Source organism: Xanthomonas sp. NCPPB 2864 (assembly GCF_056675615.1).
The window spans coordinates 1-57,671 of the sequence record NZ_JBWWVS010000011.1; the positions used below are offsets into that span (position 1 = coordinate 1).

At 66.7% G+C, this 57,671-nt stretch carries 43 protein-coding genes, 1 pseudogene and 1 riboswitch (1 of these 45 running past the window's edge); of the genes and pseudogenes, 23 read left to right on the plus strand and 21 right to left on the minus strand.

Features of this window, described 5'->3' with window-relative positions; all coding sequences use genetic code 11:
* The first annotated feature begins 471 nt into the window (after window positions 1–471).
* The 3 genes from ttcA to AC1KVE_RS18265 all read left to right on the plus strand — a co-directional run bounded on the left by ttcA (window position 472) and on the right by AC1KVE_RS18265 (window position 3,891).
* The gene (gene ttcA, locus AC1KVE_RS18255) at window positions 472–1,392 is read left to right on the plus strand and encodes a tRNA 2-thiocytidine(32) synthetase TtcA (protein ID WP_481092855.1); all 921 of its coding nucleotides are present in this window, start codon (window positions 472–474) and stop codon (window positions 1,390–1,392) included.
* 66 nt (window positions 1,393–1,458) lie between these two features.
* Complete coding sequence (locus AC1KVE_RS18260; RefSeq protein WP_007974628.1) at window positions 1,459–2,364, plus strand: recombination-associated protein RdgC; 906 nt, start codon at window positions 1,459–1,461, stop codon at window positions 2,362–2,364.
* A gap of 741 nt (window positions 2,365–3,105) precedes the next feature.
* Window positions 3,106–3,891: a YgjP family zinc-dependent metalloprotease gene (locus tag AC1KVE_RS18265; protein WP_435013234.1), complete on the plus strand. Its 786-nt coding sequence runs from the start codon at window positions 3,106–3,108 to the stop codon at window positions 3,889–3,891.
* A gap of 150 nt (window positions 3,892–4,041) precedes the next feature.
* Here AC1KVE_RS18265 and AC1KVE_RS18270 read toward each other — a convergent pair whose 3' ends face one another.
* The 3 genes from AC1KVE_RS18270 to hemH all read right to left on the minus strand — a co-directional run bounded on the left by AC1KVE_RS18270 (window position 4,042) and on the right by hemH (window position 6,304).
* Window positions 4,042–4,329, minus strand: coding sequence for a hypothetical protein (locus tag AC1KVE_RS18270; protein ID WP_104569517.1), 288 nt, complete (start codon window positions 4,327–4,329; stop codon window positions 4,042–4,044).
* A 140-nt stretch (window positions 4,330–4,469) separates the two neighbouring features.
* Entirely contained in the window at window positions 4,470–5,336 is an 867-nt protein-coding gene (locus AC1KVE_RS18275) for an alpha/beta fold hydrolase (RefSeq protein WP_104569518.1), read from the minus strand.
* A gap of 2 nt (window positions 5,337–5,338) precedes the next feature.
* Window positions 5,339–6,304 (minus strand): ferrochelatase, encoded by a 966-nt coding sequence (hemH, locus tag AC1KVE_RS18280; protein ID WP_039521260.1) that lies wholly within the window; start codon window positions 6,302–6,304, stop codon window positions 5,339–5,341.
* A 151-nt stretch (window positions 6,305–6,455) separates the two neighbouring features.
* On the opposite strand from hemH, the gene AC1KVE_RS18285 reads away from it, so the two are divergent.
* The 4 genes from AC1KVE_RS18285 (at window position 6,456) to tatC (ending at window position 9,041) form a co-directional block, all read left to right on the plus strand.
* Complete coding sequence (locus AC1KVE_RS18285; protein ID WP_024937602.1) at window positions 6,456–7,358, plus strand: lipid-binding SYLF domain-containing protein; 903 nt, start codon at window positions 6,456–6,458, stop codon at window positions 7,356–7,358.
* Between the two features lie 73 nt (window positions 7,359–7,431).
* On the plus strand, window positions 7,432–7,659 hold the full coding sequence (gene tatA / locus AC1KVE_RS18290) for a Sec-independent protein translocase subunit TatA (protein WP_016904256.1): 228 nt from the start codon (window positions 7,432–7,434) through the stop codon (window positions 7,657–7,659).
* Window positions 7,660–7,674: 15 nt separating this feature from the next.
* The gene (gene tatB, locus AC1KVE_RS18295; protein ID WP_481092856.1) at window positions 7,675–8,307 is read left to right on the plus strand and encodes a Sec-independent protein translocase protein TatB; all 633 of its coding nucleotides are present in this window, start codon (window positions 7,675–7,677) and stop codon (window positions 8,305–8,307) included.
* Complete coding sequence (gene tatC / locus AC1KVE_RS18300) at window positions 8,304–9,041, plus strand: twin-arginine translocase subunit TatC (protein ID WP_024937600.1); 738 nt, start codon at window positions 8,304–8,306, stop codon at window positions 9,039–9,041. The genes tatB and tatC overlap by 4 nt, the downstream gene beginning before the upstream one ends.
* Before the next feature lie 269 nt (window positions 9,042–9,310).
* Here tatC and AC1KVE_RS18305 read toward each other — a convergent pair whose 3' ends face one another.
* The 3 genes from AC1KVE_RS18305 to AC1KVE_RS18315 form a co-directional block, all read right to left on the minus strand.
* Complete coding sequence (locus AC1KVE_RS18305) at window positions 9,311–10,210, minus strand: BPSS1780 family membrane protein (RefSeq protein ID WP_016904253.1); 900 nt, start codon at window positions 10,208–10,210, stop codon at window positions 9,311–9,313.
* A 45-nt stretch (window positions 10,211–10,255) separates the two neighbouring features.
* Entirely contained in the window at window positions 10,256–11,020 is a 765-nt protein-coding gene (locus AC1KVE_RS18310; RefSeq protein WP_115510014.1) for a glutamine amidotransferase, read from the minus strand.
* A 540-nt stretch (window positions 11,021–11,560) separates the two neighbouring features.
* Window positions 11,561–13,375 (minus strand): GspE/PulE family protein, encoded by a 1,815-nt coding sequence (locus AC1KVE_RS18315; protein WP_054591723.1) that lies wholly within the window; start codon window positions 13,373–13,375, stop codon window positions 11,561–11,563.
* Window positions 13,376–13,465: 90 nt separating this feature from the next.
* On the opposite strand from AC1KVE_RS18315, the gene glyQ reads away from it, so the two are divergent.
* The 3 genes from glyQ to AC1KVE_RS18330 all read left to right on the plus strand — a co-directional run bounded on the left by glyQ (window position 13,466) and on the right by AC1KVE_RS18330 (window position 18,496).
* A complete protein-coding gene (gene glyQ / locus AC1KVE_RS18320; RefSeq protein WP_039513568.1) occupies window positions 13,466–14,374 on the plus strand; it encodes a glycine--tRNA ligase subunit alpha in 909 nt (302 codons plus the stop codon).
* Between the two features lie 295 nt (window positions 14,375–14,669).
* A complete protein-coding gene (gene glyS, locus AC1KVE_RS18325) occupies window positions 14,670–16,907 on the plus strand; it encodes a glycine--tRNA ligase subunit beta (RefSeq protein WP_481092857.1) in 2,238 nt (745 codons plus the stop codon).
* Window positions 16,907–18,496, plus strand: a complete 1,590-nt coding sequence (locus tag AC1KVE_RS18330; protein WP_481092858.1) for a tetratricopeptide repeat-containing sulfotransferase family protein — start codon at window positions 16,907–16,909, stop codon at window positions 18,494–18,496. The genes glyS and AC1KVE_RS18330 overlap by 1 nt, the downstream gene beginning before the upstream one ends.
* A gap of 216 nt (window positions 18,497–18,712) precedes the next feature.
* On the opposite strand, the gene AC1KVE_RS18335 is transcribed toward AC1KVE_RS18330, so the two are convergent.
* Window positions 18,713–21,403, minus strand: coding sequence for a TonB-dependent receptor domain-containing protein (locus AC1KVE_RS18335; protein ID WP_184381546.1), 2,691 nt, complete (start codon window positions 21,401–21,403; stop codon window positions 18,713–18,715).
* 239 nt (window positions 21,404–21,642) lie between these two features.
* Between AC1KVE_RS18335 and AC1KVE_RS18340 the strand changes: the two genes are divergently transcribed.
* From AC1KVE_RS18340 to AC1KVE_RS18360, 5 genes are all read left to right on the plus strand, one after another.
* Window positions 21,643–23,424 (plus strand): autotransporter assembly complex protein TamA, encoded by a 1,782-nt coding sequence (locus AC1KVE_RS18340; RefSeq protein WP_481092859.1) that lies wholly within the window; start codon window positions 21,643–21,645, stop codon window positions 23,422–23,424.
* On the plus strand, window positions 23,421–27,281 hold the full coding sequence (locus tag AC1KVE_RS18345; protein WP_481092860.1) for a translocation/assembly module TamB domain-containing protein: 3,861 nt from the start codon (window positions 23,421–23,423) through the stop codon (window positions 27,279–27,281). The genes AC1KVE_RS18340 and AC1KVE_RS18345 overlap by 4 nt, the downstream gene beginning before the upstream one ends.
* A gap of 286 nt (window positions 27,282–27,567) precedes the next feature.
* Window positions 27,568–28,008, plus strand: coding sequence for a hypothetical protein (locus AC1KVE_RS18350; protein WP_184458313.1), 441 nt, complete (start codon window positions 27,568–27,570; stop codon window positions 28,006–28,008).
* A gap of 10 nt (window positions 28,009–28,018) precedes the next feature.
* A complete protein-coding gene (locus tag AC1KVE_RS18355; RefSeq protein WP_164741721.1) occupies window positions 28,019–28,468 on the plus strand; it encodes a 3-dehydroquinate dehydratase in 450 nt (149 codons plus the stop codon).
* Complete coding sequence (locus AC1KVE_RS18360; RefSeq protein WP_016903869.1) at window positions 28,449–28,676, plus strand: hypothetical protein; 228 nt, start codon at window positions 28,449–28,451, stop codon at window positions 28,674–28,676. Before AC1KVE_RS18355 ends, AC1KVE_RS18360 begins: the two co-directional genes overlap by 20 nt.
* A 90-nt stretch (window positions 28,677–28,766) precedes the next feature.
* Here the strand turns inward: AC1KVE_RS18360 and AC1KVE_RS18365 are convergent, their stop codons facing one another.
* A complete protein-coding gene (locus AC1KVE_RS18365; protein ID WP_166771897.1) occupies window positions 28,767–30,497 on the minus strand; it encodes an outer membrane protein assembly factor BamB family protein in 1,731 nt (576 codons plus the stop codon).
* 568 nt (window positions 30,498–31,065) lie between these two features.
* On the minus strand, window positions 31,066–31,650 hold the full coding sequence (locus AC1KVE_RS18370) for a gluconokinase (RefSeq protein WP_046345095.1): 585 nt from the start codon (window positions 31,648–31,650) through the stop codon (window positions 31,066–31,068).
* Between the two features lie 158 nt (window positions 31,651–31,808).
* On the opposite strand from AC1KVE_RS18370, the gene AC1KVE_RS18375 reads away from it, so the two are divergent.
* The 3 genes and pseudogenes from AC1KVE_RS18375 to AC1KVE_RS18385 all read left to right on the plus strand — a co-directional run bounded on the left by AC1KVE_RS18375 (window position 31,809) and on the right by AC1KVE_RS18385 (window position 39,317).
* Complete coding sequence (locus AC1KVE_RS18375) at window positions 31,809–33,191, plus strand: MFS transporter (protein ID WP_046345094.1); 1,383 nt, start codon at window positions 31,809–31,811, stop codon at window positions 33,189–33,191.
* 2 nt (window positions 33,192–33,193) lie between these two features.
* A pseudogene (locus AC1KVE_RS18380) lies at window positions 33,194–35,608 on the plus strand (GH36-type glycosyl hydrolase domain-containing protein); the annotation flags it as partial.
* Window positions 35,609–35,867: 259 nt separating this feature from the next.
* On the plus strand, window positions 35,868–39,317 hold the full coding sequence (locus tag AC1KVE_RS18385) for a NahK/ErcS family hybrid sensor histidine kinase/response regulator (RefSeq protein WP_481092861.1): 3,450 nt from the start codon (window positions 35,868–35,870) through the stop codon (window positions 39,315–39,317).
* A gap of 96 nt (window positions 39,318–39,413) precedes the next feature.
* On the opposite strand, the gene AC1KVE_RS18390 is transcribed toward AC1KVE_RS18385, so the two are convergent.
* On the minus strand, window positions 39,414–39,998 hold the full coding sequence (locus tag AC1KVE_RS18390) for a manganese efflux pump MntP (RefSeq protein ID WP_046346108.1): 585 nt from the start codon (window positions 39,996–39,998) through the stop codon (window positions 39,414–39,416).
* Between the two features lie 12 nt (window positions 39,999–40,010).
* Window positions 40,011–40,173, minus strand: a riboswitch (yybP-ykoY riboswitch).
* Between the two features lie 598 nt (window positions 40,174–40,771).
* The gene (locus AC1KVE_RS18395; RefSeq protein ID WP_016901778.1) at window positions 40,772–41,521 is read right to left on the minus strand and encodes an IclR family transcriptional regulator; all 750 of its coding nucleotides are present in this window, start codon (window positions 41,519–41,521) and stop codon (window positions 40,772–40,774) included.
* A 180-nt stretch (window positions 41,522–41,701) separates the two neighbouring features.
* On the opposite strand from AC1KVE_RS18395, the gene fucP reads away from it, so the two are divergent.
* A complete protein-coding gene (gene fucP, locus AC1KVE_RS18400) occupies window positions 41,702–43,009 on the plus strand; it encodes an L-fucose:H+ symporter permease (RefSeq protein WP_046345091.1) in 1,308 nt (435 codons plus the stop codon).
* Window positions 43,006–43,374 (plus strand): L-fucose mutarotase, encoded by a 369-nt coding sequence (locus tag AC1KVE_RS18405; RefSeq protein WP_349783397.1) that lies wholly within the window; start codon window positions 43,006–43,008, stop codon window positions 43,372–43,374. The genes fucP and AC1KVE_RS18405 overlap by 4 nt, the downstream gene beginning before the upstream one ends.
* A 466-nt stretch (window positions 43,375–43,840) precedes the next feature.
* On the opposite strand, the gene AC1KVE_RS18410 is transcribed toward AC1KVE_RS18405, so the two are convergent.
* The 5 genes from AC1KVE_RS18410 to AC1KVE_RS18430 form a co-directional block, all read right to left on the minus strand.
* Window positions 43,841–45,160 (minus strand): L-fuconate dehydratase, encoded by a 1,320-nt coding sequence (locus AC1KVE_RS18410; protein ID WP_481092862.1) that lies wholly within the window; start codon window positions 45,158–45,160, stop codon window positions 43,841–43,843.
* Between the two features lie 474 nt (window positions 45,161–45,634).
* Window positions 45,635–46,492, minus strand: coding sequence for a fumarylacetoacetate hydrolase family protein (locus AC1KVE_RS18415; protein WP_184458321.1), 858 nt, complete (start codon window positions 46,490–46,492; stop codon window positions 45,635–45,637).
* Between the two features lie 142 nt (window positions 46,493–46,634).
* Complete coding sequence (locus AC1KVE_RS18420) at window positions 46,635–47,405, minus strand: SDR family oxidoreductase (RefSeq protein WP_184458322.1); 771 nt, start codon at window positions 47,403–47,405, stop codon at window positions 46,635–46,637.
* Window positions 47,402–48,274 (minus strand): amidohydrolase family protein, encoded by an 873-nt coding sequence (locus tag AC1KVE_RS18425; protein ID WP_435015050.1) that lies wholly within the window; start codon window positions 48,272–48,274, stop codon window positions 47,402–47,404. Before AC1KVE_RS18425 ends, AC1KVE_RS18420 begins: the two co-directional genes overlap by 4 nt.
* Entirely contained in the window at window positions 48,271–49,278 is a 1,008-nt protein-coding gene (locus AC1KVE_RS18430) for an aldo/keto reductase (protein WP_435015051.1), read from the minus strand. Before AC1KVE_RS18430 ends, AC1KVE_RS18425 begins: the two co-directional genes overlap by 4 nt.
* A 356-nt stretch (window positions 49,279–49,634) precedes the next feature.
* On the opposite strand from AC1KVE_RS18430, the gene AC1KVE_RS18435 reads away from it, so the two are divergent.
* On the plus strand, window positions 49,635–51,263 hold the full coding sequence (locus AC1KVE_RS18435) for a family 43 glycosylhydrolase (RefSeq protein WP_481092863.1): 1,629 nt from the start codon (window positions 49,635–49,637) through the stop codon (window positions 51,261–51,263).
* 100 nt (window positions 51,264–51,363) lie between these two features.
* Here AC1KVE_RS18435 and AC1KVE_RS18440 read toward each other — a convergent pair whose 3' ends face one another.
* The 3 genes from AC1KVE_RS18440 to AC1KVE_RS18450 form a co-directional block, all read right to left on the minus strand.
* Complete coding sequence (locus tag AC1KVE_RS18440; RefSeq protein WP_016901788.1) at window positions 51,364–51,567, minus strand: hypothetical protein; 204 nt, start codon at window positions 51,565–51,567, stop codon at window positions 51,364–51,366.
* Window positions 51,568–51,570: 3 nt separating this feature from the next.
* On the minus strand, window positions 51,571–52,134 hold the full coding sequence (locus tag AC1KVE_RS18445) for a peroxiredoxin family protein (RefSeq protein ID WP_179466138.1): 564 nt from the start codon (window positions 52,132–52,134) through the stop codon (window positions 51,571–51,573).
* Between the two features lie 495 nt (window positions 52,135–52,629).
* Window positions 52,630–53,550: a DUF4424 family protein gene (locus AC1KVE_RS18450; RefSeq protein WP_481092864.1), complete on the minus strand. Its 921-nt coding sequence runs from the start codon at window positions 53,548–53,550 to the stop codon at window positions 52,630–52,632.
* A 309-nt stretch (window positions 53,551–53,859) separates the two neighbouring features.
* Here AC1KVE_RS18450 and AC1KVE_RS18455 point away from each other — a divergent pair, with 309 nt between their 5' ends.
* Complete coding sequence (locus AC1KVE_RS18455) at window positions 53,860–54,192, plus strand: hypothetical protein (protein WP_440584936.1); 333 nt, start codon at window positions 53,860–53,862, stop codon at window positions 54,190–54,192.
* Window positions 54,193–54,274: 82 nt separating this feature from the next.
* On the opposite strand, the gene AC1KVE_RS18460 is transcribed toward AC1KVE_RS18455, so the two are convergent.
* Both AC1KVE_RS18460 and acs read right to left on the minus strand, forming a co-directional pair.
* Window positions 54,275–54,943 (minus strand): response regulator transcription factor, encoded by a 669-nt coding sequence (locus AC1KVE_RS18460; protein ID WP_016901792.1) that lies wholly within the window; start codon window positions 54,941–54,943, stop codon window positions 54,275–54,277.
* A 232-nt stretch (window positions 54,944–55,175) separates the two neighbouring features.
* Window positions 55,176–57,119 (minus strand): acetate--CoA ligase, encoded by a 1,944-nt coding sequence (acs, locus tag AC1KVE_RS18465; protein ID WP_481092865.1) that lies wholly within the window; start codon window positions 57,117–57,119, stop codon window positions 55,176–55,178.
* A 294-nt stretch (window positions 57,120–57,413) separates the two neighbouring features.
* Between acs and AC1KVE_RS18470 the strand changes: the two genes are divergently transcribed.
* On the plus strand, window positions 57,414–57,671 hold the 5' portion of the coding sequence (locus AC1KVE_RS18470) for a DcaP family trimeric outer membrane transporter (RefSeq protein ID WP_481092866.1). Its footprint extends 1,125 nt past the window's final position; only the first 258 of its 1,383 coding nucleotides appear in the window; its start codon is at window positions 57,414–57,416; its stop codon lies beyond the right edge, outside the window.

A 57,671-nucleotide genomic window follows, 5' to 3' on the forward strand; every position in this document is an offset into this window, starting at 1 on the left:
CTCCTGCAGAGAGGCGAGGGGAGAAGGGAAGATGTCGCACGCGAGTGACCAGCCACGCAGCGCAGCGATCGCGCATGCAGGCCGTCACCGCCGCCACCGGCGCGCACTCTCAATCGGCGCCGGGGACGGACGCCGGCACGGGGCCTGACCCGTGCCGCGCAGAATGTTAGCGCTACCACAATCGCGACCGAAAAAAGCCGCGCGATGGAGCGAAGCTGAAGATGGCATGCCGATCCCGAGTGAAGCGGTCTGCCCGACTTTACCCAGCCCGGCGCCGAAAGGCTTGCTGCGCTGCGAGATGTGCGCTGCATCGAGCATCTGCGGCACACCTCCAGCGGTGATCGGCTCGCCAGCGCCCCGGCACCGCCAAACCAGCGCCGGACACCCCGCCCGCAAGCGGCTGACCTCCCGTTCAGCCGCGTACGCGCGGCGCCGGCCCGCCGCGCGCCGGGCAGCTACAATGGCCGGCTTATGACCGCTGTCCTGCCGCTGCCGCAACCCCTGGCCGACCCCGCGCCGCGCGACCCGCGCCAGCGGCTGCAGCGTGAGCAGCTGCGCCTGGGCAAACGCCTGCAGCGCCAGGTGGGCCAGGCGATTGCCGACTTCGGCATGATCGCCCCCGGCGACAAGATCATGGTCTGCCTGTCCGGCGGCAAGGACAGCTACACCTTGCTGGACATGCTGCTGCAGTTGCAGCGCAAGGCGCCGGTGCCGTTCACCCTGGTGGCGGTCAATCTGGATCAGAAGCAGCCCGGCTTCCCCGCGCAGGTGCTGCCCGCTTACCTGCGCGGGCTGGACGTGCCGTTCGACATCGTCGAGCAGGACACCTATTCGGTGGTCAGCCGGGTGATTCCGGCCGGCAAGACCATGTGTTCGTTGTGCTCGCGGCTGCGGCGCGGCGCGCTGTATGCCTATGCGCAGGCGCATGGCGTGACCAAGATCGCGCTTGGCCACCATCGCGACGACATCGTGGCCACGTTCTTCATGAATCTGTTCCACCACGCCCGGCTCGCGGCGATGGCGCCCAAGCTGCGCAGCGACGACGGCGCGCATGTGGTGATCCGCCCGCTGGCCTACGTGCGCGAAGCCGATATCGCCGCCTACGCGCAGGCGCGCCAGTTCCCGATCATTCCGTGCAACCTGTGCGGCAGCCAACAAAACCTGCAGCGCCAACAGGTCGGGCGGATGCTGCAGCAGTGGGACCGCGAGCAGCCCGGGCGGGTCGAGCAGATCGCCCGCGCGCTGGGCGATGTGCGGCCCGAGCAACTGGCCGACCGCACCCTGTTCGATTTCCTGGCGCTGGGCCGCAACGGCGATGCAGCACCGCCCGATCCCGATCCCGATTCCAGCGCCTGGCTCGCCGCCAGCGACAGCGCACACGACAGCGACTGACGCGGCCATCGCGGCGCCGGCAGTCTTTCCACCCTCCCCTTTTCTTCCTCCTCTTCGGTCTGACGCATGTTCTTTCGTAATCTCACCCTGTTCCGTTTCCCGACCACGCTGGATTTCTCCGAGATCGACACGCTGCTGCCGCAAGTGCAGCTCAAGCCGGTCGGCCCGCTGGAAATGAGCTCGCGCGGTTTCATCTCCCCGTTCGGCCGCGACGAGCAGGAAGTGCTCTCGCACCGTCTGGAAGATTTCCTCTGGCTCACCGTCGGTGGCGAGGACAAGATCCTGCCCGGCGCGGTGGTCAACGACCTGCTTGAGCGCAAGGTCGCCGAGATCGAAGAGAAGGAAGGCCGTCGCCCCGGTGGCAAGGCCCGCAAGCGCCTCAAGGACGACCTGATCCATGAGCTGCTGCCGCGCGCCTTCGTCAAGAGCTCGCGCACCGATGCCATCCTGGATCTGCAGCACGGCTACATCGCGGTCAATAGCTCCAGCCGCAAGAGCGGCGAGAACGTGATGAGCGAGATCCGCGGCGCACTCGGCAGCTTCCCGGCACTGCCGTTGAATGCCGAGGTCGCACCGCGCGCCATCCTCACCGGCTGGATCGCCGGCGAACCCTTGCCCGAAGGCCTGAGCCTGGGCGAAGAGTGCGAGATGAAGGACCCGATCGAAGGCGGCGCAGTGGTCAAGTGCCAGCACCAGGAACTGCGCGGCGACGAGATCGACAAGCACCTGGAAGCCGGCAAGCAGGTCACCAAGCTGGCGCTGGTGCTGGACGATAATCTTTCGTTCGTGCTCGGCGACGATCTGGTGATCCGCAAGCTCAAGTTCCTCGATGGCGCACTGGACCAGCTCGAACACAGCGAAGACGACGGCGCACGCGCCGAACTCGATGCCCGCTTCGCGCTGATGAGCGCCGAAATCCGGCGCCTGTTCCTGCTGCTGGAGACCGCGTTGAAGCTGAGCAAGGCCGAGTAAGCGCAACGGTCGAACGGTGGCGTCGTATCGTCGCGATCGATGCTCGAGTCAAACGCCCGGTGAGTGGAGTGCGCGGTGCCCTCACCGCTCGCGGGACACGCCGTGCATCCGTTCGTGGAGGCTCCTTGGCGGCATCCATGCCGCCAAGGGTTCCGCAACCGGCAAGGACACCGCACCAGTCAGTTGGTCGGCTGCTTTCTTGAAAGCGTGTCGTCCGGCTGCGCTGCGCCAGACATTGAAAAGTTTGCAGCTTGCGTGTCGAAAACCTGTCCACCGCTCGGCATGCGAAGGAGGGGAGTGAAAAGCTGGTCGACGCACAGTGATCCGACCGGCGCAGGTCATGCCCTGCTTGCAACCACACACCGACCATCTCGACTGGCCCTTGCCCGCTCGCCGTCGCGGGACCTTACGCGGCATGGATGCCGCGTAAGAGCCTACAAGGACGTACTTGCGGCGTGTCCCGCGATGGTGGGCGGGCAAGGGCCCTGCAGCCAAGTCGCCGATCAGCCGCTCTGCAACTGTTCCATTCGCGCTATCCAGTACGACACCCAAAACACAGAGACTTGGCCGTGCTGGGCGGGCAAGGGCCCTGCAACCAGGCCGCAGCTCTAGCGACGTCGGCTGCGCCCACCTGGCGGTGGGCAGCGTCGTTTGCCAGTCGCTCAAAGAAGTCGCGCCAACATCGAATGCATCAATCGCCCCGTCTCACCACCTGACACATCGCAGCGCTATCCTGTGCCGATGTTCAAGCCCGTCCGCCGCCTTATCGCGCCCGCCCCGCAGGTTGTCGAACGCGATCGCCTGCGCCTGCAGCTGGACGGGCGAGAGATCGCGGTGCTGCGCGTGCGCGACCCGCGTGCGCGGCGCATCAAGCTCAGTGTGGACGAACGCGGCGCGCGGCTGACCTTGCCACTGCGCGCAAGCCTGGTGGCCGGCGAACGCTTTCTGCAGACGCATCTGGACTGGCTGAGCACGCAATTGTCGCGTTATCAGCAGGTCGATGCGTTTCCGGCGCTGGAGCGTGGCGTGCCGGGGCTGCTGCCGTTACGCGGTGCCCTGTTGCCGCTGAGCTGGCACGACGGGCGCTACGCACGCATTGAGGTCACCGATGACGGCGCGCAATTCCATGTGCCGACCCGGCTGGGCGATGCAGGTTTGCGCCGCACGCTGAAAGAATTCTACGAAGCGCAGGCGCGCGCCGATGTCGGCCGCTGGTTGCCCACCTATCTGCCCGGCCTGCCGCGCGCTCCGGCGCGGGTGCGGCTGAAGGTGATGTCCTCGCAGTGGGGCTCGCTGGCACCGGATGGCTCGATGGCGCTGGATCTGGCGCTGGTGCTCGGCCGCCCGTCCGCGTTCGAATACGTGCTGGTGCACGAGCTCTGCCACCTATTGCAGGCCAACCACTCGCCGGCGTTCTGGGCCGAGGTGGAACAACGCTTCCCCGCCTGGCGCGACGAGCGCAGCTATTTCCACGAGCACGGCCGCCAGCTCAAGGCGCAACTGCGGCGGTTGTTGCAGGTGGAGTGAGGCAGGTCGTCGCGATGCAGTTGCCGTCGCTGTGGCGGCGCTCCTGCAACGATCAAGGCGCAAAGTCGGGGCGCCAATGCGCTTCGGGCTTTCGGAGAGCTGCTGCGCGATGGCGCGGCTAGCGAAGCGACATAGCGCCACGTGGCTGCGCTAGCGCCATTGGTAAGACGCGGCGCGCGCAAGGTGGCGGCAGGCCAGCGGCGACAGCCACGCAAAGCGCCTGGTCAGGGCACACTCGATGGCCGCGATGCCGGCCTGCAGCTCGCGTGCCGATCCCCAATGGTCGGCGTCGCAGGCCACCGACCAGACCTCATCCAGGCGCCGGCGATCGTCCGGATTCAGTTGCGGCGACGCGTGCACCGTCTCCAGGAACGTCCCTGGCAAACTCCACTGCTCGAAGGATTCGATCGCGGCGACAAGCGGGTCTGGATGGCCCATTGCGCTAGCTCAACGGTGCCAGGATGCCGTGCGCCGCTGACGATGCCTGCTGGCACTGAGGTCTGCTGTCGCATGCAAGGCAGCAAGCACGAACGTCAGCGCCATGGCATCGCGCAGGACGCATGCACGCATTCCACGCATCACGTGTGCGGCGGCGGCAACGACGCCAGGAATCCATTGATCACCGCCGCCACCGCGTCCGGTGCTTCCATGTGCACATGGTGCGTGCCGGGCAACAACTGCAGGCGTGCATCGCGCATCAGTGCCACGCGGTGATCGCGCAGGGCATCGGGGAAGTACACCTGCGCCGGCGTGGCGAAGATGGCCTGGGTCGGGCAGGCGATGGAGGCCAGCAATACGTCGATCTGCGCTTCGGTCATGCGGATGGCGGTGGGCAAGGTCAGGCGCGGGTCGCTGCACCAGCTGTAGCCGCCTTCGACCGCGCAGACCCCGCGCTCCACCAGCAGCCGCGCGGCCGGTTCGGTGAGCTGGTTGGCCATCATGCGTGCGCGCACCGGCATCTCCATCGACGGAAACACCCGCAACGGCCGCTGCGCCAGCGTGCGTGCCGACGCCACCGCATCGCGCAGGCGGGTGGCGGTGCTCTCGACCGGCTCGGCCAGCGCGCCCAAGGCCTCGATCGCGATCAAGGCCTCGACGCGTTCCGGCGCCGCAGCGGCCAGCAGGCTGGCGACGCCGCCGCCCAGCGAGTGGCCGAGCACGCTGAAGCGCTCCCAGCCCAGCGCATCGGCTACCTGCAGCAGGATCGCGATCGCGCTGCTGAGCGTGTATTCGGCGCCGGTCGGCAGCCACGCGCTGTGGCCGTGGCCGGGCAGATCCAGCAACACCAGATCCAGGTCCTGCGCGTGCAGATGCGCGCTCAGCGGCAGGAAGCTGGCGGCATTGTCGAGCCAGCCATGCAGGGCCAGCACCCGGCGCGGGCCACGTTCGGGGTTGCGCAGCCCGGTGACCCGGCCGATCGCCAGGTCGCACGCAAACGGCTCCAATCTCACGCGCGTCGCGCCACTGCGGCCAGTGCCTGTGCATGCGCCGGGCTGGCGTTGAGGCAGGGGATGTAGCTGAGCGTGGCGCCGCGTTCGGCCAGCGTTTCGGCAAAGCCCAGCGCCACTTCTTCCAGGGTTTCCAGGCAGTCGGTGGCAAAACCCGGGCAGACCAGGTCGAAGCTGCGCACGCCGCCTTCGGCCAGTTTCCACAAGGTCGGCTCGGCGTACGGCTGCAGCCAGCGTTCCGAACCGAAGCGCGACTGGTAGCCCATCTGCCATTCGTCCGCGCCCAGGCCGAGCGCGGTGACGATGGCCTGCGCGCTGCGCTCGCATTGCTGCGGATACGGGTCGCCGGCATTGGCCACGCGCTGCGGCAGGCCGTGGAAGGAGAACATCAGCTTCTCGCTGCGCCCATGCGCCTGCCAGTGCGCGCGGATCGAATCGGCGATCGCCGCGACCCAGCCGGCGTCTTCGCAATAGTCCTGGATCACTTCCACCGCGATCTCCGGCGCGCTCGGGCGCCAGGCATCGATCACGTCCTGGATCGAGGCGGTGGTGGTGGTGGAATACTGCGGATACAGCGGCAGCACCACGATGCGCCTGATGCCGCGCGCGCGCAGGCCATCCAGCGTCTTGCGCAGCGCCGGGGCGCCATAGCGCATGGCCCACTCCACGTGCCAGTCCGGCATGACCTCTTTCAGGCCCTCGGCCAGACGGCGCGTGTACACCGCCAGCGGCGAGCCGTCCGGCAGCCAGACCTTGGCGTATTTCTCGGCCGACTTGGGCCCGCGGATCGGCAGGATCACCCCGTACAGCAGCGGCTTCCAGAACAGCGGCGGGATCGCGACCACGCGGCGGTCGCTGAGGAACTCGGCCAGGTAGCGGCGCACGGCCGGGGCGGTGGGCGACTCGGGGGTGCCGAGATTGACGACCAGCAGGGCGGTATCGGGGGTGGTGTTCATGCGCACCATTCTGGCAGAGCGCAGCAGCGCTGCCGAGGACAGCGCATCGATCGCCGCCATTGACCGCCTCTGCCCCCGGTTGCGCTCACCACCGATTCATTGCGCCACCACTAACGTCGCGCCATTGCTATCTTTGACGGATTGTCCTCTGGAGCTTGTCATGCCTCGTCTGTCGCGCCTGGCCCTGTTGTTGTCGCTGACCTTCGCCGCCGGCCATGCCGTCGCCGGCCCGGAAGAGGACCAGCGCGCGCGTAACGCGGTACGCGTGCTCAACGAGATCATGAAGATCCCCGAGCAGGCCATTCCGGACAAGCTGCTCGACGAGGCGCGCGCCATCGTCGTCATCCCCGACACGCTCAAGGCCGGGCTGGTGATCGGCGGCCGGCGCGGGCATGGCCTGATGTCGATGAAGAATGCCGACGGCAGCTGGTCGCAGCCGGTGTTCGTCAAGCTCACCGGCGGCAGCATCGGCTTCCAGGCCGGCGTGCAGTCCTCCGACGTGGTGCTGGTGTTCCGCAACGACCGCAGCCTGGACAACATCGTCAACGGCAAGTTCACCCTCGGTGCCGATGCCGGCGTGGCCGCCGGCCCGGTCGGCCGCAATGCCGCCGCCGCCACCGACGGCCAGCTCAAGGCCGAAATCTGGTCGTGGTCGCGCGCCCGTGGCCTGTTCGCCGGGGTGGCGCTGGACGGTGCGGTGCTGCAGATCGACGATGCCGCCGACCTCAACGCCTACGGTGGCGGCGCCACTCCGCGCATGATCTTCGAAGGCCGCACCAACGAGCGTGCCTCCACCGACGTGATCGCCTTCCGCGACCGCCTGGAAGAGGCGACCTACACCGCACGCGCCAATCGCGGTACCGATGGCAGCGCCGACGACGGGGCCAGCGCGCCGCGTCCGGCAACGCCGCCGCCGGCACCGGCGACCACCACGCCGCCGCCAGCGGTGAACGAGGCCAGCACCGTGCCGATGCAGCCCAGCACGACGCCACCGCCGCAGCAGGGCTTCCAGCCGGTGTCCGATGGCGAAATCCGTACCGAATCGCTGGACGGCAACCGCTGACAGGCTGTCATCCCCCTGCGCGGTGCGCTGGGGTATCCTGCGTCTTCCTTCTTCTTCAGCAAGCGAGCAGATCATGGGCGGTTTCAGCATTTGGCACTGGCTGATCGTGCTGGTGATCGTGTTGCTGGTGTTCGGTACCAAGCGGCTCACCAGCGGTGCCAAGGATCTCGGCAGCGCGGTCAAGGAATTCAAGAAAGGCATGCACGACGACGACAAGCCGGCCGGCAAGCTCGGTGACGACACCCGCACGGCCGAGCAGGCACGTGAGGCGCAGGCCGAGCGCGATCGCGACGCGCGTTGATCCGGAGCGGCGTCGGTGTTTGACATAGGTGTTGGCGAACTGACGCTGATTGCGATCGTCGCCCTGGTGGTGCTCGGTCCCGAGCGCCTGCCCAAGGCGGCCCGGTTTGCCGGACTGTGGGTGCGCCGCGCGCGCATGCAGTGGGATTCGGTCAAGCAGGAGCTGGAGCGCGAGCTGGAAGCCGAAGAGCTCAAGCGCAGCCTGCAGGATGTGCAGGCCTCGCTGCGCGAAGCCGAAGACCAGCTGCGCACCAAGCAGCAGCACCTGGAGCAGGGCGCCCGCGCGCTGCACGACGAGGTGGGGCGCGATATCGATATCCGCAGCACGGCCACACCGGTGGCGACACCGCTGGAGCTGGCGCATGCGGATCTGCCGCCCGGGGCGACTGCCGTGTCGGCAGCGGGCGCTGCGGATGCGGCCGACCATGAGGCCGCACCGGTCATTGCCCAGGCCCAGCCGATTGCGCCAGCGCCCCATCAAACCTTGGTACCGGCCCCGCACGACACCGTGGTGCCGGCGCCGCATGCCGCGCATCTCAGCAGCACCGGCGCGCAGGCGCCGGCCACCGCCACGCCGCTGGAGCCGAGCACGCTGAAAGCGCCGAGCGAGCCGACCGCGCCACACAAGATCCAGGAGAAACAGCCGTGAGCCTGTTCGACGACGCACAGGCCGAAAGCAGTCTGATCGAGCATCTGGTCGAATTGCGCGCGCGCCTGGTGCGCGCCCTGATCGGCCTGGGCGTGGTGCTGCTGGCGTTGCTGCCGTTCTCGCGTGCGATCTATTCGTGGCTGGCCGCGCCGCTGATTTCGCAGCTGCCGCTGGGGCAGACGATGATCGCGATGAACCCGGCCGGCGCGTTCTTCGCACCGCTCAAGCTGACCTTTTTCGTGGCGGTGTTCGTCAGCGTGCCGTGGCTGCTGTACCAGGCCTGGGCCTTCGTGGCGCCGGGCCTGTACCAGCGCGAAAAGAAACTCGCATTCCCGTTGCTGGCCTCGGCGGTGGCGCTGTTCTACATCGGCTGCGCGTTCGCGTATTTCCTGGTGTTGCCGGCGGTGTTCCACTTCCTGACCACGTTCAAGCCGGACGTGATCGCCATTACCCCGGATGCCAATTCCTACCTGGATTTCGTGCTGGCGATCTTCTTCGCCTTCGGTGCGAGCTTTGAGCTGCCGGTGGCGTTGGTGATCTTGGTGCTGCTGGGCTGGGTCAGCCCCAAGCAGCTGAGCGAAGGCCGCGGCTATGCCATCGTCGGCATCTTCATCCTGGCCGCGGTGCTCACCCCGCCGGACGTGGTCTCGCAGCTGATGCTGGCCATCCCGATGTGCCTGCTCTACGAGCTGGGTATCGTCGCCTCGCGCGCGGTGGGGCCGAAGCCCGCCTAGCGCACTCGCCGCGCTTAGGCGCGTGCCGACATGCAGCTGCGCAACCCGGCATCACCCGGACGCGATCACCCACGTGGGAGCGCACCCGGGCGCGACCGGAGCTCTCCCGTGGAAGGCTTCGTCGCGCTCAGGCGCGCTCCTACGGGTTGGGATGGTCAGGCGGCGAACACGTTGGCGCGAGCTAGGGCGTCCCCGGGAAAGCTTCGTCGCGCCCGGGTGCGCTCCTACGGATCAGGGTTTCGTTGTCGGCACATCGCCGGTCAAGGCGATCAGGCGGCGAACACATCCGGGCGCGACGGTGCCGTGGGCTGCGCGGTTGCGCCTGCGTGGGTGAACATCTGCTTCCATGCGGCGTACACCGAACCGGCGAATACCGGCATCAGCACCGCCATCAGCAGCAGCTGGGCCAGCCACATCGCCACGGTCTGGCCGGCCACCAGGCCGACGATCAGCGCCACGATCATCACCGCGAAATAGATGGCGAAGATGGCGATGAAGGCCAGCACGAAGAAAACCAGCATCGCCGGCAGGTTGTGCAGGCTGGCGCGCAGGCTCTCGCGCAGCGCATGGCCGCCGGTGCTGCGGTCGAACATCACCTGCGGCGGCATCACGAACAGCGCCAGCGTCATCGCCGCGAAGGTGGCGATGGTCAGCAGCAGCCACAGCAGGATGCGCCCGGCCGGCAGGCTGGCGGCCAGTTGCTCGATCTGCACCGGGTCCGGCTGCGCGCCGGACTGGCTGATCTGGTTGATCTTGATCATCACCTCGGACAACTGCTGCAGCCCGCTGGCGCCGATCATCACCAGCAGCAGCACGCCCAGCAGCAGGCCGGCGATCAGCTGCGGCAGCAGCGACACCAGCAGATGCGGCGCGCGGCCGTCCTGCAGGCCGTGCAGCAGATGCGACGGCTTGGCGATGCGGCCTTCGTCGACCTCGCGGATCGCCCACAGCAGGCCGCCCATGAACAGCGGGCCGGCCAGCACCAGCAGGAACTGCAGGGCCGGGCCCAGCAGCGGCACCAGCACCGACAGCGACACCACCAGGGTGGCCGCCACGCTCCAGATCACCCCCAGCGAGCCAAGCGCCAGCGGCGCCCGCTTCAACAGCGAGAAACCGGTCAACAGCCATTCTGCGCCGGCAGACGCCGGCACCTTGCGGATTTCGCTCATTCCCATTCCGGATCGATACGCACCGGACCATCCGGCGTGGCGCGATTATCGCTGCTTTTGCGTGTGTGCGGCGGGATGAGTGGTCACTGTTTGCAGGCCGCGTGCGTGATGCACGAACCGGCGCAGCAGCTTGCGGGCGATCGGCGCGGCGGTGACCTCGCGGGCGACCGTGCGGGCGCAGTGCCCGTGGCGGGCAATGCACTCGGCGCGCGCCTGCACATAGCCGCGCATGTGGTGGGTGGCGAACTCGGGGTGGAACTGCACGCCCCAGGTGGCCTGCCCCCAGCGGAAGGCATGGCAACGGTCCTGCCGCGAATGCGCCAGCACGATGGCGCCGTCCGGGGCGCGCACCACGGTTTGCATGTGCGTGGCATGCGCCGGGAAATGTGCGGGCAGGCCGGCAAACAACGGATCCTGCTCGGCTGGCGGGTGCAATTCCAGCGCGATGGTGCCGGACTCGCGCCCGGCCGGGTTGTAGTCGACTTCGCCACCCAGCGCGTGCGCCAGCAGCTGGTGCCCGTAGCAGATGCCGAGCAGTGGCATGCCCTGGTGGGCGGCATCGCGCAGCCAGGCGGCACTGCGTTCGCTCCAGTCGGCGCGGTCGGTGACGTAGGCGGCCGAGCCGCTGACGATGGTGCCGGCAAAGCCGCCGCGGTCGGGCAGGCGGCCGCCGTTGGCGACATCGACGGCGACGGTCTCATGCTCGGCCAGCCCGGCCGCGACGCGGATCCAGTGCCGAAAACGGCCGTATCGCTTCATCTCCGGCACGGGATGCCCGGTTTCGATGATCAGGAACGGCAAGGCGGACATGCGGACGGAAATCCAGCAGCGACTGATGTGCCCGATTGTAGGCAGCTCCAGGCGGTTTTTTTCAAGTGGCGTGCCAACGCATGCGGCTAAGGTTATTCCGGATGGCTATGTGCTGATGGCTGGGGGCGGGGCGCTGGTTACTTGCGCTGTGTGGATGTAAGAGCAGCGATGGCTGGAGATGGTTTGTGCCAGGTCGGTTGCCGACTCGGTTGCCGCGGTGATCGTGCGCCGCCGATCTGGTTGTACTCGGCCGTGCCGTGTACCTGGTCAATGGTGAGACCGAGCCCCTGCCAATGGCGCAATGTGCGTGCCGACGTACCCTCATCCGCCCTTCGGGCAGCTTCTCCCGGTGGGAGAAGGGAGCAAACGGTGGAAGAACGGAGCGAGCCCCTCTCCCGCCGAGCGAGAGGGCATGGCTTGCGTGTCACTTGCGCGCGTGTCTTGGAGCGCCCGCGTCGCAAGCGCGGGCCGGGGCGCGGGGCGGGGGTTGGGGGTGAGGGGCGCCTGTGCCGATAACCGTGCAAGTCCCAGGCGATCCGCCTAGTCCCGCGGCGGCAACACCGACAGCACCTCTTCCACCGTGGTCAGCCCGGCGGCGACCTTCTCCAGGCCGGTGCGCCGCAGCGTGCGCAGGCCCTCGCCACGTGCAGCGTGGCTGAAGCTGGCCAGGTCGGTGTCGGCGCGGATCAGGCTGCGCAGGCGCGGGCTCACCGGCAGCAACTCGTACAGGCCGACACGGCCTAGGTAACCGGTGCGGCGGCATTCCAGGCAGCCGACCGGCGCGTGTACGTTCAGCACCTGCGGCAGCGCTTCGCCCGGCTCGCGGATCGCCGCCCACTCGTCGTCGCTGAGCGTATGCGGGCGCTTGCAGTGCACGCACAAGGTGCGCACCAGCCGCTGCGCCAGCACCCCGTTGAGCGTGGACGCCACCAGGTAATGCGGCACGCCCAGATCCAGCAGGCGGGTGATCGCCGAGGCGGCGTCGTTGGTGTGTAGCGTGGACAGCACCAGATGCCCGGTGAGCGAGGCCTGCACCGCCATCTGCGCGGTCTCCAGGTCGCGGATCTCGCCGATCATGATGATGTCCGGGTCCTGGCGCAGCAGCGTGCGCACGCCGCTGGCGAAATCCAGGTCGATGTTCTGCTGCACCTGCATCTGGTTGAACTCGGGCGCGATCATTTCGATCGGGTCTTCCACGCTGCATACGTTCACGTCCGGCGTGGCCAGGCGCTTGAGCGTGGAATACAGCGTGGTGGTCTTGCCCGAGCCGGTCGGGCCGGTGACCAGCACGATGCCGTGCGGGCGCTCGACCAGCGCGCTCCAGCCGGCGGCCTCTTCCGGGCTGAAGCCGAGCTGCTCGATGCTCTTGAACGCCGAATCCGGGTCGAAGATGCGCATCACGCACTTCTCGCCGAACGCGGTGGGCATCGTGGACAGGCGCATTTCCACCTCGCGCCCGCCCGGCGACCGGGTCTTGATGCGGCCATCCTGCGGGCGGCGGCGTTCGGCCAGGTCCATGCGGCCGAGCACCTTGATGCGGCTGACCACCGCGGTCATCACCGACGGTGGTACTTCCAGCACCTTGTGCAGCACCCCGTCGATGCGGAAGCGCATGCGCCCTGCCTCGCGACGCGGCTCCAGATGGATGTCGCTGGCCCGCTGTTCGTAGGCGTACTGCAGCAGCCAGTCGACGATATGCACGATGTGGTGGTCGTCGGCATTGACGTCGCCGGCGCGGCCCAGTTCCACCAGCTGCTCGAAACTGGGCAGGCCGGCACCCGGTTCGGCGCTGCGCACATCGCCGCGCGCGCCGCGCACCGACTGGGTCACGCCGAAGAACTCCATCGTGTAGCGATGCAGGTCCAGCGGGTTGATCAGTGCCAGCTCGATGCGACGCCGGCTCAGATGCTGCACGTCGGCCAGCCATTCCAGCGCCAGCGGCTCGCTGGTGGCGATCAGCACGCGCTCGGCATCCAGCGCCAGCGGCAGGATGCGGTGGCGGCGCGCATACGCATGCGAGACCACACCGGTGACCGCGGCCACATCGATGCGGGTGGGATCGATGCGCAGATAACGCAGGCCGGTGCGGGTGGCCAGCCATTCGGTCAGCCGTTCCAGCCCGAGTTCGCCGGCCGGCGGCTGCGCGGCATGCAGCTTGAGATTGGCCAGCAGCACCAGCGGATGCACCTCGCTGGCATTGCGCACGCCGGCGGCGGAGAACTGCACGCGCTCGTGTTCATGCGGCACCACCATGCCATCGGCGAGCAACGCGGCAGCCACCGGGTCGAACATCAACCGGCCGCGCGGCAGGATCGCCGCTGCGCTGTCTGGATCGGCCGTACGCCGCTGTTCCATGTTCGATGTTCCCCTGCGGCGGTGCTCCGCGGCAAAGCGCTGCGGGTCGGCCGGTATACTAGCGCACCCCTTCCGCACGGCCTTTGCTGCATGTCCGATTCCCGGCGCGTTCCAATCACTTTCCAGGGCCTGATCCAGACCCTCAACCAGTACTGGGCCGAGCAAGGCTGTGTGCTGATCCAGCCGCTGGACCTGGAAGTGGGCGCAGGCACGTTCCATCCGGCCACCTTCCTGCGCGCACTGGGACCGGAGCCGTGGAATGCGGCCTACGTGCAGCCCTCGCGCCGCCCCACCGACGGCCGCTACGGCGAAAACCCCAACCGCCTGCAGCGCTATTACCAGTACCAGGTGGCGATGAAGCCCAACCCGGACAACATCCAGGACCTGTACCTGGGGTCGCTCAAGGCCCTGGGTATCGATCCGCTGGTGCACGACCTGCGCTTTGTCGAGGACAACTGGGAATCGCCGACGCTCGGCGCCTGGGGCCTGGGCTGGGAAGTCTGGCTCAACGGCATGGAAGTCACCCAGTTCACCTACTTCCAGCAGGCCGGCGGACTGGAGTGCAAGCCGGTGCTCGGTGAGATCACCTATGGGCTGGAGCGGCTGTGCATGTACCTGCAGAGCTGCGACAACGTCTACGACCTGGTATGGACCTACGGCCCGGACGGCACACCGGTGAGCTACGGCGATGTCTACCACCAGAACGAGGTGGAGCAGAGCGCCTACAACTTCGAGCATGCCAACGTGGCCGAGCTGTTCCATCGCTTCGACGCCTGCGAAGCCGAAGCCAGGCACCTGGTCGAGGTCGGTCTGCCGCTGCCAGCCTACGAGCAGGTCACCAAGGCCAGCCATGCGTTCAACCTGCTGGATGCGCGCCGCGCGATCAGCGTCACCGAACGCCAGCGCTACATTCTGCGCGTGCGCGCGCTGGCGCAAGGCGTGGCGCAGGCGTATTACGCACAACGCGAGAAGCTGGGCTTTCCCGGAGTAAAGAAGTAACCAAAGCCCCTCTCCCCCGGGAGAGGGGTTGGGGTGAGGGGACGGAGGCGCAGTCCTCCTGCACCCAGACTCCACAGAGCTTCGCCGGTCCCCTCATCCGCCTCTTCGAGGCACCTTCTCCCGACGGGAGAAGGAACACGCAAGCTTCTCTCCCCACGGGAGAGGGGTTGGGGTGAGGGGACGGGGCGCAGCCCTCCTGCACCCAAACTCCACAGAGCTTCGCCCGTACCCTCATCCGCCCCTTCGGGGCACCTTCTCCCGACCGGAGAAGGGAACACGTAAAGGTCCACGTCTTATGAGCGAACAACTTCCCCTGCTGATCGAACTGGGCACCGAAGAGCTGCCGGTCAAGGCGCTGCCGGGTCTGGCGCAGGCTTTCTTCGATGGCGTGCTGCACGGTCTGGAAAAGCGCGGCGTCGCGGTCACCCGGGGCGATGCCAAGCCGCTGTCCACACCACGCCGCCTGGCGGTGCTGCTGCCGGGCGTGGCCACCGAGCAGCCCGAGCAGCGCTCCGAAGTGCTGGGTCCGTATCTCAACATCGCGCTGGATGCCGAGGGCAAGCCGACCAAGGCGCTGGCCGGTTTCGCCGCCAAGGCCGGGATCGACTGGACCGCGCTGGAGCGCACCAGCGACGCCAAGGGCGAGCGCTTCGTGCACCGCGCGGTGACGCCGGGCGCGCGCACCGCCGACCTGCTGCCCGACATTCTGCGCGAAGCGATCGCCGCGATGCCGATCCCCAAGCCGATGCGCTGGGGCGCGCACGAATACGCCTTCGCGCGGCCGGTGCAATGGCTGGTGCTGCTGTTCGGCGACAGCGTGGTTCCGGCCGAGCTGCTGGGCGTGCGTGGCGATCGCCTCAGCCGCGGGCACCGCTTCATGCATCAGGGCGAGGTGTCGCTGGCGGCACCGGGCGATTACATCGAGGCCTTGCGCGCGGCGCATGTGCTGGTGGATGCGGACGCACGCCGTGCGCGCATCGTCGAAGAGGTCGAAGCCGCCGCCAGGCAGGCCGGCGGCAGCGCACGCATCAGCGACGACAACCTGGAGCAGGTGGTCAACCTGGTCGAATGGCCGTCGGCGGTGCTGTGCAGCTTCGAGCGCGACTTCCTGGCGGTGCCGCAGGAAGCGCTGATCGAAACCATGGAGATCAACCAGAAATTCTTCCCGGTACTGGACGACGGCGGCAAGTTGACCGAGCAGTTCATCGGCATCGCCAATATCGCCTCCAAGGACGTGGCCGAAGTCGCCAAGGGCTACGAGCGGGTGATCCGTCCGCGCTTTGCCGATGCCAAGTTCTTCTTCGACGAAGACCTCAAGCAGGGGCTGGAGGCGATGGGCGCGGGCCTGGCCAGCGTCACGTATCAGGCCAAGCTGGGCACGGTGGCCGACAAGGTGGCGCGTGTGGCGGCGCTGGCCGAGGCGATCGCGCCGCAGGTGGGCGCCGATCCTGCGCAGGCGCGTCGCGCTGCGCAGTTGGCCAAGAACGACCTGCAGTCGCGCATGGTCAATGAATTCCCGGAGCTGCAGGGCATTGCCGGGCGTCATTACGCCAAGGCCGCCGGCGAACCGAGCGAGATTTCGCTGGCCATCGACGAGGCCTACCAGCCGCGTTTTGCCGGCGACGACATCGCACTGTCGCCGCTGGGCAAGGTGCTGGCGATTGCCGAACGGCTGGATACCTTGGCCGGTGGCTTTGCGGCCGGTTTGAAGCCGACCGGCAACAAGGACCCGTTCGCGCTGCGGCGCAATGCCCTGGGGCTGGCGCGGACGGTGATTGAGAGTGGGTTTGATCTGGATTTGAAAGAGCTGCTTGTAGAGGCTAGAAATCAGATCAATGTCCAAGCAAGTGCCAGACAATTGCTCAAGACAGAAACTGCGATCACCAAAGCAAAAGATGCCGGTGCTGCCTTGCCGCCATCTGTTGAAAAGGACGCACACACCGCGTTAGCGCAGGCGGCTCAAGATGCAGAGATTTTTGACTTCATCCTCGACCGCCTACGCGGCTACTACGCAGACAAGGGCGTTCCTGCCACCCACTTCAACGCGGTCGCCGCACTGTTCTCGGTCGCGCCCGAGGGCGCTCCTACAGGGCTCGTAGGAGCGCACCTGGGCGCGACCCACGGCTCCCTCTACGACTTCGACCGCCGCATCGATGCGATCGGCATCTTCGCCACGCTGCCCGAAGCCGAAGCCCTGGCCGCAGCCAACAAGCGCATCCGCAACATCCTGCGCAAGGTCGAGGGCGAGATCCCCGGCGATATCGACACCAGCCTGCTGCGCGAACCGGCCGAAGAAGCCCTGGCCGAAGCGGTGGAAGCGGCCATCGGCGATACCGGCGATGCGCTGCACCGGCACGACTACGTCGCCGTGCTCGCACGCCTGGCGCGGTTGCGCCCACAGGTGGACGCGTTCTTTGACGGGGTGATGGTCAACGCCGAAGACGCGCAATTGCGCGCCAATCGTCTGGCCCTGCTGAAGAAGCTCGGCGACCGCCTCGGCAGCGTCGCCGCCATCGAGCATCTGTCCAGCTGATGGCCGCGTCCGCCGGCGCGGCGCACTGGCAGACCGCGCAGGCCGCATTGGCACGCCGCGACCTGGGGGTGGCGGCGTCTGCGTTGCAGGCGCTGCTGGAGGTGGAGCCGGCGCATGTGGCGGCCCGCGTGCTGCTGGCCGGCACCGTGCTGGCCAACGGCAGGATGCGCGAGGCGGTTGTGCAGCTGCGGCTGGCCGCAAACGATCTGGGCGACGACGTGGCGATGCGTTGCCGCGTGGCGCAGGCCTTGTTGCGGGTCGGCGAGCATCGCGCACTGCATGCCTTGCTGCGGCACCCGTCGGTGACGCAGTGCGAGGACGGCGCGACCTTGGCCTTGCTCGCGCACGTGCATCAATCGCTGGGCGAACATGTCGACGCACTGGCGATGATGCAGCGTGCGCAGGCCTGCGGATTCGATGGACCGGATTTTCGTTTCTTCCTTGCGGTGCAGTTGCAGTTCAATGGTCGCCTCGATGAAGCGGCGCAGGCGCTGGAGCATGCGCTGGCGCACACGCCCGGCTATGGCCGCGCGGCGTTGACGCGTGCGCGCCTGCGCCGGCAGAGCGCCAGCAGCAACCATGTGGAACAACTGCGTCGGCAGTTGCAGCTCGCCAAGCCCGACAGCGAAGATCGCGCCGGGCTGGCGTTCGCGCTGTACAAGGAGCTGGAAGACCTCGGCCAGACCGGGGCCGCCTGGGACGCGCTACAGCACGGCAACGCGGTGATGCATGCACGCCTGCGTCATGACGCCGACGCCGAGGCGGCGTTGTACGCGCAGCTGGGTGCGCTGGCCGGCCAGGGCCTGTTCGCCGCGCAGCAAGCCCCCGTCGCACACGGCCCGCAACCGATCTTCGTGCTCGGTTTGCCGCGCTCGGGCACCACGGTGCTGGAGCGGATGCTGGGCAATCATTCCCAGATCGTGTCGGCTGGCGAGTTGAACGACTTCGGCCATCAACTGCGCTGGGGCGCCGACCAGGCCGGTCGCAGCCTGCTGGATGCGCGGCTGCTGCAGGCCTTGCCGACGCTGGACTACGCGCAGATCGGCGCGCGTTACCTGGAACAGACGCAATGGCGGGCCGGAACGGCACGCTGGTACATCGACAAGTTACCGGCCAACGCAGTGGCGATCGGCGCGATTGCCCGTGCCTTGCCGGGGGCATTGATCGTGCATCTGGTACGCGAGCCGATGGCGGTGTGCTTCTCCAATTACCGCGCACTGTTCGGCGACTCCTACGCCTACAGCTACGACCTGCACACGCTGGCGCGCCACTATCAGGCGTATCACGCCCTGATGGCGCAATGGCGCGCGGCATTGCCGGGCCGGGTGGTCGATGTGGACTATGCGCAGATGGTGCACGATCCATCCGCGGTATTGCAGCAGTTGATGGCGCGCTGCGGGTTGCAGATCGAGCCCGGGCAGATCGATATCACCCGCAATGCGGCCGCGTCGGCCACGCTGAGCAGCGTGCAGGTGCGCGAAGGCGTGCATGGGCGCAACGTCGAAGAATGGCGGCGCTACGCCACGCAGCTGGAGCCGCTGCGGCAGGCCTTGTTGCATGCCGGCCTGATCCAGACCGACGCACGCTGACAACGGCCAGCGAAACGACGCGGAGACGCCGCCGCGAAGTATGCAGTGTGGCAGCAAACAAAGTGCCTCCGTGTCGCCAGCCTCGTCGTGTCTGGCCACTCCAAGTTCGCCCACTCGCAGCAGCGGCGATCCCCAAGCGCTCGACCCAAAAACGCTTGTCTCAAAACGCCAACGGCAGCCCCGTGGCTGCCGTTGGCAAATACCGCCCTGGCTGACTCAGTGCGCGCCGAAACGCCAGTTGAGCTCCAGCATGTAGGAACGTCCGTAACCGGTGTAGTTGAAGATGTTGTAGTACGGATAGCTGCTGTAGGTGCGATCGCGCGGCGGCCGGGTGTCGGCCAGGTTGTTGACCGTGGCGGTCAGCGAGATGTCGTCGTTGACCGCATAGTCCAGCGTGGCATTGAGCGTGGTCCACGCACCGACCTTGCGTGCGCCTTCCACCGCATAGCCATCGGTGCTTTGCTGTGCGGTGAAGTTGGGCGTACGTCCGTAACGCTGGCCGAACAAGGTGGTGGTCCACGCATCCTTCTGCCAGGTGATCGAGGCATTGGTGATGCTGCGGAACTCGGAAGAGAAGAACGGCTCGCTCAGCAGGTCGCGCACCGGGTCTTGCGGGAACTGCTGACTTTCATGCTTGAGCGTGAGGTTGTATTGCGCGTCGAACACGAACAGGCCCCAGGAGTCGGTAGCCAGGTTGTAGGTCGCCTTGGTCAGCACGCCGGAGATTTCCTCGTTGGAAATATTGACCGGGTTGATGCGGATGTTGCTCAGGCGATTGGGTACCGGCGCATCGGCGGCCGTGCGATCGATGCGCGACAGCGCGTCGACGCAGGTCGGCGAGTTGATATCCAGGGCGCCGAGCCGGCAGGCCGATTCGTTCTGCAGCAGGGCATCGGTGCTCAGGTCGCTGACCTTGTCATCGATCTTGATGTTGTAGTAATCGGCGTTGACGCTGAAGCTTGCGCTCGGCGACCACACCACGCCGGCACCCCAGGACTTTGCGGTGATCGACTTCAGATCCGCATTGCCGGACCGACGGCCCTGGATGCTGGTGCCGCCATAGGTGCAGTCGGCGATCGGCACGTTGGGTTCTTCGAGTGCGCAACGGTAGTAATCGTTGACGCCCTGGAAGAAGCCGCTATCGCCAGCGAAGGAAAACGCCATGTCCGGTGCCTTGAACGCGGTGGCGTAATTGCCGCGGAACAGCAGCGAATCGATCGGACGGAATTCCAGCGCGGCCTTGTAGGTGAACTTGGAATCGCCGCCGCCGCCCTGGTTCTTGTAGTCGTCGTAGCGGCCCGACAGATTGGCGGTCAAGGTGCTCAGGATCGGCACCCGCATTTCGAAGGCCGCCGCCCAGTTCTCGCGCTTGCCGCTGCCCTGGGTGCCGGTCAGCTGGTAGAAGTCGCCAGCGATCACGCGTTGGTCGGTCGGGTTGGTCCAGTACTGATTACCGGCCTGCACCACACCGGCGACGCCGACCGCACCGGCCGGCAGGTTGAACAACTCGGTGTTGGTCAGCTGCAGGTTGACGTTCTGGGTCCAGGTCCGGGACTTGGTGCGGATTTCGTCGTTGAAGCTGCGGTACTGCGCCGGCGTCAAGGCGCGATAGAAGTTGGCATCGTTGGGTGAATAGATCGGGTAGCCGTAATACTCGCCCTGCGGAGCGCCAAGGAACTGTTCGCGGAAGAAATCTTCGATGCGGTCGGCCAGCGGCCACTGCTGACGGCTTTCGATGCGATATTCCGAGCGTGCGTAGTAGGCATCGTAGGTCCAGTTGCTGGCACCCAGGCCGCCTTTCAGGCCAAGCGCGATGTTGTAGGAGTCGGCAGTCTGGCGGTCGTTGTTGAAGTTTTGATTGCCGGTTTCCTCCGGCGCAAAGATGCGTTGATAGCTTTCGAGCTGCTGGCTGTCCTGATTGTAGAAAAAACCTCCGGTATCGGAGGAGGTCTGCCAGAAGCGGGGGCCGCTATTGACCTCGACCTTGGTGCGATTGAGCAGCAGGGTCGAGTACAGCTCGACGTTGTCGTTGAAGGCATAGCTCAGGTTCGCATAGCCGCTGGCGCTGCGTTCCTTGTTGAGGATGCTGGCGTAGCCCGGCTCGGTGCGACTGCTGCAGAAGTTGCCGCGGTTGGCGCGGTTGTCGTACTGCACCGAGCCATTGAACAGCGGTCCCAATGCAGCGCAATTTTCGGCGCCCGGATCGAGATAGGTGGTGGGCAGGTTATGCAAGGCAATGCGTGAGCCGTAACGCAGGGTCGGGTCAGGATTGTCGCTGGTGGAATCGAAATCGCGGCGCTGGTAGCCGTAGATCGGATCCTGATTGTTGAGCTGCAGGCCCCACACGATGTTGGCGCCACCGATTTCGTTGCCACCGGTGAGCTGGAAGCGCTGGTTGTTGCCGCCACCCCCGTCGTAGGTGCCCATGCGGTAATTCATCTGCACGCCGTCCATGCGCTTCTTCAGGATGATGTTGACCACGCCGGCAATGGCGCTGGAGCCGTAGATCGAGGACTGGTTGCCCGGCGCCACGTCGATGCGTTCGACCATGCCCACCGGCACGCTGGCCAGGTCGACGAAATTGCTCTGGCCGTTGTAGAGCAGTGGGTAATCGGCCATCGGCCGGCCGTCGATCAGCACCAGGGTGAAGCCGGGGTCCAGGCCGAGCAGGCTCAGCGATTTGGCGCCGGCAGTGAAGCCGCCACTGAACTGACCGTCTTGGACCGAGCCGGTGGCCATCGGTTGCGAGCGCAGCACGTCGTAGACGTCCTTGAAGCCGCGGCGCTGGATGTCCTGAGCGGTGATCGAAAACACCGGGGTCGCGGTTTCGACCTGGGACCGGGGAATCAACGACCCTGTCACCGTGACCTTGTCCAGTTGAGTCACTTCACCTGAATCCTGTGCCATCGCAAGCGATGGCATGGTCAGGGCGGTGCACACGGCGGTGACCAGCAAATGACGTTTCATGAAACGCACCTCTCTCTCCAAAGGTATGAACGGGCGCGCGGCAATCGGGGGGCCGCACGCAATGGGTGTCAACGAAACGTTAACAACGTACCGACTGTACCGAGTTCTATCCGATGCCGTATAGGCGTGTTTCTTCAGTTTTTTTGTCCCTTCACGCCCAGGCTGGGTATCCTTTGCCGATGCTTAAAGCCGCGTTTGCTCTCTCCCTGCTGTGCACCCTGTTCGTTCCGCTGCAAGCGATTGCCCGGGCGACCATCGACAAGATCGAAATCAAGGGCTTGGACGACGACGACGACGCCGAGATGATCGAGAACATCGAGGTCTCCCTGTCTCTGTATGAGGCCGTCGGCAAGGAGCAGGGCGAGTCGCGGCTGGAGTACCTGCTGGCGCAGGCCGAACGGCAGACGCGCGAGGCGCTGGAACCGTTCGGCTATTACTCGCCGACCATCGAGCTGGCTGCGCCGCGCACCGGCGACAAGGTGACGGTGGTGATCACCGTGGAGCGCGGCGAACCGGTACGCGTGCGGCAGTCGCATATCTCCATCACCGGCTGGGCCGAGCAGGACCGTTACCTGGGCCAGGATCTCAAGCAGTTCGAACCGCGCGAAGGCCAGGTCTTCAGCCATCCGCAGTACGAAGCGAGCAAGGTGCGCATCACCCGCCGGCTGGCCGAGCGCGGTTACTTCGATGCCGACTTCACCCAGCGCCGCGTCGCGGTGACGCGCGCCGAGCACGCCGCCGATATCGATCTGAACTGGGACAGCGGCCGCCGCTACGACATGGGCAAGGTGCGCTTCGACTACGACTACTTCCGTCCCGGCCTGTTCGAGCCGCTGGTGTATTGGGACGAGGGCAGCTACTACCACGAAGGCAAGCTGGATCGCCTGCGCGAGTCGCTGACCAAGCTGGATTACTTCAGCACCATCGACATCCAGCCCAAGCCGGAAGAAGCCGACGACCAGGGCCGGGTGCCGGTGGATGTAAAGCTCACCCGCGCCAAGCGCACCGTCTACACCTCCGGCTTGAGCTACGGCAGCGAGAGCGGCGCCGGTGTGCGTGGCGGCGTGGAGCGCCGCTACGTCAATTCGCGCGGCCACAAGATGGACACGCAGCTGGATTACGCGCAGAACCGCAAGAGCCTGACCACCAGCTACCGCGTGCCGGCGTTCCGCTGGCTGGATGGCTGGTACACCGCCTCGGCGCGGCTCTACGACGAGCAGACCGAATACATCGACCTGCGCAACGTCAAACTCACCGGCAGCCGCAGCGGCCAGATCAACGAGCGCTGGAGTGCGATCGCCTCGATCAACGCCCTGCGCGAGCGCTGGCGGTTCAGCAGCGGCAGCGATTTCACCGATGCGGTCTATGAGACCTCCACGCTGATCTATCCGCAGTTGCAGGTCAATTACGTCAATGTCGACGATCGCCTGTTCCCGCGCAGTGGCGTGTCCGGACAGGCATTCATCCGCGGCGGTGCAGAAGGCGCCGGCTCGGACACCAATTTCGGCCAGCTCTACGGCCAGCTGCGCTGGTTCCTGGGAGCCGGCGACAACGGCCGGGTGATCCTGCGCGGCGAAGGCGGCACCACCTGGACCAGCGACCTGGTGGCGATGCCGCCGAGCCTGCGCTTCTTTGCCGGCGGCGCCAACAGCATCCGCGGCTATGCCTTCCGCGAAGTGGGCCCGCGCACGCCCAAGCCGGACGAATTCGCGCTCGGTGCCAAGAACGTGGTCACCGCCAGTGCCGAATACGAGCATTACCTCAAGGGCGGCCCCTGGGGCGGCGCGGTGTTCGTCGATAGCGGCAGCGCCTTCGACGACACGCCCGACTGGCACACCGGTATCGGCTTCGGCTTGCGCTGGCGCTCGCCGGTGGGCCCGGTGCGCGTGGACATCGCGCATGGCCTGAACGATCCCGACTCGCAGTTCCAGCTCTATATCGATATCGGGGCCAACCTGTGAGTACGCCGACCCCTACGCCACCCGCCGCACCGCGCCGCGCGCGTTTCTACCGCCGCCGCCGCTTCTGGGTGGGCTCGGGGCTGACCTTGCTGGGCCTGGTGTTGCTGGCGCTGATCGCGGTGTACTGGCTGCTGCAGACCGTGGCCGGGCGCGACGTGTTGCTGGCGCAGGTGACCGCGCGCCTGCCGGTCGGTGCCACCTTTACCTATGGCAAGGTCGAAGGCCCGGTGGCCGGCCCACTGACCTTGCGCGATGTCGATTTCCGTTATCAGGACATCCACTTCACCGCCGAGCGTGTGTACCTGGAACCGGACCTGCGCCCGTTGCTCGGGCGCAAGCTGCAACTGGATGCGGTGCAGGTCAGCAATGCCAGCCTGAATCTGGGCAAGAGCGAGGAGCCGTTCACGCTGCCGAGCTGGCCCGAATCGCTGCCGCAGATCAACGTGCCGCTGGCGATCCAGGCCGACAAGATTGCCGTGGAGAACCTGCGCATCACCCAGCTGCAGCAGCCGATGCTCGTCCTGCACAAGGTGCAGGGCGGACTGGAAGTGGCCACCGGCGAACTGCGCATGCGCAATCTGGTGGTCGATACCGACATGGGCGACTTCCGCCTGCACGGCGACTACGTGCCCAACGACGATTACCGCGCCGACCTGACTGCCACCGCGGTGCTGCCGGCCGCGCGTGGGCGCACCCCGGCCAGCCTGGGGCTGGTCGCACGCGGCGATCTGGACAAGATGGAAGTGGCCATCGCCGGCCGCGCGCCGGCCCCGCTGCAGGCCAGCCTGGTGTTCACCGGGCGCGACGACCCCACCTGGGCCTTCAAGGCCGTCACCGACGCGCTGGATACCTCGCTGCTGACGCCGGCCACTAATGGGGAGTACGCCGCCCCGGCCACACCGATCGCGCTGAACCTGCAGGCCTCCGGCAAGGGCGGCAACGCCGACCTGCAAGGCAGCGTCAAGCGGGGCGAGCTCAGCGCCACCTTGCAGCCCTCGCACATCAGCCTGCTGGACCAGGTCATCACCGTCGAGCCGTTGGTGATCGATGCCTTCGAAGGCCGCGCGCAGTTGCGTGGGACTGCCGATTTCCGCGACACGCAGAATCCGAGCTTTCGTTTTGCGGTCAACGCCAGCGGCCTGCGCTTCACTCCGACGCCGGACCCCGCCACCCCCGATGCGCCGGTGGTGCCGGTGGAATTGGTCGATGCGCGACTGGGCGTGGCCGGTAACCTGAAGGCGTGGGCGGCAATCGGCCGCGCCACGCTGGAGCGCGACGGGCAGCAGGCCGCGCTGGTGTTCGACAGCCGCGGCAACGATCAACGTGCGCAGCTCAAGCAGGTGCAGGCCAAGACCCCGGGCGGCTCGCTGGATCTCACCGGCGAGGTGGGCTGGACCCCGGAGCTGCAGTGGGATGTCACTGCCCAACTGGCCAAGTTCGATCCGGGCTACTTCGCGCCGGGCTGGAACGGCAATCTCTCCGGCAAGGTCGCCTCCAAGGGCCGCCAGTTGCCGGCACCGGCAGGTGGCGTGTCGCCGGGCTTCGAGACCACGGCCGATATCCCGAGCCTGACCGGCCAGCTGCGTCAACGCGCGCTGTCGGCCAACGGCAAGTTCGCCTTGCGTGGTGAACAGGGCGAGGGCCAATTGCAGCTGTCGCTGGGCAATAGCCGCATCACTGCCAAGGGCAAGGTCGGCGACCAGCTGGATATCGCCGCGCAACTGCAGCCGCTGCAGCTGGACGATGTCTTGCCCGGCGCCACCGGCACGATGCGCGGGCAGCTGCAGGTCAGCGGCCGTCGCGATGCGCCCGACATCACTGCCGACCTCGTCGGCAACGGCTTGCGCTGGAACGACTACAGCGCGCAGAGCATCAGCTTGCGCGGGCGTTTGCCGTGGCGCGGCAGCGACGGGCAGCTGGCCTTGCAGGGCACGGCGATCGAAGCCGGCGTGGTGCTGGACAGCGTGCGCGTGCAGGCACGCGGTGCGGTGGAAGCGCTGCGCCTGGAGGCGGATATCGCCAACAGCATGGCCAACGTCGCGCTGCAGGGCGATGTCCGTCGCAATGGCGAGCGTTGGCAGGGCCAGGTCGCCACGCTGCGGATCGCACCGGCCAAGGGCGATGCCTGGGCGTTGCGCCAGCCGGCGCAGTTCAGCACCGATGGCGCCGCGTTTACGCTGTCAGACACCTGCCTGGGCGCGGCCACCGGCGGCGCGCTGTGCGCCAGCGCCAACTGGCCGCGCGAGGGCATGGTTGTGCACGGCGATGCACTGCCGCTGTCGCTGGTGCAACCGTGGTTACCCAAGCAGGAAGGGCGGCAGATCTATCTGCGTGGCGATTTGTCGCTGGACGGCAGCTTCAAGCCGCGCGGCAATGCCTGGGAAGGCTCGTTCCGCATCGCCTCGCCCGAAGGCGGCATTCGCTTGGGCGAAACCCGCTACGCGGCGGTGGCCGGCAACCCCAATCGCGGCGAGTTGCTGCGCTACGACCAGTTCAGCGTGCAGGCCGATTTCACCCCGCAGCAGATCCAGGCCAAGCTGGGTATCGGCTTCCAGGGCGCCGGCTTTGTCGATGCCAAGTTCAACACCGGCTGGGATGCGTACGCGCCGCTCAACGGCGAGCTGTATCTCAACATGTCGCGGCTGTACTGGCTGGAGCTGGTGGTGGCCGATGTGGTGCGGCCCAAGGGTCTGGTCGAAGGCCATGTGAGCCTGCGCGGTACTCGCGACAAGCCGCTGCTGGGCGGCGATGCCACCCTGAGTGATTTCACTGCCGAATATCCGTCGATGGGTTTGACCCTGAGCGAGGGCAAGGGCCGCTTCGACGCGCTACCGGATGGCTCGGCCAAGATCACTGCTTCTGCCAAGTCGGGGCAGGGCACGCTCAACATCGATGGCGGGCTGTCGTGGTTCGGCACCAGCACGCCGTTGCTGCTGAATATCCGCGGCGAAAACGTGCTGGCCTACAACACCAGCGAGTTGCGCATCATCGCCAATCCGGACATGCAGTTCGGCATCACCGACAACACCATGCAACTGCGTGGCAAGGTCACCGTGCCCGAAGCCGACATCGACCTGGAACGCCTGGATCGCGGCACCTCGGTATCCGAGGACGTGGTGGTGCTGGACCCGGTGGATCCGGAAGAAGCGCCCGCCTCGCCGCTGGATATGGATCTGGCCATCGTGCTTGGCGACAAGGTCAACATGAGCGGCTTCGGCCTGAAGGGCGGGCTGAGCGGGCAGATGCAGATCCGCGCCCGCCCGGGCCGCGAAATGACTGCCAACGGCGGGCTGGACGTGCGCGGCCGCTACAAGGCCTACGGCCAGGATCTGACCATCAGCCGCGGCCAGCTGACCTGGAACAACAACATCGTCTCCGACCCGCGCGTGAGCCTGCGCGCCGAGCGCAAGGTCGGCGATGTCACCGCCGGCATCGACGTCAGCGGCCGTGCCGAATCGCCGCGCGCCGATGTGTGGTCCGAGCCGGCGATGTCGCAATCCGAAGCATTGTCGTACCTGGTACTCGGCCGTGGCCTGTCTACCGCCAGCAGCGACGAAACCCAGCAGGTCAGCGCTGCCTCGGCTGCCCTGTCGGCCGGCAGCAGCCTGATCGCCTCGCAGATCGGCGCCAAGCTTGGCCTGGACGAAGCGGGGGTGAGCGAATCCAGCACCGTCGGCTCGGTCGTGGGCTTCGGCAAGTACCTCTCGCCGAAACTCTACGTCGGCTACGGCGTCTCGATGGTCGGCAGCGGCTCGGTGCTGACGCTGAAATACCTGCTCAGCCGCGGCTTCGACATCGAAGCCGAATCCAGCACGGTGGAGACCAAGGGCTCGGTGAACTGGCGGCGGGAGAAGTAGCCGCCCGCCGTGCATCGGCGCATCGACGGTGTGTGGTGTTGCATTGCGTCAGGTCAGGACATGACGCAATGCGGATGTCCAGGATGATCGGCCGTGCGTAAGGCACGGCTACGTCGAGCGCTGCGGTGATCTAGAACCGGCGCGCGACGTTGCGGGGCAGGGCACGCCCGGCATCGTGCAGGCATTACGCACTCTTTATGCCCGCACGCCAGGGTGCAAATAGCCCCTTTATGCCCCGCAGGCCTACCTTGGCACTCCCGCACTGTGGTGCGTTGAGTCGAACACGATGTGTATCCTGATTTTGCAAGGTCCGCAGGCCGATCCGGCGCAGATGGCGCCGCTGCAGCTGCCCGAGTGTGCGGGACGCGCGTTGCGCAGGCTGGCGTGTGCGGATGTCGATAGCTTGATCGCTGGGTTGCAGGCCGCTGCTGGCGATGTCGAGGTGGAGCTGGTGTTGTTGGACTCAGGCGATCTTTCGCCGTCCGCGCATGCGCATGCGCATGTGCATGCGAAAGCCTTGCGCGCAGCATTGGATGCGCTACCCACGCCTTACATCGAACTGCATACCGATGCCGACCAGGAACTGGAGCCATGGCTGCATCCGCAGCATGCACCGCTTGCGGTGGTGATTACGCCGCACGATGCATCGCGCGCCTATGCGATGTCGTTGGGCATTGCCGCGCGCTGTCTGCCGTCCTTGCACGCGCCGTTGCGCGCTGCTGCCTGAGGAGGCTGATATGTCGATCATGATCGTGCGTGGGCCGGAGGCGGCGATGCCGCTGGTGCGTGGTCCGCAGCCGTTGCCGCGTGCCGTCATCCGGCAATTGGTGGCATGCGCGGGGGATGCGGGCAAGACGGTGGCGTTGCGTGCGTGCGGATCCGAGCAGGAGTTGCTGGATGCCTTGCGTGTGGCCGGGCAGGCGCGGATGGAAATCGCGTTGATCGATCCGGGCAGCTGCGTGGACAGTGCGCGCCTGCATCGTGTACTCAGCGCGTTGCCGTACCCGTTCGTGGAGGCTCACGACGATAGCGTGGACCGTCCGGAGCGTTGCCTGCCGGAGGGTTTCGGGCAGCGCATTGCGACGGTGCGCGGTTACTGCGCGCAGAGCTATCTGCTCGGGCTGGAAATCGCGTTGGAACATCTGGGCTGCACGGAGATCCAGGGCGATGTCCACGTCGGTACCTGAGCTGCGCCAACTGCATTATTTCGCCGACTACGAGGGCTATTGCGACGGTCGGCCGGTGCTGTGGGGGCAACTGGCCCATAGCGTGGACGTGCCTGCCGATGGCGTGCTGGATGCCGCCGGGCTGGTCACCGCGTTGCGCCGCCGTGCGGCGGAGGCGCATGGGCTGGAAGCAGGGCAGATCCGCTTGTGCCAAGTCACGCGGCTGTAGCGGCGTGACACACAACGACGCCACCCGAAGGTGGCGCCGTCGTTCTGCCGTGCTTGTGCGTCGCTCGACGCAGATCACAGGGGTTGACGCTTACTTGGCCGGGCTGGCCTCCGGCACGAACTTGGTCAGCTGGTTGGCCGTTGCGGCAGTGCCGAAGTTGAAGCGGCCGTAGCCGGCGCCCCAGTACAGCGCACCGTCCACGATGGCCGGCGAGCTGATCACCGAGCCGGTGGCGTCGTGGTTCCACAGCGTGGCGCCGGTGTCGGCGTCGAGGGCGACCATATTGCCGGCCATCGAACCGGCGTAGAGCAGGTTCGGCGACACCGTCAGCGAGCCCTGGCCGCCGGCCGGCACGTTCGGATTCACGCGGTTGATGCCGGGCACCTTGACCTGCCACTTGATCCTGCCGGTGGCGGCGTCCAGCGCTGCCCACGAGCCGCCGTTGTGACTCTGGGTATTCGCAGGCCCCAGCGTATAGGTGGCGTTGGTGCTGTTGTTGATGGCCACATAGACCTGCGACTTGTACGGATCGAACGCAGTGCCCCACTCGACGCCGCCGGTGGTGCCGCCGGGGCCGACCTGGGTCGACCAGACCTTGGCACCGGTCTTGGCGTCGAAGGCCCAGTAGATGCCGCTCTTCTGCCCTGCGCCGACCAGCTGCTGCGCCTTGCCGTCGCGCCACACGGTGAACAGCTGCACGCCGGCGCCGCCGAAGTCGTAATCAGGGCCGGTCAGGTTGGTTGCCTGGGTGTTCGGGCACAGGCCATTGGTGGGCGCCACGATGCACGACAGGTTCCAGGCGTCGTAGCCTTGTGCACGGTCGGCCCAGACCAGCTTGCCGGTGTCCAGATTCAGCGAGATCACCGAGTCGACGTAGTTGTCCGGCGCCATGCACGCCAGTTCGTCCTGCACGGTGAGTTCACTGCCGCGGTAGGAGCGTGCGTTGGACACGCAGTTACCCACGCTGGCGGGAATGTTGTAGTTGTTGCCGGTGCCGAAATACAGGCGGCGGTTGATCGGATCGATCGCCACCTGGCCCCACACCGATGCACCGGTATAGCCCTCGGGCACGTTGTAGAACTGCCACACCTTCTTGCCGGTGTTCAGATCCAGCGCCACCACGCTACCGCGGAAACTGAAGGTGTGGGTCGGGTCCAGGTTGCCCCAGTCGCCGGAGGACACGGGCACGTACACGCGGTTGCCGTAGATCACCGGCGAGGAGGTGATGCGCGCTTGCGGGTTGGCTTCGGCGGTGGTCTTCCACAGCAGCTTGCCGGTCTTCTTGTCGATCGCCAGCACGGTGCCGGCGGCCTGGTCGCCGACGATGATGCTGTTGGCACTGATGGCCGGCGTGTTGCGCGTCACCGAGTTGGCATTGCCGGTGTAGTCGGACAACTTGGCCTGCCAGTTCGGTTTGCCGGTCTGGGTGTCGACGCTATACAGCGTGCCGCCCCAGTCGGGCACATACAACGTTCCACCTTCCACGCTCGGCGTGGCCGAGATGTCGCCGGTGGTGGTCAGGGTCCAGGCCGGCTTGAGGCCTTTGACGGTGGTGCGGTTGATCTTCCACTCGCCCGGCGCAAAGCGCTGATTCAAGTAGCCGCCGCCGGCGGTGGTCCAGCTGGTGGGGCTGGCGAACGGCAGCTGATTGCCGAAGCTGCGCCAGATCTGGCCGGAGCGTGCAAAAGCCTGGGTATCCAGCGACGACACCGACTGTTGTGCGGTTGCGGAGCCGGCCTGGGCGAAAGCCACTGCGCTGGCAAGCAGGCAGGGAATGAGCGTCAAACTGCGAAATCGCAAGCGGCGAATTGAATTTGTCATCACGGCATGTCCATAGATGGAAGGAAGCGCTGGATCCCCCCGGATCTGCCGAGTGAAGATGGCCGATTGTGGCGACCGTGCAACACACGCACCTTCCCGCATTCATTCAACGGTCGGGTCCGCTCGCATCTGGTGCCACCAGCTCGAAAAAATTGCGTTCAAGGTGTTCGCTATTCGCACAAATGCTGATGATTCATCACGATCGGCGGCCGCTGCGATAGAAAAAATGATTGGTTGCGATGCATGCGTATTTGCATGCAAATCAATGGTCTGCAAAAAGTAACCAGGAAATGTTGCGCCACCTTGTGAGGTTGGCCACTGTGTCGAACACAGCCCCTCTTCCTACGGGGCGAGAAGGCACGGTTTGCGCGCACCGGCGCGCGTGCCTTGGAGCGCCCGCGTCGCAAACGCGGGCCGCGTCGCGGAGCAGGGGTTGGGTGAGGGTACGGTGCGAAGCTTCTGTGTCGTCAAAATGCACGAGGCTTCGCACGTCCCCTCATCCGCCCCTTCGGGGCATCTTCTCCCGCTGGGAGAAGGAAACAGCCATGTAGCTGCGCTATCCGGCGCGTTATGCGCTTTGCGGCGAGGGCACGGCGGTGTGCACTGCAGCGTGAGCGATCAGCGCCAGCTGCGCGATCGCATCCTGCACCACCTCCGCCACCGTGGTGTCCACATCCACCGACACCACATCGGCTTCGTCCAACGGCAATTCCAGGGTCTGCAACTGGCTGTCCAGCAGGCTGGCCGGCATGAAGTGGCCGGCGCGTGCGCTCAGGCGCGCGGCGATCACGTGCGGGGCGGCGTGCAGGAACACGAAGCGGATCGGAATGCCGCTGCGGCGCAGCAATTGACGATGCGTGCCGCGCAAGCCCGAGAACGCGAGCACCACCGACTCGCCTGCCTGTACGCAGTCGCGCAAGGTGGCCGCCAGCAACTCCACCCACGGCAGACGCATCGCATCGGTGAGTGGCTGGCCGGCGGCCATCTGCGCGCGTGCGGCCACGCTGTGATAGTCGTCGGCGTCCAGAAAACGGTAGCCGTAATGCGCTGCCAGGGCCTGCGCGATGGTGGTCTTGCCGCTGCCGGAAACGCCCATCACCACGATGGCCAGGGGCGAAGCGGACGCGGGTGTAGCGGGGGCGGCGGTGTCCATCACGTCAGGTTATATCTCCGGATCGATTCGGCATTTTGCCGGATTTCACGTTGGCGGCAGTCGATGCGTGGTGTAGCGTCGGCGCTCCTCGCCAGGTGAGCGGGCCGCCCAGCGTAACGGCGCGCTCGGCCGGGTTCAACGCACTCCAAGGTCTGCCGATGCCGTCATCGCCTGCAACGTCTCCTGCATCGGCGCGCCTGCGCTGGCGCGAAAAACTGGGCTACGGCGCCGGCGATCTGGGCCTGAATCTGTACTGGGCCAACATCTCCGCCTTCCTGTTGATCTTCTACACCGACACCATGCATCTGCCGGCAGCGGCGGTGGGCACGATGATCCTGTTGACCAAGATCGCCGATGCGATCGCCGATCCGGCGATGGGTGCACTGGCCGATCGCACACGCAGCCGCTGGGGCAAATTCCGCCCGTATCTGTTGTGGGGCGCCGTGCCGATGGCGGTGACCGGCGTGCTCGCCTACACCACGCCTGCGCTGGATCAGAACGGACGCATGTGGTGGGCCACGATCAGCTTCCTGGTGATGATGCTGGCCTACACGGTGGTGAGCATTCCGTACTCGGCATTGTCCGGCGTGATCACCGCCGACAGCAGCCAGCGCACCAGCTTGATCAGCCTGCGCTTCATCGCCGCGTTCGCCGGCACCACGTTGGTGAATTACTGCACGCTGGATCTGGTGGCCTGGTTCGGTGCCGGCAACGATGCACTGGGCTGGCAGCGCACGATGATGCTGTACGGCGCGGTGGCGGTGGCGTTGTTCGTGACCGTGGCGCTGACCACGCGCGAGCGCGTGCAGCCACCGCCGCAACAGCGCACGCCGATCCGCCGGGATATCGCCGACCTGCTGCAGAACAAGCCGTGGTGCGTGCTGTTCGTACTGTCGCTGATCATCATGATCACCATTGTCATGCGCGGTGGTGCGGGCGTGTATTACCTCAAGTACTACGTGCAGCGGCCGGACCTGACCGGGCTGTTTCTGGGTGGCTATTCGGTGTCGCTGGCAGTGGGCGCGGCGATCACGCCGTTGCTGACACGGCATTGGGACAAGCGCCAGTTGATGACCGCGCTGATGGCGGTGGTGGGCGTGTTGAGCTGCCTGATGTTTTTCATTCCTGCCGATGCGGTGTGGGCGATCTTCGCGCTGAACATGCTGATCGGGCTGGCGTTGGGGCCGAAGTCGCCGCTGGCATTTTCGATGTATGCCGACAGCGCCGACTACACCGAATGGCGCACCGGCCGGCGCGCCACCGCGATGACCTTCGCCGCCGCGACCTTCTCGCAAAAGCTCGGTGGCGCGCTGGCTTCGGCCGGCATCGCCTGGGTGCTGGCGGGCATGGGCTATGTGGCCAACAGCGCGCAGTCGGCCGCCTCGTTGACCGGCATCGTGCTGCTGCTGACGGTGATCCCGGGCGCGGTGGCGCTGCTGGCAGCCTGGACCATGCGTTTCTATCCACTCGATGATGGCCTGTTGCGCCGCATCCAACACGAACTGGCCGCGCGCAAGCGCGACGAACAGGAGCACCGCTGACCGTGTCTGCACTCTCCCACGCCGATTCCAGGTCCACGTCCGACGACGATCTGTCCACGTTGCTGGCGCCCAGCGCCGACGGCACGCGTTATGCGCTCTACAGCCCCACCGCGATGCCGAACGCGGGCGGGTTCCTGTGGAACCGCCGCATGATGCTGCAGCTGACCTGCCGTGGTTACGCCACCGGGCAGTTCATGCAGCCGGAGCCGGCCAAGTACGCGCATGCGCCGCTGCTGGAAGCGCGCAACTTCATGATGCCCGAGCAGCCGTACTACGCGCATCATCCCGGTCGCTTCTTCTATCTCAAGGACGAAGACAGCGGTGCGTTGTATTCGGTGCCGCACGAACCGGTGCGCGCAACGCCGGAGCAGTTCGCGTTTTCCGCGGGCAAGCACGATGTGCGCTGGCGGGTGCGCCACGACGGCATCGTGGTGGAACTGTGCGTGGCGTTGCCCACCGACGATGCAGTGGAGCTGTGGGAATGCCGCGTGCATAACCAGTCCGGGCGTACGCGCCGGCTCAGCCTGTACCCCTACTTCCCGATCGGCTACATGTCGTGGATGCATCAGGGCGGCGCTTACGAGCCGGCGCTGGGCGGCATCGTCTGCCGTAGCGTGGCGCCGTACCAGAAGGTGGACGACTATTTCCGTCAGCGCGATTTCAAGGACTGCACCTTCCTGTTGCACGAGCAGCCGCCGGTGGCCTGGGATGCGCAGCAGATGGCCTTCGAAGGCGAGGGCGGCCTGCATGCGCCCTCGGCCATCCAGGCCGAGCAGCTGGGCAACAGCGATGCGCACTACGAGAACCCGGCCGCCGCGTTGCAGTATCGACTGACGCTGGACGCCGATGCGGCAAGCGTGTACCGCTTCGCGTTCGGGCCGGCCAAGGACGATGCGGAGATCGCCGCGCTGCGTGCGCGTTATCTGTCCGAAGCCGGATTTGCCGCCGCCGCGCGCGACTACGCGCAGTATCTGCAGGGCGGGCGGGGTTGCGCGCAGATCGCCACGCCCGATCCGGCCCTGGACAACCTGGTCAACCATTGGCTGCCGCGGCAGGTGTTCTATCACGGCGACGTCAATCGCCTGACCACCGATCCGCAGACGCGCAACTATCTGCAGGACCACATGGGCATGGCCTACCTGCAGCCGGCCACCGCACGTGCGGCGTTGTTGCACGCGCTCTCGCAGCAGGAGCCCAGCGGTGCGATGCCGGACGGCATCCTGCTGGTGGAAGGCGCCGAGCTCAAATACATCAACCAGGTGCCGCATACCGATCACTGCGTGTGGTTGCCGATCTTCCTGAGCGCCTATCTGGCCGAAACCGGCGATGCCAGCGTGCTCGATGCGGTGGTCCGCACGCACGATGGACAGGCGCTCAGCGTGGCCGAGCGACTGGATGCAGCGATGCAGTGGCTGCTGGACGCGCGCGATGCACGTGGCTTGAGTTTCATCGCGCAGGGCGATTGGTGCGACCCGATGAACATGGTCGGCTGGCGCGGCAAGGGCGTGTCCGGCTGGCTCACCGTGGCCACCGCGTATGCATTGCGGCTGTGGTCGGGCATCTGCGCCGCGCATGGGCGAAGCGCGCAGGCGGAGACGTTTGCGCAGGCCGTGCAGGCGATCAACGCCGATGCCAACCGCGAGCTGTGGGACGGCAACTGGTATGCGCGCGGCATCACCGACGATGGCGTGCGCTTCGGCATCGCCGAGGATGTGGAGGGACGCATCTATCTCAATCCGCAGAGCTTTGCGCTGCTGGCCGGCACCGCCGACAGCGCGCAGCGCGCGGCCTTGCTGGAGGCGGTGCGCGAGCAGCTGCATACGCCGTACGGGCCGGTGATGCTGGCCCCGGCCTACACGCACATGCGCGATGACGTGGGGCGGTTGACGCAGAAGTGGCCGGGCGCCGCGGAAAACGGCGCGGTCTACAACCACGCGGCGGCGTTCTACCTGTACAGCCTGTACCAGATCGGCGAAGCCGACCGCGCCTGGGAGATCCTGCGCGCGCTGCTGCCCGGCCCCACCCGCGAGGACGTGCTGCAGCGCGGCCACCTGCCGGTATCGCTGCCCAACTACTATCGCGGCGCCTGGCACCAGTACCCGCGCACGGCCGGGCGTTCCAGCCAGCTGTTCAACACCGGCACGGTGGCCTGGGTGTATCGCTGCGTGCTGGAAGGGCTGTTCGGCCTGGTCGGCGAAGGCGATGCATTGGCGATCCGCCCGCAGCTGCCCTCGCACTGGCCGCAGGCCCAGGTGACGCGCCAGTTCCGCGGCGCGCAGTTCGAGGTGACGCTGACGCGTGAACCGGGGCGGCGCGACATCGAGGTGCTGGTGGACGGCGAAGCCTGCCCGGACCAGCGCGTGCACGGCATAGTCGCCGGACGCACGTACCAGGTGCAGGTGCGGCTACCGGGCTGAGCGGCGCGCCAGGTGCGGCGCCTGATTGGGGCAACTGCGATAACTGCCAAGCTGGTGTAGGAGCGCGCTTGCGCGCGATAAGGCTTTCCCGCCGGTGCCCTGTCGCGCGCAGGCGCGCTCCTACGGGCGATGAGGCTTTCCTGCCGGTGCCCTATCGCGCGCGAGCGCGCTCCTACGCACGTGCGGCCAGGCGGGCTGTTCCCCACTCCCGATTCCCCACTGCGTAAACTCCCCGTTCGCATTGGCCTAGGAACGCCCCTTGGTATCAAGCTGGATCCTGCTGCTGGTCTCCGTCGGCTATGCCGTGCTGCTGTTCGGCGTGGCCTGGTGGGGCGACCGTCGTCCGTTGTACCCGGAGCGGCCGTGGCTGCGGCCGGCGGTCTACAGCCTGGCGCTGGCGGTGTACTGCTCGTCGTGGACCTTCTACGGCGCGGTCGGCTCGGCGGTGCGCAACGGCATCGGCTATCTGCCGATCTACCTGGGCCCGCTGCTGTTGCTGCTGTTCGGCTGGCGCCTCATCGAGCGGCTGGCGCTGATCGCACGCGCCGAAAACACCGTCTCCATCGCCGATTTCATTTCCTCGCGCTATGGCCGCTCGCGGCGGCTGGCGGCCTTGGTGGCGGTGATCGCGCTGGTCGGCATCGTTCCGTATCTGGCGCTGCAGTACAAGGCAGTGGCGATGAGCCTGGAGGTGCTGACCGGGCATAGCAGTGCCGGGCGCGGCATCCTTGCCGATCCGGCGTTGTACGTGGCGCTGTTGATGGCCTTGTTCGCCACCTTGTTCGGCACCCGCCAGGTCGATGCCACCGAACACCACCGCGGCATGATGCTGGCGATCGCGCTGGAGTCGGTGATCAAGCTGATCGCCATCGTCGCGGTGGGCCTGTTCGCCTGGGTGTGGCTGAGCGACCACCAGGTGCCCATCGCCGACTCGGCGCGCACCTTGTTCGAGCACACCCCGTCGGTGGGCTTCATTTCGCAGACCTTGCTGAGCTTTCTGGCGGTGATCTGCCTGCCGCGCCAGTTCCATGTGGCGGTGGTGGAATGCAGCGACGTCGGCGACATCCGGCGCGCGCGCTGGTTGTTCGGTGCGTACCTGGTGATCATCTCGGCGATGGTGGTGCCGATCGCATCGGCCGGCGTGGCCTTGTTCGGCAAGGGCAGCACGGTGGTCGACGACGCGGTGGTGCTGGCGCTGCCGCTGAGCCAGGGCAACACCGTGCTGGCATTGGTGGCCTATGTGGGCGGGTTCTCGGCCGCCACCGGCATGGTGATCGTGGCCAGCATCGCGTTGGCCACCATGGTCAGCAACGACCTGGTGATGCCGGTGCTGCTGCGCCGCCGCGGCAGTGCCGATGCGCGCGCGGCGGTGGCCTCGCGGGTGTTGTGGATCCGCCGCGTCGCCATCCTGTTGCTGGCGCTGATCGCCTACGGCTACCACCGCAGCGTGGCCAACGACACCACCTTGGCGGCCTACGGCCTGATGGCCTTTGCGGCAGTGGCGCAGTTCGCCCCCGGCGTGATCGGCGGGTTGTACTGGCGCGGCGCCAGCCGCAAGGGCGTGGAGACCGGCATGGTGCTGGGCTTCATGACCTGGATCTACACGCTGCTGCTGCCGGCGGCCACGCGCGCGGGCTGGTTGCAGCCGGACTGGCTGGTGGACGGGCCGTTCGGCATCGCCTGGTTGCAGCCGCAGCAGCTGTTCGGCATGCGCGGCTGGGACCCGCTGGCGCATGGCACGTTCTGGTCGCTGCTGATCAATGTCGGCGCGATGATGCTGGTCTCCGCACGCTGGCGCCCCGGAGTGGACGAACGCCTGCGCGCCGCGCCCTTCCTGGACCCGTATGCACAGCGGCCGGCGGTGGCCGGCGACTGGCCCGGGCATGTGCGCGTGGCCGACCTGCAGGCCCTGGCCGAGCGCGTGGTGGGCGAGCGGCATGCGCACCGTGCCTTCGTCGACCAGGCGGTGCTGCTGGAGCGCGAGCTGCAACCCACCGTGGTGGCCGACCGCGCCTGGGTGCAGTTCACCGAACGCCTGCTGGCCGCCTCGATCGGCGCGGCCTCCGCACGCCTGGTGCTGACCAGCCTGTTGCGCGGCTCGGGCATGGACCTGGGCGAGGTGGTGGCGGTGCTGGACGAGGCCGGCCAGGAGCTGCGCTTCAACCGCGAGATCCTGTCCACCACGCTGGAAAACATCAGCGCCGCTGTCAGCGTGGTCGACCCGGAGATGCGCCTGACTGCGTGGAATCGCCGCTATCAGCAGCTGTTCGGCTATCCGGACGGCATGCTGTATGTCGGCCGCCCGGTGGCGGATCTGATCCGCTACAACGCCGAGCGCGGCGAGCTGGGCGAGGGCGATATCGAAGATCAGATCGATCGCCGTATCCGCCACATGCGCGCCGGCTCGCCGCATGTGTTCGAGCGCACCCGCAGCGACGGCAAGGTGATCGAGATGCGCGGCCAGGCGCTGCCCGGCGGCGGTTATGTCACCAGCTACAACGACATCACCGACTACAAGCGTGCCGAACGCGCGCTGCTGGACGCCAACGAGAACCTGGAGCAGCGCGTGGCCGACCGCTCGCGCGAGGCCGAGCTGGCGCAGCAATCCAAGACGCGCTTTCTGGCCGCGATCAGCCACGACGTGTTGCAGCCGCTCAATGCCGCGCGGCTGTTCGCCTCGGCGCTGCGCGAGAGCCATCAGAACAACGAGGAACAACGCCATCTGGCCGAGCGCGTGGATGCCTCGCTGCGTGCGGCCGAGGAGTTGCTCGATGGCCTGCTCGACGTCTCGCGGCTGGATGCCGGCGGCCTGCGGCCCACGGTCGAGGATTTCGATGCCAGCGCGCTGATGCACGAACTGGCCGCGCAATACGCGCCGGTGGCTTCCAGCCGCGGCCTGCAGCTGCAAGTGCACAGTCGCCCGTTGTGGGTGCGCAGCGACCGCCGCCTGCTGCGCCGGGTGATGCAGAACTTCCTCGCCAATGCGCTGCGCTACACGCGCCAGGGCCGCATCGTGCTGGGCATGCGCGGCCGCGGCGCGCACGTGGAGCTGCAAGTATGGGATACCGGCCCGGGCATTCCCGAGCACCACATGCGGCAGATCTTCGAAGAATTCCGCCGCTATCAGCAGCCGTTCGACTGGGGCGAGCAGGGCCTGGGGCTGGGCCTGTCGATCTGCCAGCGCATCTCGCGCCTGCTCGACCACGACCTGAGCGCACGCAGCCAGGTCGGCCGCGGCAGCATGTTCTCGATCCTGCTGCCGCGCGTGGCGGCAGCCCCGCTGCCGCCGCTGCTGCCGGTGGCCGTTGCGCGCGCGCTGCCCAGCGGCGATTCGCTGGCGGGCCTGCGCGTGCTGTGCGTGGACAACGACCGCGAGATCCTCGACGGCATGCGCGCCCTGCTCGGTCGCTGGCAGGTGGAGGTGATCACCGCCAGCACCGTGGACCAGGCGCTGGAACGTGCGCGCGAACAGCCGGACCTGATGCTGGTGGATTACCACCTGCACGACCGGCTCGATGGCCTGGATACGCTGGATGCGCTGCAGGCCGTCGCCACCGCGCCGATTGCCGGTGCCCTGCTCACCGCCGACGGCCGCGACGAACTCAAGCAGCTCGCGCGTGCGCGTGGCTATCGCCTGCTGACCAAACCGGTGAAGCCGGCCTCGTTACGCGCGTTTCTGAGCGCGCATCACGATGCGAAAACGCGCTGACCGGTGCGACTGCAGCGTAGGAGCGTGCCTGCGCGCGACGAAGCATTATCGATAACGCCCGGTCGCGCGCAGGCACGCTCCTACGAGGAGAGGCGCTTACGCTGCGCCGCTCAGGTGCTCGTAGAGGATGACGCTGCCGACGATCACCAGGATCAAGCCGCCGAGGATCTCGGCGCGCTTGCCAATCAGGTTGCCGAGCACGCGGCCCAGCATGACGCCTGCGGTGACCATGCTGAAGGTGCACAGCCCGACCACCACCGCCACCACGCCGATATGCACGTCCAGAAACGCCAGGCTCACGCCGACCGCCATCGCATCGATGCTGGTGGCAAAACCGGTGGTGGCCAGGGCCAGCAAGCCATGCCGTTTCGGCGTCTCGGACGTTGCTTCGTCAGCGTCGTCCGCATCGCTTCGCAGCCCGGCCACGATCATGTGCGTGCCCAGCGCACCGAGCAGCACGAAGGCGATCCAGTGGTCGTAGTCGGACACATAGCTGGACGCGGCGCGCCCCAGCAGCCAGCCGATCACCGGGGTGATCGCCTCGATGCAGCCGAAGATCAAGCCGGCGCGTAACGCATCGCGCCACTGCGGCTTGCGCATCGCCGCGCCTTTGCCGATCGCCGCGGCAAACGCATCGGTCGACATCGCGAAACCGATCAAAACAATGGAAAAAGGGGACATCGACATTCTCGGGCTGGGCACGGTCACAACGACATGCGCCCGCGCCAACCGTCGTCGTGCACGCATGCCGCTGGTCTCGCCAAACCGGAACTGGTTGCCTGCACCACGGCGCAACGGCCGAGTATGTTGATGCAGGCGCTTCCGACGATGCGAAAGCAGGCTACTCCCCAAGGGGCGCGCAGTGTACCAACGCATGGCCGCGTTCGGTGCGTCTGCCGCGCACGCGAAGGTCGGTCTGATCTTTATAGCCGTGGCTATTGCGAGCAGGGGTGACACGGTTTTTGTCTTGTTTTCAGGCATCAAAGCCAGGCAGGCATGTCCACGCAACGGCGCGATGCGGCACCCGATAGCCTTGGCTATAGCGACCAACGGTCTGCATGCCGGTGACCGAGGTAGCGAAGAACGCGGGGAAAGCCGTTGATGTGGGGTGTGCTGCAAGCAGTGCGAGATGGAAACGTCATGTCTGGCTGCGCGTGCGTGAGCCAGCGCCTGCGTCGTGCTGTCTTTCCAGACGTCGTGCAGGAGTGCAGCGATCGGCAACGATGCCGCGATCTCCCCGGCGTCTCGATGTGCACGGCTTGCGATGCCGCAGGTGCTGCCTAAGCGGTTCGGGTGGACGGCGATGGTCAGGCTGCCATCGCAGCGCTGCGGAACGAGCGCGCTGCGCTCCACGCACAGGGCCGGCCGCGCTGCGGGAGGACCGCAGAAGTCAGCCTTCGGAAGCGAGCAACAGAAACACCAGCGCCGACGCAGACTCCCGGTGCGGGTCGCGGCTACATCAATGCGGCGGAAATCTCCGCCGTCGCCGCACACAGGGCCTGCAAGGCCGCGTGCGGGCCGACCAGCTCGGGGCGGCGCGCGATGAAGGGAACGGTGAGCGTATAGGTCGCACTGCCGCGTTGCAGGATCGGTGCGGTCAAGTCGACCACGCCCACCACCGCTTCGCTGGGCTGCATGGCGTAGCCATCGTTGCGCGCCTGCGCGGCGGCGGCGAGGAACTGCGCACGCTCGAACGGCACCTCGCTGGCGTCGAGCATGTCCAGCCAGCGCGCCTGCACCTCTGGCTGCTGGAACGCGAACAGCACCAGCCCGGAGCTGGAATGGGTCAATGGGCGGCGGTGGCCCGGGCGCACCACCAGGCCCAGGTCGCTGGGCACGTCCATCTGCGCGATCACCACGATCTGGTCGCCGGACGGCGCCACCAGGTGGCAGGGCTGATAGATCGCATCGGCCAGCCGGCGCATCACCGGTAGTGCCGCTTCGCTGATGCTCTGCACCTGCGGCTGCTGCATGCCGAGCATGAACAACCGATTGGTCAGCACGTAGTCGCCCTCGCCGTCGCGGGTGAGATAGCCGCGCTCCTCCAGCACCTGCAGCATGCGGAAGATCTCCCCGCGCGAGCGGCCGATGCCCTGCGAGATCGCGCCCATGCTCATCGGCTGCGCCTGGCGGGCGAGCAGCTCGAGGATGTCCAGGCCCTTGTCCAGGGCGGGGGCGCGGTACTTGGCGGGTTCGGTGCTCATCCGTTTGCGGCTCCAGGCAAGGCTGCGGCGCGCCAGGGTACAGGCATCGCGGGCTGCGGTGAGATGTGGCGCTTGCGTGCAAATATAAACAAAGATTTTATATTTGCATGGCGCTGGCGTGCGCAGTACGCTCGCCGCACAGCAACGCAAGCGCCACAGCCTTGGGAGGGGATCGGTCGCATGCATCACAGTGACATTGCCGCGTCACCGCGCGGCAACCTGGCGCGTACCGCCATGGTTCCCCTGTTGTTGATCGTGAGCCTGTTCTTTTTGTGGGGCATGGCCAACAACCTCAACGACATCCTGATCAAGCAGTTCAAGAAGGCCTTCGAGCTGACCGACCTGCAGGCAGGGCTGGTCCAGAGCGCGTTCTACCTGGGCTATTTCGTGTTCGCGATGCCGGCGGCGATGTTCATGCGCCGCTACAGCTACAAGGCGGCCGTGGTGCTGGGCCTGCTGCTGTATGCGTGCGGCGCGTTCCTGTTCTATCCGGCTGCGCAGGTGCATACCTACTGGCTGTTCCTGCTGGCCTTGTTCGTGATCGCCAGCGGTCTGGCCTTCCTGGAAACCACCGCCAATCCACTGGTGACCGTGCTCGGCCCGGCAGAAGGCGCAGCGCGGCGGTTAAATCTGGCCCAGGCATTCAACCCCTTGGGCTCGATCACCGGCGTGCTGGTCGGCCAGCACTTCATCTTCTCCGGGGTGGAGCACACCCCGGCCGAGCTGGCGGCAATGGCGCCCGCCGCGCGCGAGGCGTTCTTTGCCGCCGAATCCTCAGCCGTGCAGACGCCCTATCTGATCATCGGCGCCGTGGTGGTGCTGTGGGCGATCCTGATCGCGCTGGTGCGCTTTCCCACCGGCGCGCCGGAGAGCGATAGCGGCGTGGCGCCCAAGCGTGCACGCTTCGGCGAACTGCTGCGCAATCGGCGCTTCATGTTTTCGGTGGTGGCGCAGTTCTTCTACGTGGGTGCGCAGGTCGGCATCTGGAGCTATCTGATCCGCTATCTGCAGGATGCGGTGCCGGGCACGCCGGAAAAAACCGCCGCCACCTACCTGACCATCTCGCTGGTGCTGTTCATGGCCGGCCGCTTCGTCGGCACCGCGCTGTTGCGCTATCTGGCGCCGGCCAGGTTGCTGGCGAGTTTTGCGACGATCAATCTGGTGTTGTGCGCCGTTGCCATCGCGTTGCCGGGTTGGACCGGCTTGTACGCGCTGGTGGCTGCCAGCGTGTTCATGTCGGTGATGTTCCCGACCATCTTTGCGCTGGGCCTGGATGGCATGCATGACGATGCGCGCAAGCTGGGCTCGTCGCTGCTGGTGATGTCCATCATCGGTGGCGCGCTGCTGACGGCGGTGATGGGCGCGGTGTCGGACATGGCCGGTATCCACTGGGCGATGGTGGTACCGGGTGGGTGCTTTGCGGTGATCCTGCTGTTCGCGTTGCGTGCGCGCCGCGCTGCGCCTGCAGTTGCAGGAGCCGTCGCATGAGCGCGCGGCGTCTGTGTTACGTGCTGGATCTGCACGACGACCCGCAGTTGATCGCCGAGTACGAGCGTTGGCATCGGCCCAGCGAGGTCTGGCCGGAAGTGGTGGCCTCGCTGCAGCAGGCCGGCATCCAGGAGCTGGAGATCTTTCGCAGCGGCGACCGCCTGGTGATGCTGATGGAGGTCGGCGACGACTACGATCCGGCGGCCAAGGCGGCGCGGGATGCGGCCGATCCGCGTATCCAGGCCTGGGAAGACTTGATGTGGCGGTTTCAAAAGCCGTTGCCTGGCAGTGCGCCGGGAGAGAAGTGGCGCGAGGCCGGGCGGATCTTTGCCTTGAGTGCAGCGGTTGGAGCGGGGCAGGGTTAGGGTGTTGGCCTGCGTTTCTTGCGGATGTGTTGGCTCCGTTGTGGGGCGCTGGTCTTGAGTGTCTTTGCTGCCGCTGCCGCTGCCGCTGCCGCTGCCGCCGGGCGTCGAAACAGGTGTCTTTTGCGGGCGCAGCGTGAGTGGCGCTGCGCAGGCGTGACGGCTGCATCGCAGATGCGCCAACCAGAAGTGGTCTCGGTCGTGATCGGGCAATCGGGAACGCCTGTCGCGGCTTGAGCCGCTCCTACGACACATCCTGCGATTAGATGGTGCGGTGCGTTGGGTCACGCCTTCGCTGCGGCCAGGTCCTCGACCCGGAAGCGGCTGTCGGGTGGCGGAATTCTGCTATCCGGAGGCGTCGTGCGCGTGCTCCATGCAGAAGCGGCTTCGGTCGCGATCAGGCAATCGGGAACGCCTGTCGCGACTTGAGCCGCTCCTACGACATCCTGGGATCAGGTGATGCGTTGGATTAGGCCTTTGCCGTGGCCAGGTCCTCGACCCAGAAGCGGCCGTCGGGGTAGCTGAATTCTGCGATGGAGGCCGGGTGCATCTCGGCGGAGAAGCCGGCGGCTTGCGGGGCCAGGTAGCGGCCGTGCCGGATGCGCACCGGGTCCAGGAAGTGCTGGTGCAGGTGGTCGACGAATTCGATCGCGCGGTCTTCCATCTTGCCGGTGATGGCGACGAAGTCGGCCATGGCCAGGTGTTGCACCAATTCGCACAGGCCGACGCCGCCGGCATGCGGGAACACACGGATGTTGAACTTGGCGGCCAGTAGCAGGATGGCGAGGTTTTCGTTGACGCCGCCCACGCGCGCGGCGTCGATCTGGATCAGGTCCACCGCGCCGGCCTGCAGCAGCTGCTTGAACACCACGCGGTTCTGGGTGTGCTCGCCGGTGGAGACCGGCACCGGGGTGATGCCCTGGCGGATCGCGGCGTGGCCGAGCACGTCGTCCGGGCTGGTCGGTTCCTCGATCCAGGCGATGTCGAATTCGGCCAGCTGGCGCATCCAGTCGATCGCCGGGCCCACGTCCCAGCGCTGGTTGGCATCCACCGCCATCGCGATGTCCGGGCCGATCGCCTCACGCGCCAGGCGGCAGCGGCGGATGTCGTCCTGCACGTTGGCGCCGACCTTGAGCTTGATGGTGCGGAAGCCATCGGCGACGGCTTCTTTTGCCAGGCGCACCAGCTTTTCGTCGGAGTAACCGAGCCAGCCGGGTGAGGTGGTGTAGGCGGGATAGCCCTGTTCGATCAGCGTGGCGATGCGTTGCGCACGCTGCGGTTGCGCAGCGCGCAGGATCGCCAGCGCTTCGTCGCGGGTGAGCGCGTCGGTGAGGTAGCGGAAGTCGATGGTGTCGACCAACTGCTCCGGGCTGAGCTCGGCGATGTAGCGCCACAGCGGCTTTTTCGCCGCGCGTGCGGCCAGGTCCCAGGCGGCGTTGATCACCGCGCCGATCGCCATGTGCATCACGCCCTTTTCCGGGCCCAGCCAGCGCAGCTGCGAGTCGTTGGTGAGCCGGCGCGCGAACGCACCCAGATCGGCAATGACTTCCTCGACCGACAGGCCGACCACGTGCTCGGCCAGTGCGGCCACCGCGGCGGTCTGCACATCGTTGCCGCGGCCGATGGTGAACACCAGGCCGTAGCCGGCCAGGTCATCCGGCGCATCGGTGCGCAGCACGACGTAGGCGGCCGAGTAGTCCGGATCCGGATTCATCGCATCCGACCCATCCAGCTCGCGCGAGGTGGGGAAGCGGACGTCGTGGGTGTCGAGGGCGATGATGGTGCTCATGGAAGTCCTGGGCGATGGAAACGGGAAATAGGAAAACGGGCAAAAAAACGTAAGCAACGCAGTGCGCTTGAGCGCCTCTCCCCCCCGGCAGAGGGGTGAGGGTACGGACGCGAAGCGCCGACTGCATTGAAGCGCTGCAGGTACGCATGCGTTTGCAACGCAGATCAACGAACAACACAGATCAACGCATCACTGCACGACCACTGCGTGTCGATATCAACGAGCGACAGCGCCTGGAAGTTCAACGCTCTCGCACGCCGCTTGAAAAATTTGCGCATGACACATCAACACACATGCCGACATGTCACGCCTGACGGCAAACGCACATCACGACGAACTGCTTGGATATGTCGCTACGTACCCTTACCCCAACCCCGCTACGCGCCCCGGCCCGCGCTTGCGGCGCGGGCGCACCAACGCACGCGCGCCAGTGGCGCGCAAGCCGTGCCTTAGTGCCCCGGTGGCAGAGGGGCTTTAGGCAGCATCACGCGGATGCGCCACCACCGGCTGGCGCTGGCGGCCAAGGCCTTCGATCTCCAGCTCCATCACGTCGCCCGGCTTCAGGTACACCGGCGGCTTCTGGCCCAGGCCCACGCCCGGCGGGGTGCCGGTGCTGATCACATCGCCCGGCATCAGCGTCATATAGCGGCTGATGTGGCTGACCAGTTCGGCCACGCCGAACACCATCGTGCGGGTGCTGCCGTTCTGGTAGCGGTGGCCGTTGACCTCCAGCCACATCGACAGGTTCTGCGGGTCGGCGATTTCATCGCGGGTGACCAGCCACGGGCCGATCGGGCCGAAGGTGTCGGCGCTCTTGCCCTTGACCCACTGGCCGCCATGCTCGAGCTGGAATTCGCGCTCGGACAGATCGTTGATGACTGCGTAGCCGGCGACGTGGTTCAGCGCGTCGTCCACCGACACATCGCGCGCCACATCGCCGATCACCACGCCCAGTTCCACTTCCCAGTCGCTCTTGACCGAGCCGCGCGGGATGATCACGGTGTCGTTGGGGCCGGTCACCGCAGTGGTGGCCTTCATGAAAAGGATCGGCATCTTGGGCACATCCATGCCCGATTCGGCCGCGTGGTCGGCGTAGTTCAACCCCACGCAGATGAACTTGCCGATCTGCCCCACTGCGGCGCCATAGCGCAGCTCGCCGTCGAGCAGCGGCAGCGTGGACACGTCCAGCGCACGCAGTTTGTCCAGGCCGGCATTGGTGATGTGCTCGCCGGCCACATCGTCGATCACGCCGCTCAAATCGCGGATGCGGCCTTCGCTATCGATCAGGCCAGGACGTTCCTGGCCGGGGGCGCCAACGCGTACGAGTTTCATGCAGTCTTCCTTTGCAGGTGAGGAATGGAGCGGCCAGCAACGCTAGCGCGCATGCATCGGGTGGATAAGGACGGCGTGCTCAAATCAAGCCAGTACGGCTCGCATCCGGCACTGGCCGCCCACGTTGGGGTACGCAGCGCGCTCAGTTGGACCAGCCGCCATCGATGATGTGGGTCTGGCCGGTGGTGAACGACGATTCGTCCGAGGCCAGGTACACCACCAGCTGCGCGATCTCGCGCGGGTCGCCCAGGCGGCCCATCGGCTGGCGGTCGGTGAAGCTCTTCCACACCGCCTGTTCGTCGCCGCCCAGTGCCTTGACGCGCTGGCCCAGCGACGGCGTCTTGATGGTGCCGGGGCAGATCGCGTTGCAACGCACGCCCCGGGCCACGTAATCGGCGGCAATGGCCTTGCTCAGGCCGATCACGGCGGCCTTGGTGACGCCATAGACGAAGCGGTTGGGCACGCCCTTGATGCTGGAGGCCACCGAGGACATGTTGATGATGCTGCCGCGGCCGCGTTCGAGCATGCCTGGCAGCACCGCCTTGCAGGTGTAGTACATCGCATCGACGTTGATCGAGAACGAGCGCCGCCAGGCCGGCTCGTCGCAATCGAGAATGCTGCCCTGGTGCACGAAGCCGGCGCAGTTGAACAGCACATCGAACGGGCCGTGCGCCGCGACCAGCGCGGCAACCGCCGCCGCGTCGGTGACATCCAGCAGCTGGGTGGTGATGGCCTCCGATTCGGCCGCCAGCGCCTGCAGGGCAGCGGCGTCGATATCGGTGGCGATCACCTGCGCACCGGCGCGTGCGCAGGCCAGCGCGCTTTCGCGGCCGATGCCGGCGCCGGCGGCGGTGATCAGGCAGCGCTTGCCATGCAGGCGGTCGTTGGGAGTTGCAGGGATCGAGACAGTCATACCGAAGAGGTTCCGTAGGTGGGGGCCGCCGGCCGTGGCAGACGATAGAACGTGCGTGCGTTGTCGCCGAACACCGCTCCGGCATGGCCGTCGGCATGTGTGGCGACCAGCTGCTGTGCGATGTCGAACCACTGCGCGTAATCGGCACGCTGGGTCAGCACCGGCCAGTCGCTGCCCCACAGCACACGCTGCGGGCCGAAGCGTGCGAACAGATGCGCGACATACGGTGCCAGCGCCTCCACGCCGGCGCCGCGCGCTGCTTCGGTGAGCAGGCCGGAGAGTTTGCAGTGCACGTTGGGATGCTGGGCCAGCGCGGCCATGCCGGCGGCCCAGGCGACGAATTCGCCTGCGGCGATCTGCGGCTTGCCGCCGTGATCGACGACCACGCGCAGCTGCGGATGGCACTTCAGGCGTGCCTGCAGCGCCGGCACATGCACGCTGCGGATCAGGGCGTCGAAGGCCAGGTCGTGCGCGAGCAGCGCATCGAAGGCGGCATCCAGTTCGGGCTGGGCCAGCCATTGCACATCGGCGATGTCCTGCACCATCGGGCGCAGGCCCTTGAGCACGCCGCCGCCGGCCTGCACCAGTGCGTCGATGCGCGCGGCGGCATCGGGCGCGGCGAAATCGACCCAACCGACCACGCCGGCAATACGCGCGTCGGCGCGCGCCAGCTCGAACAGGTAACGGGTTTCGGCCTCGGTCGCGGCGGCCTGCACCACCACCACGCTCTCCATATCGGCAGCGTCCAGCGCCTGGCCGATATCGGCGGGGCCGAAGTCGCGATACAGCGGCGCCAGCTCGGGCGTCAGCCAGTGGTAATCGCCACGGGCCAGCTGCCAGAAATGCAGGTGTGCGTCGATGCGGCTCATGGCGTGGGCAGGTCCGCGTCGAGCAGGCCGCCATCGCGCAGGCGCTGCCACAGGTCAGGCGGAATCGGCGCGTGCAGACGTGCGGCGGCTGACTGCACCTCGGCCACCGTCCGCATGCCGGCCACCACCGTGGTCACCGCCGGATGTGCCAGCGGAAACTGCAACGCCGCCGCGCCGATATCCACCTCGAATGCCGCGCAGGCCGCGTACAGGCGCTGCGCATGCTGCAGGGTGGCGGCGTCGACCGGGGCGTAGTTGTAGGTGGCGCCGGGGCCGCGTGCGTCGCTGAGCAGGCCGGAGCTGTACGGGCCGGCCGACAGGATCGCCACGTTGCGTTGCTGCGCCTGCTCGAGCAGGGCGCGGGCGCCGTGCTGTTCCAGCAGGGTGTAGCGGCCGGCCAGCATCACGCAGTCGAGCGGAAAGCGTGGCAGCACCTCCAGTGCCACGTCCTGCTCGTTGACGCCCAGCCCGATCGCTCCGCAGGCACCGGCCGCCTTCAGCTCCGCCATCGCCGGCAAGGCCTCCTCCAAGGCCTGGCGCAGCACGTTGGCGTGGTTGTCGCCGTGGGTCAGCGCACCGATGTCGTGCAGCAGCAGCACGTCGATGTAGTCGGTGCCCAGGCGCTCCAGGCTGGAAGCGAACGCGCGCCGCACGCCGTCGGCGCTGTAGTCGAACTCGGCGCGGCGGCCCGCCACCGCAAAGCCGTCGCGCCCGGCGGCGGCCTGCGCATCGTCGTAGATGCAGCGGCCGACCTTGGTCGACAGCGTATAGGCGCCGCGCGGCACGCCGGCCAGACCGCGGCCCAGGCGGCTCTCGCTCAGCCCATAGCCGTAATAAGGCGCGGTATCGAAATGGCGGATGCCGGCCTGGAACGCAGCCGCCACGGCGGCCAGTGCCTGGCCCTCGTCGACCTCGGCATACAGATTGCCGATCGGCGCGGCACCAAAGCCCAGTGCCGAGAGCTGCACGTCGGTGTTGCCCAGACGCTGCCGTGCAATGGTCACGCTGCACGCTCCGCACAGCTGGCGGTCGCCGAACAGGTGCTCACGCAATCGTTGAAGCAGTCACTGGGCATCGCAACGTCCACCAGCCGGCCGGTGCCGGACTGTTCGCATATGAATATCGCAATCATAAGTGAACAGATCACGCTGCAGTGCAGCATTGCAGCTTGTGGTGTTCAGCACGTGCGACATGTGTGGATTCCAGCACCTTGCCCGCTTGCAAGCTCCACACGCCGTGGCAGCTGATCTATGTCGAAATCCGCAGCTGGCATGAGCGCTTCCTATAACGCCGCCTGCGCGGTTGCCCCGGTCCGATACCTGGGGCTAGATACCAGCCCGTCCCGCACGAACGCGCACCCATGCCAACCACCACCCGCCGGGACCTGTTCAAGGTGCTTGCCGCCGGCGCCGTCGTCGCCCCGCTGTCGCCGGCCGCACTGGCGGGTGACGCGCGCGCGGCCTGCACCGGCACCCCGCTGTGGGCGCGCGGTATCGAAGGCCAGCGCAAGGCAGACCTGGGCAACGGCACTTACCTCAATCCCATCGTGGCCGGCGATCACCCCGACCCCACCATCCTCAAGGATGGCGACGACTACTACATGACGTTTTCGTCGTTCCTTTCCTATCCGGGCATCGTGCTGTGGCATTCCACCGACCTGGTCAACTGGACGCCGCTCGGTCCGGCGCTGCGCAAGCAGCTGGGCACGATCTGGGCACTGGACCTGTGCAAGCACGATGGCCGCTATTTCATCTATATCCCGGCCAATCCGGACGACACCGGCTGGTCGATCTTCGTGATCTGGGCCGACGACATCCGCGGACCCTGGAGCGACCCGATCGATCTGCAGATCGCCGGCTGCATCGACCCCGGCCATGTGCTGGGCGAGGACGGCAAGCGCTACCTGTTCGTCAACGGCATCCGCAAGGTGCGCCTGCGCGACGACGGCCTGGCCACCGACGGGCAGGTGGAACCGGCCTACGCGCCCTGGCGCTATCCCGACGACTGGATCGTGGAGAACTTTGCCCCCGAAGGCCCCAAGCTGACCTGGCACGATGGGTGGCTGTACCTGGTCACCGCGGTCGGCGGCACCGCCGGTCCGGTGACCGGGCACATGGTCATCGCCGCGCGTGCGCGCTCGGTGCATGGGCCATGGGAGCACTGCCCGCGCAACCCGCTGGTGCGCACCCAGTCCGAACAGGAGCCGTGGTGGTCGCGCGGGCATGCCACGCTGGTGGAAGGGCCGCGTGGCGACTGGTGGATGGTCTATCACGGCTACGAAAACGGCTTCCGCACGCTGGGCCGGCAGACCCTGCTGGAGCCGATCGAGTGGACCGCCGATGGCTGGTTCCGCGCCACCGGTGGCGATCTGTCCAGGCCATTGCGCACGCCTGCACGCGCAAACGCCACCGGCAACGCGGCGCTCAGCGGTTTCGCCTTGTCCGACGATTTTTCCAGCGACAGGTTCGGCACCCAATGGAGCCTGCATGCGCCCGGGCCCGGCGAGCAGGCGCGCGTGCAACGGGCAGATCGGTCGCTCACGCTGGCCTGTTCCGGCAGCTCACCGGCCGACAGCTCGCCACTGACCTGCGGCGTGCCCGATCGCGGCTACGTCGCCGAGGTCGCGCTGGAACTCATCGGCAATGCCGAGGGCGGCCTGTTGCTGTTCTACAACCACAAGGCCTTCGTCGGCATCGGCGTTACGCCCGACACCATCAAGACCTACGAGTATTCAGAAGAACTGGTGTGGGCACGCGCGCCCAATACGCACCGACGCATCCGCCTGCGTCTGAGCAACGAGGCGCATGTCGTGACCTTCGACTATTCGTTCGACGATGGCCGGCAGTGGATCCGCCACCCGACGCGCATGGAAATGTCCGGCTTCCACCACAACGTATTCGGCGGCTTCCTGAGCCTGCAGCTCGGCATCTACGCCGCACAGCAGGGCGCAGTGGTGTTGCGCGATTTCCGCTATCGCGCGCTGCGCTGAGCGCGGTGCTGTCGGCAAACGGCGGGGCCCGGGGGGACCCCGCCGTCAGACCTACAGCGACTGATGAGGCTGAACTGCGCAGTAGGTGTGATAACCGCTGTCAGCCGCAGCAGTAGCAGACGTTGCCCTGCCCCAGGTCGCCGCCAAACTCCGGACATTCGGCTTTGCAGGCCCACGCACTACACGATTCGGTCTTCGGCTGTGCGTTATCGACCGCCATCACCTGAAACGCACCGAAACCGGTACTGGCCAGGAACGTGGCCGCCATCAACGCCGTCCGCAAGGTACCCCAACGCTTCTTCATGCATTACTCCTTCACCGTTGCCAAAGCCGCTGGCGCATCCGTGCGGCGCAAGGCGGCGACCAGGTCCTGCACCTGCTCCGTGGTATCGAAGACGCCAAGACGGGAATGGCGCACGCGCCCCTGCCCGTCGATGGCCATCAGCAGTGGCACGTTGCGTGCGCGAAACAGCATCAACGCGCGACGATCGGTCAACGTGACCACGGGAAAATCGAAGCCATGCACATGCGCGTAGCGCGCAGCCTGCGTCGCATCGCACTGGCACACGCCGAGTAACTGCGGACGGCCGGGCAGATTGGCCTGCAGCTGCCGCGCCGCACGCAGCACGGTAGGGGCCGAGCGCTGGCAATACGGGCAGGTGGTGGTGAAGAAGAACAGCACCTGCGCCTGTCCCTGCGGCACGCCGAGCAGATGACGCTGGCCGGCGGTATCGGTGACCTCGATGCGCGGCACGTACATGCCGTCATACGGCGCGCTGATGCGGGCCTGCAGCAACTGCTGCTGCGCGCGCAGCTGCTTGTTCTGCCATGCCAGCACCGCGATCAATGCACAGGCAATCAGCAGCCCGATCCAGAGCCAGGGGAAACGTCGCGCCATGCCAGCTCCAGTAGCGTCATCAAGTCCGAGCCTTGCCCAGGCATGAGCTGATGGTCAATGGTGATATCGACAACTGCGATGTCGCGCGGTGCAGGGGTGTGGAAGCGGTCACGCCGCTGCGCTTGGGCTTGCCAGTGGCGCAGCGGTCGGCAGGCAGCGATTGCGCAACGGTGGTGTGTCGATCAACAGCAGTGCGCCGTGTCTGCGTGGCACGCAGCACCATCCAAACCATCGATGAAACAGTGCCTGCAATGACTGCGCGTGTTCCTGCGATCAGTGGCTGCGAGCGTTGCCGCCGTCATCTGATTCCTGCCGCTGGCACCGACCATTGCCGACCGATGACGCGGCGCCCTGCCGCCAGGCGAACACAGGCGGCAGGGCGATCAATCAGCGCTGATCTGCAGCGCGTCTGCAACGCGCCGACAGCAGGCAGACGCGCGTTCGGCCAGCGGGTGCTGGCCCCGCCGGTCACTCGATGCCGCGCACGAACAGCAGCTCCAGATCGCGCATCGGCACGAAGTCGGCCTGCCTGAACTGAAAGGTCAGCGGATCGATCTTCTTCAGCGCGCCGTCGAAGCACAGGCTGAGGATGTCGCTGGCGTTCTGCTTGCGGATGGTCAGCTGGAAGTCCTTGATCGGGCCGTTCCAGTTCTTGCCGGTGGTCAGCACATAACGCAGGTTGGCCCAGCCCAGGCCGTGCGCACCCTCGCGCCGCTGCATGCTGGCCTTGGTCGCCGGTTCGATGCAGGTGCGCTTTGCATATGACTCCAGCAGGAACGCGCTGCCCTGCGGCACGCCGGTGGACAGGCTGGGCGCGTAGGCATGCCGGATCTGCACGCTGCCCCGTGCCGGGAAGAGCTGTTGCCAGACGAAGTACTCGCTGAGCGTGAAGCGCGGTTGCTGGTCCCGGTCGATCCAGCGCGCCGGCAACGGCGTGCGCCCGGTCGGTACGTTGCCCGATTCGGCGAACGCGGCGATATCGTCGGTGCTCCAGCCGGTGGCGGCGAATGCCTTGGAGATGTCGCTGCCATCGTCCAGCAACACCACCAGCTTGCGCGTGGTGGTCACCGGTTTGCCGTCCACCCACAGGTTGAAAGCGGTCAGTTCGCTGTGATCGGCCATGCCGACATACATCGGCGGCATCGGGAAGGCGATCGGCACGCTCAATGCGCGCGCGCTGTGGTTGGTGAACACGTAGTCCACCTGCACGCGCTCCTCGCTGAGCAGCAGCGCTTCCTTGTCCATGCTGATATCGGGCTGATGCAACAGCCGGATGGTGCCGTTGTCGTCGCCGAAGCTGCTGTCGTTGGCCTGCGCACTGCCGCAGCCGAATACGGCCAGCGCAAGGACCAACCCGAGCGGGCCGCGCGGAAAAGAGAGTGGCTGCATGGATCCCCTGGCACTGGCACGCACCGACGCGCCGCAGGCGCACAGCATGCCACGCACCTGCCGATGCCGCAGCGCGGGCATGCATGGCATCAACTGCGCATGGCGTACAGTCGCACGCCCTGCGCACTCCAATCCCACGCTCCGATGCCTTCCTACGTTTCCCTGCTGGCTGTCGCCGCCTGCCTGATGCTGCCACTGCAAGACAGCCTCGCTGCTGCGCCCCATCGCAGCCAGCCTGCCGCCGTGGTCTCAAGCTGCACCGCCGATGCGTACGGCAGCTGTCCGTCCTGGATGCCGTCGCAGCGTGAGATGCGCACGGTGATTGCCGATTACTTCTGCGAGGCCGCCGATCGCGGGCTGGTCCGGCCACGCGTCAGTCGCGTGGTGCGCGCGGAGACCTCGCAGGTCACCTGCGCTGCCCTGGGGCAGGAAACCAATTCCAATATCGTGTGCGGAGGCGACATGCATTTCATCGGCCCCGACGGCCGCACCGATTTCGTCACCTTCAGCCCCACCATGCATCGCCAGGACGATGGGCGCTATGCGATCTATGAAGGCGAGGACGAAAACGAAAACGCGGTGTGGCATGTGCCCTCGCCGCAAAGCGCGTCGAAGGTCTGCACGGGCCAGCCGTTGCGTTGATTGTCCTCTGCGGTGGTGACCTCACGCGACGCTTCGCTGCGGCGATCGGCCTACACAGACGCAGGCCGGTCGACGAAGACGCTCAGTCTTCTTCGGGCGGCGGCAGCACGATGCCGTCGGCATCGATGGCGAGCTTGCCGGCCATCAGCACCGCCTGGGTGCGGTTGGTGACGCCGAGCTTGCGCAGGATCGCGGTGACATGCGCCTTGATGGTGGCCTCGGAGACGCCCAGGTCGTAGGCGATCTGCTTGTTGAGACGCCCGGCGCCGAGCATCTGCAGCACGCGGAACTGTTGCGGAGTGAGATCGCGCAGGCGCTGGCCCACTTCGCGTTCTTCGCTGTCGGTCGGCGGCAGGTTCTGCGCTTCGGCCGGGATCCAGCGCTCGCCATCGAGCACCGTGGCCAGGGCGCGGCCGATGGTGTCCGAATCGGCGGACTTGGGAATGAACCCGAACGCGCCATGGTCGATCGCACGCCGCATCACCGTCGGTTCTTCGCGTGCCGACACCACCACCACCGGCAGCTGCGGATGCAGCGAACGCATGTGCACCAGCGCGCTGAATCCCTGCGCGCCCGGCATGTTGAGATCCATCAACAACAGATCGGCATCCGGTTGCGCATCGGCCAGGGTGTACAGCGCATCCACCGTGTCGGCCTCGAACAACTGCACCCCCGGCATCACGCGCTGCACAGCCCCGCGCAAGGCCTCACGGAACAGGGGATGGTCATCGGCGATCAGCAGGGTGGTCATTGAGGGGCTGGGATTGGGGATGGGGGGAGTGGGGATTTGCAGAAGCGCGGGATGGGGGGATTTGGGAGTCGGTATTCGTGGAAGCAGGGATGTCGGAATTCGCAAGAGCCGGTCTGAAAGCGCCGTCTGCGTCCCGACTGCCGTTCAATACCGGACATTCGAACGCGGAATGGCGAAGGACTGGGAACCCGCTTATGCGAATCCCCACTCCCGAATGCCCAATCCCCGCCCCTCAGCGCGCCAACCGCTCGTTCACCAACGAATCCACTACCGACGGATCGGCCAGGGTCGAGGTGTCGCCGAGTTGATCGGGTGCGTTTTCGGCGATCTTGCGCAGGATGCGGCGCATGATCTTGCCCGAGCGGGTCTTGGGCAGGCCCGGTGCCCATTGCAGGTGATCGGGCGAGGCGATCGGGCCGATCTCCTTGCGCACCCAGCTCACCAGTTCCTTGTGCAGTTCCTCGCTCGGGGTTTCGCCGGCGATCAGGGTGACATAGGCATAGATGCCCTGGCCCTTGACGTCGTGCGGGAAACCGACCACGGCCGCTTCGGCGACCTTCGGGTGCGAGACCAGCGCGCTTTCCACTTCGGCGGTGCCGATGCGGTGGCCTGACACGTTGATCACATCGTCCACGCGGCCGGTGATCCAGTAATAGCAATCGGCATCGCGGCGGCAGCCGTCGCCGGTGAAGTAGCTGCCCGGATAGGTGCGGAAGTAGGTGTCGATGAAGCGCTGATGGTCGCCATAGACCGAGCGCATCTGGCCCGGCCACGAATCCAGCAGCACCAGGTTGCCTTCGGTGGCGCCCTCCAGGATCTTGCCTTCGGCATCCACCAGTGCCGGCTGCACGCCGAAGAACGGCAGGGTGGCCGAGCCCGGCTTGAGATCGACCGCGCCGGCCAGCGGCGAGATCAGGATGCCGCCGGTTTCGGTTTGCCACCAGGTGTCCACGATCGGGCAGCGGCTGTCGCCGACCACCTCGTAGTACCAGCGCCAGGCTTCCGGATTGATCGGCTCGCCGACACTGCCGAGCAGGCGCAGGCTCTTGCGCGAGGTCTTCTTGACCGGCTCCTCGCCATCGCGCATCAGCGCGCGGATCGCGGTGGGCGCGGTGTAGAAGATGCTGACCTTGTGCTTGTCGATCACTTCCCAGAAGCGCGACACGTTCGGGTAGTTCGGCACGCCTTCGAACATCACTGCAGTGGCGCCGTTGGCGAGCGGGCCATAGACGATGTAGCTGTGGCCGGTGACCCAGCCCACGTCGGCGGTGCACCAGTAGATGTCGTCCTCGCGCAGGTCGAACACCACTTCATGCGTGTAGCTGGCAAACAGCAGGTAGCCGGCGGTGGTGTGCAGCACGCCCTTGGGCTTGCCGGTGGAACCGGAGGTGTAGAGGATGAACAACGGATCTTCCGCGTTCATGCGCTCGGGTTCGCACTCGGCCGGCTGGCCGTCGACCACATCGTGGAACCAGCGATCGCGCGGTGCCTGCATCTCCACCGCACCGCCGGTGTGGCGCACCACCAGTACCGTTTCCACGGTGTTGGTGCCGGGCAGTTTCAGCGCCGCATCGACATTGGCCTTGAGCGGAATCTTCTTGCCGCCGCGCAGGCCTTCGTCGGCGGTGATGATCAGCTTGCTCTGGCAATCGACCACGCGGTCGGCGATCGAGTTGGCGGCAAACCCGCCGAACACCACCGAGTGCACCGCACCGATGCGCGCGCAGGCGAGCATGGCCACGGCGGCATCGACGATCATCGGCAGATAGATGGTGACGCGGTCGCCCTTCTTGACGCCGAGATTGCGCAGCGCATTGCCGAGCTTGCAGACGCGCTCGTACAGCTCGCGATAGGTGACCGGGTAGGACTGCGCGTCCGGGCTGTCGGGTTCGAACAACAGCGCGGTCTTGTCGCCGCGCGTGGCCAGCTGGCGGTCCAGGCAGTTGACGCTGGCATTGAGCTCGCCGTCGCCGAACCAGCGGATATGGAAATCGTCCAGCGCGTAGCTGACGTCCTTCACCTGGGTGGGTTGCTTGAACCATTCCAGCCGCTGCGCGGCCTTGCCCCAGAATTGCTCGGGGTGTTCGATCGATTCGCGGTACAGCGTTGCGTACTGCTCGCGCGTAATGCGCGCATCGGCGGCGAACGCGGGATCGACGGGATAAACATCAGCCATGGCACCCTCACTTGCGATGAACTTGTCGGAAGAGGACGTTGCGGCTGCCCTCGGTAGGCAATCAGTGTGCCGCATCCATTCTGTCCCGGCGTTCAACCGCGCCTTAGACCTTGGTCTTAACCGCCGCAGCGTGCGATCGGCAATCGGTTGCCGGCCCTGGTGCGACGATCGGTCACCTTGCGGAATGCTGCGTTGCAGCTACGACCAAAGGCGAATAGGCTCCAAAGCGCGGACTGCCTCACGCTCCGCACAGCATCGCCATCAAGCGCGAGGCCTTATCGGGGAGAGGGGTCCATGACACACCGTACTGCACCGTTGGTGCGCCATCCGCTGGTGGCTGCCTTGTTCGTGGCGAGCATCCTGCCGGGCGTGGCGTTCGCGCAGACCGCCAAGGAAAAGGCGCTGGAAGCACGCATTGCCGAGCTCGAGCGTCAGGTCCAGCTGCTGGTGTCGGCGCAGCAACAACAGCAGGGCCAGATCACGCAGACGCAGACCCAGGTGACCGAGGTGCGCGCCGCGCAGGCACAGGCACCGGCCGCGCCTGCGGTGCCG

Bases quoted from the DNA above. Each gene is read 5' to 3' on its own strand.
- ttcA (WP_481092855.1), top strand. From the start codon at position 472: ATGACCGCTGTCCTGCCGCTGCCGCAACCCCTGGCCGACCCCGCGCCG.
- AC1KVE_RS18260 (WP_007974628.1), top strand. From the start codon at position 1,459: ATGTTCTTTCGTAATCTCACCCTGTTCCGTTTCCCGACCACGCTGGAT.
- AC1KVE_RS18265 (WP_435013234.1), top strand. From the start codon at position 3,106: ATGTTCAAGCCCGTCCGCCGCCTTATCGCGCCCGCCCCGCAGGTTGTC.
- AC1KVE_RS18270 (WP_104569517.1), bottom strand. From the start codon at position 4,329: ATGGGCCATCCAGACCCGCTTGTCGCCGCGATCGAATCCTTCGAGCAG.
- hemH (WP_039521260.1), bottom strand. From the start codon at position 6,304: ATGGTGCGCATGAACACCACCCCCGATACCGCCCTGCTGGTCGTCAAT.
- AC1KVE_RS18285 (WP_024937602.1), top strand. From the start codon at position 6,456: ATGCCTCGTCTGTCGCGCCTGGCCCTGTTGTTGTCGCTGACCTTCGCC.
- tatA (WP_016904256.1), top strand. From the start codon at position 7,432: ATGGGCGGTTTCAGCATTTGGCACTGGCTGATCGTGCTGGTGATCGTG.
- AC1KVE_RS18305 (WP_016904253.1), bottom strand. From the start codon at position 10,210: ATGAGCGAAATCCGCAAGGTGCCGGCGTCTGCCGGCGCAGAATGGCTG.
- AC1KVE_RS18310 (WP_115510014.1), bottom strand. From the start codon at position 11,020: ATGTCCGCCTTGCCGTTCCTGATCATCGAAACCGGGCATCCCGTGCCG.
- AC1KVE_RS18315 (WP_054591723.1), bottom strand. From the start codon at position 13,375: ATGGAACAGCGGCGTACGGCCGATCCAGACAGCGCAGCGGCGATCCTG.
- glyQ (WP_039513568.1), top strand. From the start codon at position 13,466: ATGTCCGATTCCCGGCGCGTTCCAATCACTTTCCAGGGCCTGATCCAG.
- glyS (WP_481092857.1), top strand. From the start codon at position 14,670: ATGAGCGAACAACTTCCCCTGCTGATCGAACTGGGCACCGAAGAGCTG.
- AC1KVE_RS18330 (WP_481092858.1), top strand. From the start codon at position 16,907: ATGGCCGCGTCCGCCGGCGCGGCGCACTGGCAGACCGCGCAGGCCGCA.
- AC1KVE_RS18335 (WP_184381546.1), bottom strand. From the start codon at position 21,403: ATGGCACAGGATTCAGGTGAAGTGACTCAACTGGACAAGGTCACGGTG.
- AC1KVE_RS18340 (WP_481092859.1), top strand. From the start codon at position 21,643: ATGCTTAAAGCCGCGTTTGCTCTCTCCCTGCTGTGCACCCTGTTCGTT.
- AC1KVE_RS18350 (WP_184458313.1), top strand. From the start codon at position 27,568: ATGTGTATCCTGATTTTGCAAGGTCCGCAGGCCGATCCGGCGCAGATG.
- AC1KVE_RS18355 (WP_164741721.1), top strand. From the start codon at position 28,019: ATGTCGATCATGATCGTGCGTGGGCCGGAGGCGGCGATGCCGCTGGTG.
- AC1KVE_RS18360 (WP_016903869.1), top strand. From the start codon at position 28,449: ATGTCCACGTCGGTACCTGAGCTGCGCCAACTGCATTATTTCGCCGAC.
- AC1KVE_RS18365 (WP_166771897.1), bottom strand. From the start codon at position 30,497: ATGACAAATTCAATTCGCCGCTTGCGATTTCGCAGTTTGACGCTCATT.
- AC1KVE_RS18370 (WP_046345095.1), bottom strand. From the start codon at position 31,650: ATGGACACCGCCGCCCCCGCTACACCCGCGTCCGCTTCGCCCCTGGCC.
- AC1KVE_RS18375 (WP_046345094.1), top strand. From the start codon at position 31,809: ATGCCGTCATCGCCTGCAACGTCTCCTGCATCGGCGCGCCTGCGCTGG.
- AC1KVE_RS18390 (WP_046346108.1), bottom strand. From the start codon at position 39,998: ATGTCCCCTTTTTCCATTGTTTTGATCGGTTTCGCGATGTCGACCGAT.
- AC1KVE_RS18395 (WP_016901778.1), bottom strand. From the start codon at position 41,521: ATGAGCACCGAACCCGCCAAGTACCGCGCCCCCGCCCTGGACAAGGGC.
- fucP (WP_046345091.1), top strand. From the start codon at position 41,702: ATGCATCACAGTGACATTGCCGCGTCACCGCGCGGCAACCTGGCGCGT.
- AC1KVE_RS18405 (WP_349783397.1), top strand. From the start codon at position 43,006: ATGAGCGCGCGGCGTCTGTGTTACGTGCTGGATCTGCACGACGACCCG.
- AC1KVE_RS18410 (WP_481092862.1), bottom strand. From the start codon at position 45,160: ATGAGCACCATCATCGCCCTCGACACCCACGACGTCCGCTTCCCCACC.
- AC1KVE_RS18415 (WP_184458321.1), bottom strand. From the start codon at position 46,492: ATGAAACTCGTACGCGTTGGCGCCCCCGGCCAGGAACGTCCTGGCCTG.
- AC1KVE_RS18420 (WP_184458322.1), bottom strand. From the start codon at position 47,405: ATGACTGTCTCGATCCCTGCAACTCCCAACGACCGCCTGCATGGCAAG.
- AC1KVE_RS18425 (WP_435015050.1), bottom strand. From the start codon at position 48,274: ATGAGCCGCATCGACGCACACCTGCATTTCTGGCAGCTGGCCCGTGGC.
- AC1KVE_RS18435 (WP_481092863.1), top strand. From the start codon at position 49,635: ATGCCAACCACCACCCGCCGGGACCTGTTCAAGGTGCTTGCCGCCGGC.
- AC1KVE_RS18440 (WP_016901788.1), bottom strand. From the start codon at position 51,567: ATGAAGAAGCGTTGGGGTACCTTGCGGACGGCGTTGATGGCGGCCACG.
- AC1KVE_RS18450 (WP_481092864.1), bottom strand. From the start codon at position 53,550: ATGCAGCCACTCTCTTTTCCGCGCGGCCCGCTCGGGTTGGTCCTTGCG.
- AC1KVE_RS18455 (WP_440584936.1), top strand. From the start codon at position 53,860: ATGCGCACGGTGATTGCCGATTACTTCTGCGAGGCCGCCGATCGCGGG.
- AC1KVE_RS18460 (WP_016901792.1), bottom strand. From the start codon at position 54,943: ATGACCACCCTGCTGATCGCCGATGACCATCCCCTGTTCCGTGAGGCC.
- acs (WP_481092865.1), bottom strand. From the start codon at position 57,119: ATGGCTGATGTTTATCCCGTCGATCCCGCGTTCGCCGCCGATGCGCGC.